Genomic DNA, 51400 nt, shown 5'->3' with positions numbered 1-51400 from the left:
ATTTCGCAATCCCTAGGATCAACCGCTTTGATATAATAAGTACCAGATATAGTGACCTGATCTGGGTTTAATAATGCTATTGTCGCCTGATCGTCAGTCCAATAGGAAAATTCTAACCCCGGAGTCGAGCCTTGAGTCACAGAAGCCGCAGTTAAATCCACAGACCCAGGCTCACAAACAGCTGGAGGAGAGTTGATAGTCAGACTAGTTGGATCATAAACCATTACCGATTTGGTAATTTGTTTTGATATCCCCTGCTTGGTCACTGTTAATGTAACATTGTAGGTGCCAGCTGAAGCGTAGGTATAAGTTGGATTTTGAGAAGTAACCGGAGCAGATCCATCTCCGAAATTCCAAGAATAAGTCGAGGAGAAATTTGGGTCACCACCGGTAGATTTATCAGTAAATTGAACAGACCGATTGAAACAGTTTGTAACGAAATCGAAGTTGGCCACCAAAGGTGTATTTACCACCAATCCTGTTGGATTAAAGTAACATTGAGAATTTTGGAGTCTTGGTTCGCAGTTGCCATTTCCTGCATTACCAGTCCTCCAGGTCATATAAATATTTTTTATTTCAACTTTATCCCCAAAGTTCCATACAAAATCACTCAGATAATAAAACTCCCCGTCCTGAGTTGGAACTCTCTGACCTCCAAATAAGCAAAGAGTCCTAGTTGCTCCACTTTTTACGCCATTAATAAATACATCAAATTGAGCATATAAATTGAATGCGTTTGAGGTACTTCCCCCAAACTTGACCCAAATTTCACCTGGGACTTCATCATTAATATTTATTCCAGGGGGATCATAAGGTGAAGGAAATTGGAAACCGTTTTCATCCCGAAATTCAATAGCCGCAATATTAACGTTGTTTTGAGGGCAGCCTGGAGGATTAAGTGGATCGATAACTATCGGCACCTGCCCGATAATATTTCCCTGGGAAAACCCTGTCAATGGGAAAAGTAAACTGGCAGCCCAGAAAAATGCCAAAATAAAAAGACCAAAGAAGAAGTTGTTTCTTAGGATGCTGCTTCCTTGGAATCCACTTCGAGCCTTTTTGGTGCTGATTGGACAATTGGATAAAGTCTCCATATTAGATTTATTTAAAATTCTCGAGTTCGTAACCGGTTCTCTATAAAATTTTTCTTTTCAAACTCCTGGTAAAAGCTGAACTCCTTTCTCAAGAGTACCCCTAGTTCATGTTGTTTATTTTCAATTTCGAGACTTCTTTTGCTCTCATTGCTAAATATTCGCCATAAAAATACACTTTTATGTTGTTCATATCAAAGAAAAAATGAAATAAATTTTATTTGTAATGCATTTTTTTTGATATGAAACGGCTTTATAAGAGGGCAAACAGTAAAAAATTGCCTGTTTTTCAACTCAATGAAACCTGTAACCGATTGACTTCAATCAAAAAATCACCAAAGAATTGACACATCCTCATGAACCAATTAATATGCTTGTACATTGAAAAAAATTATGAAAACATTACTTAAAGAATTTTCAGACATATACGAAATATTTGATTTACAGCGATTTACAGCAAATCAATGGAGAACTTCGACTAAAAAAGAACGGTCGGATAGAATTCAAAAACTGGAAAATTGGATTAGCTCACATCGAAAAGAAATTCAAAATGCACTTTGGGAGGATTTCAAAAAGCCTCCTCTGGAAACTGATTTTTCTGAAATATATCCGGTGACTTCTGAAATCAACCATAATTTGAAAAATCTTGGGAAATGGATGAAAGCCAAGTCTGTGTCCACTCCTGTTAATATGCTGGGAACCAAAAGTATTATTATTCCTGAGCCCAAGGGTACTAGCTTGATTATTTCTCCTTGGAACTATCCTTTCAATCTAGCGATCGGCCCTTTGGTATCCGCTCTTGCTGCCGGGTGTACTGCCATAATCAAACCTTCAGAACTGACTTCTGCAACTTCGGCGTTAATCGAAAAAATGATCGGCGAGTTATTCAAACCAGAAGAAGTATGTGTTATGAATGGAGGCGTAGAAGTAGCTCAAGCTTTATTGGAATTGCCATTTGACCATATTTTTTTCACAGGAAGCCCTAAAGTGGGAAAAATCGTCATGGAGAATGCATCCAAAAATCTCAGTTCCGTTACTCTGGAATTGGGAGGAAAATCCCCAACGATCATCACGAAATCCGCCAATGTATCGGATGCTGCAAGAAAAATTGCCTTTGGAAAATTCGTCAATTGTGGGCAGACATGCGTGGCTCCGGATTATATCCTTGTCCATAAAGACCAGTACGAACCGCTTATTGCCGAGCTAAAACTTGCAATCAGGGACATGTACGATCCAAATCACAAGGGAATAGAAAACTCCAAAGATCTTGCTCGCATCATAGACCCAAGACATTTTGCAAGAATTAAAGGCCTCCTCCAAGATGCTCTCGAAAAAGGGGCAAAACTTGAATTTGGAGGTGGTTCAGTAGAAAATGAAAGATACCTCGAACCCACAATTGTCACAGGAATAAAATCAGATATGGAGATTTTCGAAGAGGAAATTTTCGGACCTATCCTTCCAATTATCCCCTTTGATACTATTCAAGAGTGCATTACTTTGATCAATTCCAAACCAAAGCCCTTAGCACTCTACATTTTTGATCAAGAAAAAGAGCATCAGGAGATCCTGCAAAAAACCAGTTCAGGAAATGTGGTAATCAATGACTGTGTGCTCCATTTTCTTCACCAAAATATTCCATTTGGAGGAGTCGGAAACAGCGGCTTAGGAAAGACTCACGGACATGCGGGTTTTTTGGCCTTTACACATGAAAAAGGTGTATTAAAGCAACGAATAGGCTTAAATAACGTCAGCCTCCTCAGGCCTCCTTACGGAAATGTTGCCAAAAAAATTGTAGATTCTTTGATCAAATGGCTATAACATGAAGACAAGATTTTTGACTTCCATTTTTTGGATTTTTTCAATCATACTTTTGGCTTCCTGCCAGAAAGATGCTGAGCCGGATTTTTTGGCGGCCAAGCAAATTCTTGATGAAAAATATGGAGTTGACTCCCGCCAATCCATGGACATTTATTTACCGGCAGGAAGAGATGAGAAATCCACTCCTTTGATGATCTATATTCATGGTGGTGGTTGGATCGATGGTGACAAATCAGAGTTTCTGGCCTTTAAACCGAATTTGGAAGAGTTATTCCCGGATTATGCATTTATATCCCTTAATTATAGGCTGTTTGATTTCGCGTCAGGTAGAAACCAGTTCCCCACACAGGAAGAAGATGTCAAAACGGCTTTGGGATATATTCAAAGCAAGCTTAAAGAATGGAAAGTATCAAATAATATGGTACTTGCCGGAGCTAGTGCCGGGGGTCATTTGGCACTATTACATGCCTACAAAAATGGGAATGAAAAATTTAGAGCAAAGGCTGTGGTAGCCTTTATCCCTCCGACAGATTTAAAAGAACTTCATAAGTTCAATAATCTCACCGGTTTGGCCCTAGAGGCTATCTTGGGAGGAAAACCAGAACAAATTACTCCAAAATACACCAGCTCCAGTCCTATAACTTTCATTAGTTCATCTAGCGCACCTACCATATTTTTCCATGGTGACAAAGACACGGTGGTTCCTTTGAGTCAAAGCATTTTGTTGGAGACAGTCCTAAAAACTTCCGGAGTAAACCATAAACTTATACAAGTGCCCAATCAAGGTCATGGATTTACTGCTCAGACTTATACTGAGCTATTGCTCGAAGCTAAAACCTTTATTAATGGGCTATAAAAAAACCCCGGCGTGCCGGGGTACCTTAGCGATTTAGACTTTTTGCAGTCCCGTAGAATGTGCCAACGATTTGATGGCATGTACTACTTTTTCCGAAGGAGTAAGGCGAACTTGATTGAGTTGCTCTATCGTGCTCAGCATTTCTACATATTCTTGCATCAGAGATTCATCGCTGTGCAAGGCCTGCATTAAGAGTTCTTGTTCTACCTCCGGCATTTCCTGATAGATATATCTTACCAGGTCATTTGGGGTAAATGGTTTTGTCATAGGCAATATTTAATTGTTTCATTTTTTTCCGAAGATGAATCAAAGCATACCGCATTCTTCCCAGAGCAGTATTGATGCTTACACCTGTCTGCTCAGCGATTTCCTGAAAACTCATTTCCAGATAATGCCTCATGATCAGCACCTCTTTTTGAGCCTCCGGTAATTCTTCAATCAACCTTTTGACCAATTCAATGGTATCCTCTTTGATTTGTCGATCCTCATGGGAGGATTCAGCAAACTGCAGAGAATTGAAGACATTGGACCCATCTTCCATTAAAATGGTGGGATACCGCTTCGCCTTTCTGAAATGATCAACAGCCAGGTTATGCGCTATCCGCGTAATCCAAGGCTGAAATTTCCCTTCTTCATTATACCGATCTGAATTCAAAGTATTCACCACTTTCATGAAGACATCCTGTAGGAGATCCTCAGCTGTTTTCTGATCCTTAACGATCAGAAATATTGTGGTGTAAACTTTACTGTGATACCGATCGACTAATAGATCAAATGCAGCTTCACTTCCATTTCGATATTGAGCTATCAACTCGCTGTCCTGAGGACCTAAACGCTTACTCATATTAAGTTGGTTTTTGAACAACGTAGAAGTTTATGCCATAGTATAGGGTTTAAAAGTTTTTTAGAAAGGTGATTGATTCGGTGAATTGTAGAAATGAGGTATTAATCTAAGAGTATTCCCGGCAATAAAACAACAGTAAATTTAAAATCAATAGAAAATTCCGAAATCTTCCGAAAAACAGACTTTCTTGAATTCAGATATAGCAATGAAATTGGCCAAGCATTGTGCCAAAAAATGTTAAAGACTCAACTCTACCGATTTTTGTCCTTTGATTTTCCCGGCAAAAGTCACCTCATATTAGTACATTCGTAGCTTGTTATAAAAATGTAAAAGATGGATTTAAGCGGAAAAGTAATTAATCAATTACAGGAAGTCAGTGGAAACTCAAAAAGCGGAAATGCCTGGAGAAAGCAGGAATATATCATCGAGACCGGAGGTCAGTATCCCAAAAAAGTCTGCGTTTCAGTATGGGGTGATAAAATTTACCAATTTGGGCTGAAAGTCGGTGAACAGGTTACTTTGGGAATCGATGTGGAAAGCAGAGAATACAATGGAAGATGGTATACCGAGGTCAAAGCATACAAAGTGGATCGTTCCCAAGGAGGATCAGGCCCAGCAATGACTCCTGATGTGGACAGCTTCTATTCTGAAAGTGAGGAAGACAAACTTCCTTTCTGATATTAATTCAATTTTCCTTTTTTAACTGATTTTTCAATGTGGGACGATTTTGACGAAGAAAACGACTGGGATAATGAGGGAAAGTATGATCCTGATTCTAACGGTGATCACTCTTTCTCTCATCCTTTGATGAAAAAGGCACATGAGATTGTGTCCTTGACCCATGCAATAGTGGGGAGCTTGGATGAAGCCAGAAAGGAACTGTATGGGGGAATCATGATGGGTGATGCCATGATCCTAGCAGCCAAATTTGCCGGAGCACACGGTGTGGATGATTATATCCTAAAAATGGAAAATGCCACCCTGATGAAAATCCATGCGCGCAGCCTGAGAACCATGACTTATCAACTTGCCATGGAGGAAACCCATGCTGAGGAGCATCTGCAATTACTAAGAAAAGAAATCGATGAATTTAAGCTTCTATTTGTAGAGTGGATCCAAACTTTTGACCCAACTGACCGATACGATGACGGCTGGGGGTTGTTTATCTAATTCAAAGTCTGATTGATCGGAAAAAATACCCATAAAAAAAGCGGGGCCTATTCGGCCTCGCTTTTTACTTTTAGTTCGATTTCCTCTCCAGATTCATCTAGGAATCTGTATTCCGTCACGGGTAGGGAAGAATCTTTGATCAGTCTTATCCATTTGAAGTACTTGAAAAACCATCTCACTCGAGGGCTAATCAGGCCGTGGGTGAAATATGCGTGCAGATAGGGATGCAGCCCGATGTGGATTTTGTCCACGTTTTGGATCGTTGCGATATGCTCCAGGTCTTTTTCCAGTTTATCCGCCACCAAAATTGAGGCTTGGATTTTACCGGTACCATTACAGGCGGGGCAAGTTTCTTTGGTCACAATATTGACCTCTGGTCTTACCCGCTGTCGGGTGATTTGCATGAGTCCAAATTTACTCAGCGGCAAAACAGTATGTTTGGACCTGTCAGACTTCATCTCCTGTTGCATCGCTTCGTAGATCGCCTTTTTGTTTTCGGCTCTTTTCATGTCGATAAAATCGACCACGATAATACCTCCCATATCACGGAGGCGGAGTTGTCTGGCAATTTCTTTGGCAGCAACCAGGTTGGTTTTTAATGCTGTAGATTCCTGGTCACTTTCTTGGTTGGACTTGTTGCCGCTATTTACGTCAATGACGTGCAGGGCTTCAGTATGTTCAATAATGACGTAGCCACCCTGAGGTAGACTGACCGTCTGTCCAAACAAGCTTTTGATTTGCTTCTCGATTCCAAAACTTTCAAATAGCTTGGCTTTACCGTTGTAAAGCTTGACAATCTTTTCTTTTTCAGGGGCTATTGTCCTGATGTAGGATCTGATCTGATCGTAAGTAGATTCTTCTTCTACGGTGATTGCGTCGAATGATTCATTGAGCAGGTCTCTCACTAGGGAGCTGGCCATACTCATCTCTCCGATTATTTTGTCCCGGCTTTTGGCTTTCAGCAATTTTTTCATGCCTTCTTCCCAATTATTGAGAAGATTGCGAAGGTCTTTGTCAAGTTCCGTCACGGACTGTCCTTCAGCGACTGTTCGGATGATTACTCCGAAATTCGCAGGCTTGATTGAATTGATAAGTCTGAGTAGCCTTTTTCTTTCATCACTGCTTCGGATTTTCTTGGATACATTGACTGTATCTGAGAAAGGAACCAAAACAAGATATCTTCCGGGCAGAGAGAGCTCGCAGGAAAGTCGAGGTCCTTTGGTTGAAATGGGTTCTTTGACGACCTGAACCAACACCTGATTGGTCTTGGATAGAATCTTGTCGATTTTACCGACTTTATCTATTTCAGGTTCGTTTTCAAAGCCTTTAAGCAGGTAGTTATTATAGTTGTTGTTTCTCACCATTTTGGAGAATTTCAACAAGCTATTGACATTCGGGCCTAGGTCCTGGTAATGAAGAAAGGCGTCTTTCTCATAACCCACGTCAATGAACGCAGCATTGAGTCCATTGACGATTTTTCGGACCGTACCCAGATAAATGTCCCCTACCTTGAACTGGTTTTCCATCCCTTCGGAATGAAGTTCAACCAGTTGCTTATCACTCAATAAGGCAATTCGACTTCCGTTTTGAGCAGAATCGATTAACAATTCCGTACTCAAAATCTCGTCTTAATTAATATGTAAATGAACGTAGGTGTAAAAACGGGAAAAGAAGAAGTGAATTACTTCTTCTTATGTCTGTTTTTTCTTAGTCTTTTCTTACGCTTATGAGTAGCGATCTTATGTCTTTTTCTTTTCTTACCGCAAGGCATAGTGTTTAGAATTTAGTGTGTAACAATAATTTATAGCTGGTCGAGATAGCCCTGAACACTTCCCAAGATCATCGGATCCTGAGTCATGCTTTTTACTGCCTCAAACTGAGCTTTCGCTTTGTTTTTTTCCTTGGCTTCAAAATAGCTCACCGCAAGGTAAAATTGCCCCTGAAGATTCCCCGGATGGTATTTTACCAATTCTTCGAATCTTTCGATAGCTCTTTTATACTGTCCGGACTGCATGGATAATACTCCCATGTTAAACAGACCGTCTTCGTTTTGCGGATCCTGCTCCAGCACTTCCCTCAGCATGGTAATACCTTGCATTGGATTGGAGGAGGAGACATAAGTCATTGCAATTTTTGTTTTCAAATCAAGACGTTTTGGATCTTTCTCCAAAACCTTAGTCAAGTAGAACCTTGTCTTTTCAGCCAGAGATTCTACCTTGGTTTTATCCAAGGCAAATGTAAAGGCTTCGTAACTGGATTTGCCTGCTTCTTCTGCCAAAAACATATTGTTTGGCATAAATTCCGCGGCAGCACTCCAATAGTACGCTGCACTATCAAACAGACCTTCCTCCTGATAAATTCCCGCAAGGACCTGAGCAAGCCCAACTTTCTCTTCCACCGTGGGAGCATTCAGAAAATTGTTTTTGAGCTGATCAGCTTGAGTTCTGTTTTCAGAAGAAAGCTCATTCCCATGCATCTCAGTTAGAGAAGAAGAAGGATTGGCGGAAGATTCAGATTCCTCCATTTTTGCTCCTGTCGAGTCATTGTCCACCACTACTTTTGGTAAAGCATAAAGACCGACAACAGCCAAAATTCCTACTGCAATGAGAATGAGCTGTGATTTTTTCATGTCAAATTAGCCCCAGACTTAGTCCTGAGGTGCAAGTTGCTTAATTTTCTTGCTGTTTTTGATCTTTTCTACAAACACTTTAGAAGGCTTGAAAGCCGGGATGTAGTGCTCATCGATCACGATAGCTGTATTTTTAGAAATGTTTCGGGCGATTTTCTTAGCTCTCTTCTTGTTGATGAAGCTGCCAAACCCTCTCACATAGATGTTGTCTCCATCAGCCATAGAGTCTTTTACTACTTTGAAGAAAGCCTCAATTGCTTGTGTCACATCATCCTTTTGGATTCCGGTTTTGTCGGAAATCTTGGTGATTACTTCTGCTTTTGTCACAGTGATTTTAATTTAGAAATTACGAAATAAGCTTAACAACCTATTAACCAAGTGTTTTTGGGACTGCAAATGTACGAGAACCAACGCAATTAAAAAACATATTCAAAAAAATTCCCTTGGTTTGTGGAAGAAAATTTTAACCCCCATGCCCCTAAAACAAACTGATAATCAAGCATTTTCCTATCAAATCATTCAATGGTATCGAGAGAATCCACGAGATCTCCCCTGGAGAAATACCTCAGATCCTTACCAAATCTGGCTTTCAGAAATCATTCTTCAGCAGACTCGAGTGGCTCAGGGCATGCCTTATTATTATGCCTTTACAGAAGCCTATCCTACCGTCAGGGATTTGGCATTGGCTCCTGAACAGGAAGTTCTGAGACTTTGGCAAGGCTTGGGATACTATAGTAGAGCGAGAAACCTCCACTTTTGCGCCAAATACATCTGGAACGAGCTCGGAGGAAATTTCCCCAGCACCTACGCAGAATTAGTCAAACTCAAAGGTGTCGGCAGCTATACTGCCTCTGCTATTTCAAGTTTTGCCTTCGGAGAAGCAAAGGCCGTGGTTGATGGAAATGTCTTTCGGGTCCTTGCCAGGTATTTTGGTATTTCCACCGACATCGCCTCTTCCTCTGCCAAAAAGGAATTTGAAGCCCTCGCCAATCAATTGATTCCCCAAGAAAATCCCGGAGAGTTCAATCAGGCTATGATGGATTTTGGATCGAGACAATGTGTTCCCAAAAACCCTGACTGTAGCATTTGCCCTCTTAATAGTGGTTGCTTTGCCAATTCCCAAAATCTTGTCCAATCACTCCCGGTGAAAATCAACAAGGTAAAAGTCAAAGAAAGACACCTCAATTATATGGTGATTCGCTGCAAGAAAGATTGGGTATGGAAAAAGAGAGGCTCAGGGGATATCTGGGAGGGGTTGCATGACTTCCCTCTGGAAGAAAATGTAGAATCTGGACTATTAGGAAATGTTTCCAAAAAAACAATTCCCAAAAAATACCGACACATTTTGTCCCATCAAAAATTGGAGGTACGGTTTTCGGAAATAGAAATACCTGAAGAAAACCGAAATAGCCTGAGCGAATGGTGTGAAAATGAGGGATACCTACTCGTTTCTGAATCAGAAATTGACTATTTGGCCAAGCCTAAACTGATTGTTAATTTTTTGAGGGATCAAGGGTTTTGAGTAACTTCAATTTTCAAGTTTTAGAAAAATAATAATTCAAGTTATGGCAGGAGTGAACAAAGTAATTTTAGTAGGTAATCTTGGGGCTGATCCGGAAGTAAAATACTTAGAAGGAGACAATGTGGTAGCAAACCTTCGCTTGGCTACCACGGAGGCATACAAGGATCGTAACGGCAACCGAGTAGAGCAAACCGAATGGCATGACCTTGAATTATGGGGCGCTCAGGCCAAAATTGCTGAGCAATACCTAAGAAAAGGCTCTCAAATTTTTGTAGAAGGAAAAATCAAATCCGATACTTGGCAGGACGAGCAAGGTCAAAATAGAAAACGTACAAAAATTCGGGTTTTAAGCTTCACGATGCTAGGATCACGACCTGACGGGGCTTCAAACCCTAACGAAAGTATGTCTGCTCCGGCTTCCAATACCTCCAAGCCAATGGGTCAACCACAGCCAAAACAGGAGATTGACTTGTCTGATACCGATGACGATTTACCATTTTAAATGATTTGAAGATTCCTCTGAACCTGATTTTCAGAGGAATTCTTTAATTTTGCATCAACATTTATTATTACCAATGGACGACCCCTACCCGAGTCACACTCTCCTTACTCAATTATCGGAGTTATCCCCAAGTTATTTTGCCATCAACGGGCTAGTCCTCATGTTTTTGCTTTTTTGCTCGGCCCTAGTCTCAGGTTCTGAAGTAGCTTTTTTTTCGCTTAGCAATGAAGATCTCGAAAACATCAAAGATTCTAACCCAGAATCCGGAAGAAAAGTAAGTCAACTTCTTTCCTCCCCAAAGAGGCTTCTAAGCACTATTTTGATCTTGAATAACCTGATCAATATCGCCATTGTTACCTTGACCACCTTTGTGACTTGGTCGATTTTCGGGACCAATGCCACGGGAATAATCATCATCTTGATTCAAACTGTAGGGGTGACTTTCGCGATCGTTTTCTTTGGAGAAATAGTCCCAAAAGTCTATGCCAACCAGGCCAAAATACCGTTTTCCCTAGGTATGGCCTCCATTCTGAGCTTTTTCTCCTCACTTCTTCGGCCTTTTTCTGCACTCCTGATGGCTTTTGGAAATGTCATCGAAAAAAGATTTCAAACCAAAGGCTATTCGCTCTCGGTGGATGAACTTAATCAAGCTCTGGAATTGACTACCGAAGACACTCCTGAAGATGAAAAAGACATCCTCAAAGGCATTGTAAACTTCGGGACGTTGACTGTAAAACAGGTCATGAAAAGCCGACTGGAAATCACTGCCTTGGATGTGGAAATGGACTTTCATGAGCTCATGGACCGCATCAATAAAAGCGGATACTCCAGAATCCCTGTATTTGAGGAAACTATAGATAATATTCTGGGGATTCTTTACATCAAAGATCTATTGCCCTACATCGACAGAGATGAAAACTTCGAGTGGAAGAATTTAATCCGGAAAAGTTTCTTTGTCCCAGAAAATAAAAAGGCCGATTCCCTGCTTAAGGATTTTCAAAAAATGAGAGTTCACATGGCCATCGTGGTCGATGAATATGGTGGCACTTCTGGCCTGGTGACTCTGGAAGACCTGATAGAAGAAATTATCGGAGAAATCAATGATGAATTTGACGATGCCAATGACTTTTTCTTTCAGGAAATAGATTCGGACACTTTTGTCTTTGAGGGGAAAGTATCCCTGAATGATTTTTGTAAAAAACTGGAACTCGACTCCCAAATTTTTGAGGAAGTCAAAGGAGAAAGCGAATCCCTAGGGGGCTTGTTATTGGAGCTAAATTCCAAACTCCCGAAGAACGGAACCAAGATAAAATTCGAAAATTTTGAGTTTACAGTGTTAGCTGTAGACGCCCGAAAGATCAAAAAGGTGAAAGTCCATATCCAATCAGAAGGTAAAGCTGGCGGAATCCTCTTTACGGACTGATGAGTTTATTTTTATTTTGAAAAATACAGCCTAATCAAAATTAAATTCCTTTTATTGGATTTTCCACCACTGGCTCATGGCCTTTTGAAGCAAAAAATGGTGAAAAAATTTTTTTACTTTTTTTTCAAGCCTTTTACTTTTACCCTGGTTTTCACATATTCCTGCTTTTATCTCAATTTATAGTTTCTTTTTTAACCAAAAATTCACTTTTTGACAAAAAATCAAGAACAAATAGATGTTTTTGAAAGCAAAATTTCATTTTATGAATAATCAATCAAACCGTATTTTATTCAACAATACTTCATTTTTATCGACTCTTTATTGCCTTTATTTTAACAAAGGAATTTTTTTTTGTAGTTTTTGGAAATTTTGAACCTATTAAATCCTATTTAGAATGCAGCAAGGTTTGTATCGGTCGGAGTTTGAGCATGACTCCTGCGGTATTGGTGCAGTAGTCAACTTGAGCAACACCCCCACTCATGAGACCATAAGCGATGCCTTATACATGCTTAGCAATATGGAGCATCGCGGAGGCCGTGGCTCTGACCCCAAAACCGGGGACGGAGCTGGTATTTGCATCCAGGTTCCTCATCAGTTTCTCAAAGACGTAACCGCTAGAACAGAAATCATACTTCCTGACCCTGGATTTTATGGGGTCGGCATGACGTTTTTCCCAAAAAACAAGCAGCTTTTCGAACGGTCAAAAGAGCTCTTGAATCAAATCATTGAAGATCTGGATTTTGAGTTGATCGGGTATCGAAAGGTCCCTGTGGATGAAACAGTTCCGGGCTCTGGTGCTTTGGACGTGATGCCCAATATCGAGCAACTATTCGTCAAGCATAAAAAAGGACTCACCGGAATCGATCTGGAGCGCAAACTTTATGTTCTTCGGAACTTTGCCACCTCGGAGATCAACGAAAAAATTCCAGGGGTGAACAACTCCTTTTATTTCGCCAGCTTAAGTGGAAATACACTTATATATAAGGGACAGCTGCGAACTGATCAGGTTTTGGCCTTCTACAAGGACCTTCAAAACCCTAGAATAGAATCTGCTTTTGCCATTGTTCACTCAAGATTTTCTACCAATACTTTCCCCAACTGGAGACTAGCACAGCCATTCCGCTTCCTGGCCCATAACGGAGAAATCAACACCATCCGAGGCAACTTGAACAAAATGAAGTCCAAGGAGGCCTTGATGAAATCCAAGTTCTTCACAGATGAAGAATTGGCCATGCTTATGCCGATTACCAATAAGCTGAATTCTGACTCCGCGAATTTGGATGCGATGTTGGAGCTCCTGACACTCAGTGGAAGGTCTGTTCCCCATGCCATGATGATGCTGGTGCCGGAAGCTTGGCAAGACAATCAGGTCATGGATCGGGAAAGAAAGGCCTTCTATAAATTCCATGCCTCACTTGTGGAGCCTTGGGATGGCCCGGCTGCCCTTTTGTTTACAGATGGTAAGTCCGTAGGGGCTACTCTTGACCGAAATGGTCTGCGCCCACTCAGGTATTTTATTACCAGAGATGAGCGATTGATTCTTTCTTCAGAGGCAGGTGCATTGCCATTAAGAGAAGCAACCATCGTGGAGAAAGGTCGAATCAGCCCGGGAAGAATGCTTTGGGCAGACTTGGAAAAAGGCAGGGTATTATTTGACGAGGAAGTGAAAGGCGAAATCTGCCGTCAGCAACCTTATGAAAAATGGGTCAATGAAAAACGAACCAAACTTCGATTTGTCCCTGATCCGGAGGATTTGACGCACCCCTACTCAACAGATAATATTAAAAAATGCCAGACGGTCTTCGGATATACTTCTGAAGAATTGAAAGTTGTATTGGCCCCTATGGGAGATGCTGGATACGAAGCTATCGGATCCATGGGTGCAGACACACCTTTGGCAGTACTTTCCAAGCAAAGCCAGCACGTATCCAACTACTTCAAACAGTTATTTGCCCAGGTAAGTAATCCTCCTATCGACCCAATTCGGGAACGTTTAGTGATGTCCTTGTTCACCAGAATCGGAGAAGGACACAATATTCTGGAGGAAAGCCCTGAGCACACCAAGCAGATCCATATTTCTCAGCCAGTATTATTGAATGAGGATTTGGAAAAAATCACCCGAATGGAGCATTTGGGCTACAGAACTAAAAAACTGTATGGACATTTCGTCGCGGATCATAAGCCCGGCAGCTTGCTCATGGCTATTGATAAACTATGTCAGGAGGCCGAAGATGCAATCCATGAAGGAAAAAATGTTTTGATTATTTCGGATAGATTCAGCGATGAATCCATGGCTCCCATTCCTTCTTTATTGGCAATAGGTGCTGTTCATCAGCATTTGGTTCGAAAGAAAATCAGAACACGCGCAGGTCTGGTACTGGAATCCGGAGATATCCGCGAAGTACACCACTTTGCTACCGCTATCGGATATGGAGTATCAGCGATCAACCCGTACTTAGCCTTAGAATCTCTTTTGGACATGTTCCAAAAAGGATTGCTTCCAAAAGTCAAAGATCAAAAGACCCTATTTTCCAATTATCAAGATGCCATTGGAAAAGGCCTATTGAAAGTCCTTTCCAAAATGGGAATTTCTACCCTGCAGTCTTATCAAGGAGCCCAGATATTTGAAGCCATTGGTTTAGGTCCTGAGGTCATCGACAGATGCTTCAAAGGGACAATCTCACGAATCAGTGGAGTGTCATTTGACGAGTTGGCAGAGGAAGTTTTGGCTAGACATCGGGCAGCACATTCTACCTCCACCCCTGTTTTGGAGACCGGAGGGGTATATCAATGGAAGAGAAGAGGGGAAAAACACATGTTTAACCCTGAAACCATCCATTTGCTGCAAAAATCTACCCGACTGGGAGATTACGAGCTTTATAAAAAGTTTGCGGCAAAAATCAACGAGCAGACTAAAGACGCATTGACGCTCCGGGGATTATTTGAATTCAAGAAAAGAATCAGCATTCCCTTAGATGAAGTAGAATCCGAAGAAAAAATCATGAAGCGTTTCGCTACCGGAGCGATGTCCTTTGGGTCTATTTCCTTCGAAGCGCATACCACTCTTGCCATCGCAATGAACAGAATCGGAGCAAAAAGCAACTCCGGTGAAGGTGGCGAGGACGAAATCCGATACGAAAGAAAACCTAATGGAGACTGGGAGCGATCTGCAATCAAACAGGTCGCATCTGGACGATTTGGCGTAACCTCCCATTACCTAACCCATGCAGACGAACTCCAGATCAAAATGGCACAAGGTGCCAAGCCGGGAGAAGGAGGGCAGCTGCCCGGCCACAAAGTGGACGACTGGATCGGTAAAGTTAGGCATTCTACCCCTGGAGTGGGATTGATTTCTCCACCTCCACACCACGACATCTATTCTATCGAAGATTTGGCCCAGCTGATTTTCGATTTGAAAAATGCCAATAGAAAAGCGCGAATCAATGTCAAATTGGTATCCCAGGCAGGAGTAGGAACTGTGGCTGCTGGTGTTGCGAAAGCGATGGCAGACGTAATCCTCATATCTGGGGCAGATGGAGGAACAGGTGCTTCACCTTTAAGCTCCATCCGACACGCAGGTCTTCCTTGGGAACTTGGACTTTCAGAAGCTCACCAAACTTTGGTAAAAAACAACCTCCGTAGCCGGGTGGTCCTACAAACCGACGGACAAATCCGTACGGGAAGAGATCTTGCCATTGCAACCCTTTTGGGTGCAGAAGAATGGGGCGTCGCGACCGGAGCATTAGTGGTCGAAGGCTGTATTATGATGAGAAAATGCCATCTCAACACCTGTCCTGTAGGAATTGCCACCCAAAATCCGGAATTGAGACAACTGTTTACCGGAGACCCGGATCATGTAGTGAATTATTTCAAATTCCTGGCACAGGATCTTCGCGAAATTATGGCATCCCTGGGCTTCAGAACTATCGATGAGATGGTCGGACAAAGTCAAGTACTTCAATCCACGGGTCACCTAAACCACTGGAAATGGGATAAAATAGACCTTTCGCCGATCTTCCATAAAGTGGAGGTTCCCGATCATGTCGGAATTCACAAGCAAATCGACCAAGAGTTTGAGCTCAAAAAAGTCCTAGACAGGCAGTTGATCAAGGCAGCAACACCAGCCTTGGAACAAGCCATTCAAGTCGAAGCATCTTTTCAAATCAAAAACACAGACCGCTCGGTTGGAGCCATGCTTTCCAATGAGATTTCCAAAATCTATGGGGGAGTAGGCCTACCGGAAGACACCATTCATTTCAAATTTACGGGTTCCGCAGGTCAGACCTTCGGCGGCTTCTTGGCCAAAGGGGTAAACTTTGAATTGGAAGGGGAAGCAAATGATTATTTCGGAAAAGGACTTTCAGGAGGAAGACTGATCGTTTTCCCAAGTAGAAATGCACGATTTGTCCCTGAAGAAAACATCATCATCGGCAACGTGGCCTTTTATGGAGCGACATCTGGCGAAGCTTATATCAACGGAAAGGGCGGAGAGCGATTCTGTGTGAGAAACTCCGGAGTAAAAGCCGTCATCGAGGGTATCGGAGACCACGGCTGTGAGTACATGACCGGGGGGTTGGTCATCAACTTGGGTGAAATCGGAAGAAACTTTGCCGCTGGGATGAGCGGGGGTATTGCTTATATCCTAAAAGACTACATCACGGAAATCAACCCGGAAATGGTGGACATTGACATTCTGGAGCAGGATGATTTTACCACCATCAAGACTTACCTCAAGCGTCATGTCAAACTGACCAACAGCGCCTTGGCCACCCGATTCCTAGAGGATTGGGAAAAGTCTAAAGAGAAGTTCATCAAGGTAATTCCTAGGGACTACAAGGCAGTATTGAAAAAAAGAGCAGAAGAACAAGCTAAATCACTGGTGTAAGATGGGAGCGAAAGAAGGATTTATCCAATTTAAAAGAGAAACCCCTGTAAGCCGGGATCCCAAAGAGCGGATCGGCGACTACAGAGAAATATATGAGCCGTTTTCGGATGAAAAACTCAATCATCAAGCGGCAAGATGCATGGATTGTGGCGTACCCTTTTGCCATAACGGCTGTCCACTCGGGAACGTAATTCCTGAGTTCAATGACGCCGTGTACAATCAAGAGTGGGAACAGGCGATCAAAATTCTGAGAAGCACCAACAACTTCCCGGAATTTACGGGACGTATTTGCCCTGCCCCCTGCGAGGCAAGCTGCGTACTGGGAATCAACAAAGATCCTGTGGCCATTGAGCTAATTGAAAAAAACATTGCCGAAAAAGCCTACGAGCTGGGTTTAATCCAAGCCAACCCTCCCACTAAGCGAACGGGAAAAAAGGTGGCTGTCATCGGATCTGGACCAGCTGGACTCGCTGCTGCTGATCAATTAAACCAGGCAGGTCACGAGGTCACCTTATTTGAAAAAGACGCTAAAGTCGGGGGTTTGCTTCGCTATGGAATACCTGATTTCAAATTGGAAAAGTGGGTCATCGATAGAAGAGTAAAGCTGATGGAAGAGGAAGGAGTAATTTTCGCCACCAATACTGAGATCGGAAAAAATGTAAAGGCTGAAAACATTTTGGCCAATTTCGACGCAGTCGTCCTTTCCACTGGAGCTAGTCAACCTCGCGGCTTGAACATCAAAGGTGACCAATTCAAAGGCGTCCATTTCGCCATGGAGTTTTTGGGAAAACAAAATCAGGTGATTGGAGAAGAAATCCCTGAGAACCCCATCTCTGCAAAAGGCAAAAATGTGATTGTCATTGGTGGAGGTGATACCGGAAGTGACTGTATCGGCACCTCTAATCGGCATGGCGCAAACTCAATTACCCAATTGGAGCTATTACCAAAACCTCCAAAGCAAAGAACGGTCTTAAACCCTTGGCCAGAATGGCCGATGACGTTGAAAACCTCCAGCTCTCACGAAGAAGGCGCAGAGCGAATGTTCTCCATTTTGACTAAGGAGTTTATTGGAAATGAAAATGGAGAAGTGACCGGCCTAAAGCTTGCCGATATCGAATGGATAGAAAAAGGAGGCCGGATGACATTCGAAGAAGTCCCGGGCTCTGAAAGAATAATTCCATGCGATTTGGCCTTTATTGCCATTGGATACTTAGGTCCGGCACAAAATGGGCTTTTAGAGTCCTTTGGGGTAGAAACTATGGAAAACACACTTCCAAAATCCAAAAATTATCAAAGCAGCAATCCAAAAGTGTTCCTTGCCGGAGATATGAGAAGAGGCCAATCCCTGGTGGTTTGGGCTATTTCCGAAGGTAGGGAAGCAGCTGTAAAAGCTGATGAATTCCTAATGGGAACCTCGAATCTTCCAAGGAAGGACGAATCGTTCTTCCAGGTGGATGAGCAAATCGCGGGCTAGCGCCAAGAACTTTCCTGTGGAAAGTCCCTGGCACATCCAATAGTACCCTGTTTAGTTGACCCACCTGCGATACAGAAAGCCACCCAAGGGTGGCTTTCTTCATTTTAATTATTTCCTCCTCGAGGTCCACGCCGAATTTCACTTCGGTCATGTACTTGACCTCCCGGCCTTCTTTGATCTTTGCGATCCAGTTTTATTTCTTCCCACTGCTTACGTTGCTCTTCAGTAAGCACCTTTTTGATTTTCTCGTCCTGAGCATTCATTTCAGATTGTTTGGCCTGGCGCTCTTCCTTATGGGCTTCCATTTCCTTTTGGCGTTTGGTGGCATTTTCCAAGTTGATTTGATAAATCTCCTTTTTTTGAGCCTCAGTTAAGCTGAGTTTTTCAGCCATTCTATCGGTCATGGCTTGAGCTCTCTGTTCTGGAGTTTGAGGTGCTCTTTGCTCTCTGTTTTGAGGATTTCTCGGTTGTTTTTGCTGAGCGGCTACACCTAGAGAGGTAAATACTAATAGGGCGGCGGCAATCATCCACTTTTTCATGTTGTTATTGGTTTTGTTTCGTGGATTAGACCCAGGCTATTGGGGCAGGTTTAAAGTCCCGCTTCTAAAAGAATGTTAAATACCTCAATCCTCTGTCTTTTCCTCTATCAAATCCTTCCTTTCAGAGGAACGCACATATTTTGGTTTGATCAATAGCCTCAGACTAGGATCAAAGCTAAGGTAGTTCCAAGACCAGTCCAGAAAAATGAAAAGCTTGTTTTTTACCCCCAGAATAGCCATCAAATGAACAAAAAGCCATGTCATCCAAGCGAAAAGTCCCTGAAATTTCAGAAATGGAAGATCCACCACTGCCAATTTCCGTCCAACGGTGGCCATCGAACCCAAGTCCTTGTATTTAAAAGGCTGCATTTCCTTTCCCTTCTGAATTCTAATCAAATTCTTAGATAAGTTTCTGGCCTGTTGAATTGCCACCTGAGCCACCTGAGGGTGACCTTTTGGAAGAGTACCTGAACTTACCAAACATTGATCTCCTAGGACAAAAATCCCTTTAGTGCCAATCAATTCATTATACTCATCGACAAGCATCCGTCCATTTCCGGCATATTGATTATCTGAGAATCCCGAGATCCGGTTGGGCTTAATGCCCGCTGCCCAAAGCAAGGTCTCTGTTTGAATAGAATCTCTTCCTTCCAATCGGACTACCTTACCATCATAATCCAAAACACGGGTTTTTAAAAACACTTCCACTCCAAGCTTCTCCAAATATTTCCTTGCATGATCCTGAGCTTTCAAAGACATGGCTGACAGCAAACTTGAACCGGCTTCCACCAAAGTTACTTTCATGTTTTTGAAACTGAGCTCTGGATAATCTTTGGGAAAAACATTGTTTCTGAGCTCGGCCATGGCACCGGCAAGCTCCACCCCTGTAGGACCTCCGCCTACAATGACCACATTCATCAAAGTTTTGCGGTCTTCTTCTCGCTCCAGATTAATGGCTCTTTCATAGTTAGAGATGATCTTGTTTCGGATGTAAAGGGCCTCAGAGACTGTTTTCATTGGAGAAGCGTAATATTCGATGTTTTTTGCACCGAAATAATTGGTGTCTGCACCCATAGCCAAAACCAAAAAGTCATACTCCACAAAGCCAATATCCGTGTAAAGCCTTCGTGAATTAGAGTCCACTTCCTGAACCTCCGCCATTCTAAAACTCACATTTCGGGTATTATGGAAAATTTTCCGAAGGGGAAAAGATATAGCCGATGGCTCAAGCCCGGCCGTCGCCACCTGGTAAAAAAGGGGTTGAAACTGATGGAAATTATTTTTGTCCAGCAAAATGATCTGAAAACCGGAATTCTTAAGACTTCTTGCCAACTGAAGACCTGCAAACCCAGCTCCAACGACCACCACTTTGGGAAGGTTGAGCTTGGGAAGGTTTGGGATGGGAGTGTATTTGGAGTATGCCATAAAAAAAAGAGCTTAATAGCTACACGTAATTTTATGCCTCAGGTCTGGGAAAAGTCAGGAAATGTGTAGGAGGGTATTTTCCCCAAACTCAAAAGAATTGTTATTTTTGGCGACCTCAAAAAGTAAATCCATGGGAAGAGCATTTGAATTCCGAAAAGAGCGAAAATTTAAGCGTTGGGACAAAATGTCCAAAGTATTTACCCGCCTAGGCAAAGAAATCGTCATGGCTGTAAAGGCTGGAGGTCCTGACCCCACTTCCAATGCAAAACTCCGCACCGTAATCCAAAACGCCAAAGGTGCTCAGATGCCAAAAGACCGGATTGAAGCAGCCATCAAGCGGGCATCCAATAAGGATGAAAAGGATTATGAAGAAATCGTCTATGAAGGCTACGGGCCTTTTGGGGTCGCTGTAATCGTTGAGACCTCCACAGACAATACCAACAGAACAGTGGCTAATGTCAGATCCTACTTTACCAAAGCTGGAGGATCACTGGGCACTTCCGGCTCGGTAAGCTTTATGTTTGACCGCAAAGCCGTGTTCCGCTTTGCTAAGGGAGACTATGACATGGAAGAACTGGAACTGGAATTGATCGATGCCGGCTTGACCGAAATTGATGAAAACGAGGGCGAACTTTTCGTGTACACAGAATTTGAAGATTTTGGCACGATGCAAAAGGCACTGGAAGACAAAGGCATTGATTTAATCTCTGCTGATTTCCAAAGATTTCCAACCACCCTTACAGAGCTTACTGAGGAGCAGGAAGAAATCATCAATAAGCTGATTGACCGTCTGGAAGAGGACGACGATGTAAACCAAGTATTTACCAATATGGCCTAGATTTTCTAGGCCCCTCCCTTGATGCAATTCAAAAGAAGACAAAACATCCAGAGTTCTGACAAGCTGTTGGTACTGGTAGGAAGTAAGAATCCGGTAAAAGTTCAGTGCGCAGAGAATGGCTTTATCCAAGCTTTCAACAGACCCTTTTTGGCTGAAGGAATTAACGCACATTCCGGAGTTTCTGACCAGCCAGTAGGAGACCAAGAAACACTCTTAGGTGCTAAGAATCGGGCAAAACACGCCCAGGAAATCTTCCCAGAAGCAAATTTCTGGGTAGGGATCGAAGGCGGTGTGGATCAGGATGAAAACGGAATGTTCGCCTTTGCTTGGATTTATATTCTTGGACAAAACGGAAAACATGGCCAAGCTAAAACCGGTACCTTCTATTTGCCTAAGGAAGTCACCAAGCTTGTAAAAGAAGGCATGGAACTCGGCAAGGCAGATGATTTGGTCTTTGAAAAGGACAATTCCAAGCAGCAGGGCGGGTCAGTCGGCATATTGACTCATGGAGTAGTCAATCGGGCGGAATACTATCAGCAAGCCGTGGTATTGGCATTAATTCCGTTTTTGAATACAGAGCTTTATTAGTACAAAATCATTAAAAATTAGATTTTTCCGAAAGGCTTTATGATTATTTTCTTTAAAGAATAGGAAAAATAAAAAAAATACTTTTTCTTTAGGTGAAGCATTTCACATCCTTTAAAATGCATTTCAAACAAAAGTAAAAGTTGTTCTAATCATCCCACCCTAAGTAATGAAAACCTCCACTTGGAGGTTTTTTTTATGGTCTGTGATTCACGTAACTAATGAGTGTAAGATTAGTTCTTCTTTAGGTTTTCCAAAAAATCAGTCAATGCCTTCCTCCAATCCGGATTGGCATCCCAGACAGGACCGATGTAAAGTTCATCCCTTACCAAGAGTTTGATATAATATTTGACGACAGTCAAAGACCCTTCTTCACCTTTTATCGGTTCCAGCCCCATACTAGCCATCAAATCGGACTGTCGGCCTTCCACTTTCACCAGCAGAAATTGAACTCTATTCTGAATAAGCTCTTGATTGGTTTTGGCTTCTGTCAACCATTCAATCTGATGAGGATAATTGGATTCGAAAATGGACTGAATCTGGGTTTTCTGAGCATTTTGCTCTGCCAAAATCGCTTCTTGGGACTTTCCAAGCAAGTCATATCGGTAATAAGACATCAATCCCGTGGCCGCCGAAGATCCTTCCAGTGGAATCCCGAGTTTGAACACTTCAAGATTTAATGGATTTCGGGGAATAAACTTCTGCTCAGATTGAGCTGTCTCCTGACTGCTGATTTGAGGAAACTCCGCCACATCAATAACCAGTAAATTTTTGGAAGGTTTAGATTTCCCCCTCTCTGCCAAAATGGATCCTGCTTCATTCCAATCCCTTCCCGACACACCATATAACGAGGAAGAGGATATCAGACGGGCGTCACCGCTGAAGGCTCCTATGTGAATGCTCAGATTTGATATTTGACGGGTTACAAGGATTATGTTTTGAATTTTTCGCTGCTGAAAAGCTGCTGCGAATGCAGCTTGTCTTGCTTCAGAAAGCACCACTTGCTCCAATTCAAAATATCCAACAGGATCTGCTCCAGCCTCCACCAAATACGGATGCACGCTATCTGCAAGAGCTCTCCAGGACAACACCGGTCTGGCGCCCGGGTCCGTGGAGATAATCACCACTGATTTTCCATTTAAGAAACTCTCTGGCAATTGGCCTTGAGACTGGCCATTAAGTATGAATGAAAAAAATAAACCTAGCGAAAGGATATATTTCATGGAATTTGCTGGGTAAGACTTTAGGCTTAGTAATTTTACGAATATACATAACGATTAATGTAACACCAGATGTGCTTTAAATTCCTCAAAAATCTATTTGCCACAGTACTTTTCCTGATTTGTCTCCCGAGTCTCGCTCAAAAAATAGACGAAGACCGCTTATTGAAGCACTTAGAATATCTTTCCTCTGATCAATTGGCCGGTAGAGCCACACTCAGTGAAGGGAGCCAAAAAGCCAAAATCTACATCCTGGAAAACCTAACCACGCTAGAACTGGTCGAGCCTTTATACCCGGACTTTATCCAATACTTCTCCTTCGAAAATACCCGTCGCAAGCAGGTTTATGAAGATGCTGCCAATATCGTGGCCTTGATCCCAGGAAGTGAAACCAACAAAGTAATCGTCATCACAGCTCACTACGATCACGTGGGTGTAGGAAGAGTGAATGCCGAGGGTGATTCTATTTACAATGGAGCCGATGACAATGCCTCTGGGACTTCCGCTCTTTTGGTATTAGCAGATTATTTTTCGAAAAATCGACCAAAACATTCCATCGTTTTTGCAGCGCTGGATGCTGAGGAACTTGGTCTGAGAGGAGCTAGAGCACTATTAGAGGACTTCCCCTATCCTATGGAGCAAATCGTCCTGAACGTAAACATGGATATGATATCCCGAAATGACCAGAATGAGATTTTTGCTTCGGGAACTCATTACAACCCTTACTTGAAAGACATTCTCGAAAAAGCCGCTGCTAATTCAAGCCCCACCTTAAAATTCGGACATGATATTCCGGGAACAGGCAGAGAAGACTGGACCAAATCTTCTGATCATGGCGCATTTTATGAGAAAAAAGTACCTCACATCTATTTTGGCGTAGAGGATCACCAAGATTATCATAAACCTTCGGATGAATTCGGAAATATTCAGCAAGAATTTTTCATCAATTCAGCCAATTTAATTCTGAAATGCATTCTGGCTCTGGATCAGGAATTGCTTCAATCGGAGAAAAAGTAATCACTAACCTTTATCTTGTAAAAAAAACGCTGGTTTGGCTAAAAATGATCTCATCACCAGACTCTTAATCTGGAGGCTCAAAAACATGAGCAATCAGGCCTTTATTCTGATCTTAAGCGGATTGATCGGGATATTTTCGGGTTTGGCGGCAGTAATTCTAAAATCGGCTGTACATTTTATCCAGCGTTTTCTGACAGAAGGATTCTACACTGAGTATGCCAACTTCATGTATATCCTCTATCCCCTCATAGGGATCACAGCAGCTTATCTAATAGGCAAGTACCTTTTAAAAGATACAGGTGGGCATGGAATTCCGGATGTACTTTTTACCATCTCAAAAAACTCTTCTCTAATCCCCAGAATTAAAACTTACAGCAGGGTCATCACTTCCTCCCTCACTGTAGGATTTGGAGGCTCTGTGGGTTTGGAGGCTCCCATGGTAGTGACTGGATCTGCAATAGGTTCAAATGTAGGGCTTTTGATGCACCTCAATGCCAAAAAAAGATCCTTATTGATTGGTTGTGGGGCGGCCGGTGCCATTTCGGCGATCTTCGGCGCACCTATCGGAGCAGTAATATTTGCCATTGAAGTAATCCTCATGGAGATCAGCATCTCCAGCTTTATCCCCTTATTGATTGCGTCGGTGATGGGTTCACTGACCTCCATGATTTTAATGGGCAAGGAAGCCCTCTTTAAGTTTAATCTGGTGGAATCCTTTAGTGCCAGCCATATGCCCTATTATTTATTGCTGGGAATTTTTTGTGGAATCGTCTCCCTCTACTTTTCAAGAATGGTCCGAAAAACCGAACACTTGATGGAAGACTTGGGAGACCAATGGATGAGATTATTGTATGGAGGAGCATTTTTGGGCTTTATGGTTTTCTTTTTTCCACCCATTTATGGTGAAGGATACGACACTTTAAATCTCCTTATCGACGGAGAACCCGACAAAATCCTTGAAAAAAGTCCTTTCTTTTCTTCCTTTGAAAACCCAGTCTTAATTATTGGCTTTTTGGCTTTGATCATTTTGCTCAAGCCAATTGCCTCTGCTGTAACTATTGGGGCTGGAGGTAGCGGAGGGATATTCGCCCCTTCCTTATATGTTGGGGGTATATTAGGATTCCTTTTTGCCTATTCTAAAAATCTTCTGGGTTTTCACATCCCTTTGCCTTTGGCTCATTTTACACTTGTGGCCATGTGTGGAGTCATGGCAGGAGTTCAGCACTCACCCTTGTCTGCGATATTCCTTATTGCAGAAATAACTGGAGGATATGAGCTCTTCATACCCCTGATGTTTGTATCCGCCATTTCCTACACCACCACTACCTATTTCCAAAAGGAAAGCCTTTACAAACTACAGCTCAAAGACCAGGGAAAACACCTCCCAGAATCCAAAGATCAGGAATTACTCGATGCCATTAACATTACCCATGTCATTGAGAGGGATCTGCTGCCCATCCACCCAAACTCCAAACTTGGAGACTTGGTGAAGCTGGTGAAGATTTCGAAGCGTAATATTTTCCCAGTGGTGGATGAGCATAAGCACTTAAGAGGAATCATCACTTTGGATGACATCCGGGAAATCATGTTTGATGTAGAAAAGCAAAATTCTATTCTAATTCATCAACTGATGCACAGTCCCCCTGAAATCCTATTAGTTACTGAAAATATGCAATCTGCCATGACGAAGTTTGAAAAATCAGGGGCATGGAATCTGCCGGTAATCGATAATGGACAATATATTGGCTTTGTTTCTAAGTCTAGGATATTCAACACATACCGCAAAAGACTGCTCCGTCAGAAGCAAGATTTGGGCTGATTTAGAATAATATTTGGAATTCGGATTTTTCCACTTTTTTACACATCCCTCTTGTAAAAAATATCAACTTAGCTTTGATTATCCACAAAAACATCTTTTTCAATATGTTATTATTTCATTGATTTTCAATTGCTTAATGGGGCAATGTTGAAAAGTGTGGATAAATAATTGAATTTGTGGATAAATTTTTCTTGCGTTTTTTAATGCTCAAATGGAGCCTCCTAAGGCCTTTTTTCCTTCTGGGCTTTTTAAAATTTTTTTAAAATTAACCCCACGAAATCTCGGCTTGATTTTTTCCAGTTTTGAAATATTATTTGGATTTCGATTTTTTTTGAAGGATATAAACCAACAATTCGAACAAAATCAGGTTACCGGAAAAAAAATCTTGAAATAATATAATTTTAAAATCAATTCTTTTATTTCCCAAATCCCACAGGAGCCAAATTGTTCATTTGACGGAGAATCCAAGACTGGCGACCACGGATGTAAGCGGTTGGCCTGGAGGGAGTCCAGCGGATTGGATTTGGAAGAACTGCTGCAATCATTGCAGCTTGGCTACGGTTTAATTTGGCCGCTGGGATCTTGTAATAATACTGGGAAGCGGCCTCAATTCCATAGATTCCGTCTCCCATTTCGATGACATTCAGGTACACTTCCATGATCCTTTCTTTGGACCAAATTAGCTCTACAAGTACCGTGAAATAGGCTTCCAGGCCTTTTCTTACATAGCTCCTGGCAGGCCATAAAAACACATTCTTGACAGTTTGCTGGGTAATCGTACTTGCTCCTTTTACCCTCTTGCCTTTCTTATTTCCTTCCCAGGCTTTTTCCATTGCTTCAAAGTCAAATCCATTATGATCTAGAAATTTCTGATCCTCTGCAGCTACCACAGCCTGAGGCATGTTTTTGGAAATTTCATCAATGGAGACCCAATCTTTGTACAACCTTACTTCTCTCTTTTCATCAAACCCTTGCTCAAACAGCCGGATTACCATTAATGGAGTAACCGGAACCGGTACAAAGCGGTAAAAAACAACCAGCCCTATAGATAGGCCAAAAAACCAAAGGGCTGTCTTCCAAAGAAATCTCCAGATCCAAAGGATTACTTTCATATGCTTGGATTAAACGATCGCAAATACCGGTGCAAATTGGGAGAAAAAAATGGCATTTTAATTTCCCAATCAAAAATCTCGGACCAAACTAAGGGACTTGACTTCAAACAATTAATCTCTTTTTCTTTCTTGAGCCTTAAATTCCGCGGATTATCCTATTTGTAATTCCAGAGGAATCTTATGTATTTTGAAGCAAACCAAAATTATAAGCTTAATGAATCCCCTACGAATAGGCAGCTTTGAAGATTTTGAAAGTCATAACGGCCAAGAACTAGGCGCCTCAGATTATTTTAGAATCACCCAATCGCAGATTAACCTTTTTGCGGACGCTACCCACGACCACCAGTGGATTCATTGTGATCCCGAAAGAGCCAAAAAAGAAGGCGCATTTGGCAATACCATTGCCCATGGGTATTTGACATTAAGTATTGTACCCCACCTTTGGGAACAGATCGTTCAGGTCGAAAACCTGAAAATGATGATCAATTATGGAATTGAAAATCTCCGATTTGCTCAGGCAGTCACCGTGGACAGCGAGGTAAGATTGGTGGCTAGGCTAAAAAATGTCGCAAATCTCCGTGGGACTGTAAAAGCTGAAGTTGAAGTAAAGCTGGAAATCAAGGATCAAAAAAAGCCTGCTTTCACAGGCCTTTTGGTATTCCTTTATCATTTTCAATAATCAGCTTTCTAAAAGATCATTCACCACCGTGGCTGCACAGGAGCATCCAAATGCGGCTGGCAAGAAAGACATGGTCCCATAAGCAGATTTTTTGAAGTTTTTGCCATCAGTCAGCATGAGGCTCTCTTTTATCACCCGCTCAGTGGAAAATACAGCTTTGAATCCTGAATAGATATTACGGTAGCGAAGCTTCTTCCGGACAAATTTGGCCAGCTTGCATTCATGGGTTTCTGAAATGTCTACCACCCGGATTTTGGTCGGATCCACTTTTCCTCCTGCACCCATGGAGCTTACCAAGGGAAATCCACGTTTGTAGGCTCCTTCGATCAGGTGAAGTTTTGGGGTAAAACTGTCTATGCAGTCCACCACGTAGTCGAAATGATTCTCCTCCAATAGGGCCGTCATGTCATGGGGATTCAAGAATTGACGGAGGGTGTGGATTTTCAGTTTGGGATTTATCGAAAGCAATCGCTGCTCCATCCATTCTGCTTTGGACTGCCCTACATTTAGCTGGGTGGCAGGTAGCTGACGGTTGCAGTTGGAAATATCCACGGTATCACCGTCAATAATGGTCATCTCTCCTACTCCAGATCTACAGATAAATTCTGCCGCAAAGGAACCAACGCCTCCTAATCCCACGACCAATACATGTTTATTGGCTAATTTTTCCAGTCCTTCTCTACCTACAATCAGCTCCGTCCGACTGAGCCAAGCAAATTCACTCATTTGATTTTTCTAGATGAAATTTTGTTCCAATTATCCCTGACTTGCTGATCAATCCGATCCAAAGGGAGGCCCAAAATTAGGGAAGCAGCTTGATAAATCTGAGCAATTTCGATTTTGGAATCGTCAGTTTCCAGGAAAACCCGATCCAAAGGAACTCTTTTCAGCCATTCGGCAGCGTGGCTACTAGGAAGAAGCAAGTGCTTTCCAAAGGAAAAATAGACTGGATAATCCAAAAGTGCCTGACCCAATTCGGGTTTCAAGTTCCATCCATGCCAGAGGATATTGGGGAGGGATTTTTCTTTTTTCAAAAACTCTAAAAATAAATCATGCCCTTTGACGCAATGTAAAATCAAGGGAACCCCCAACTCGTGGGCCAACTTAGCTTGGGCTCGAAAAGCACTTTTTTGAAGTTCAAGGGCTGGCCCTTTTAGCCGGTCAAATCCACACTCTCCAATGGCTAAAATGGAGGTGTTTTGTTGCACTTGTTTTGAAATCTCCTCAAAAATATCCTCCCAACCCTCCTCCAGAAACCAGGGATGGATTCCCAATGAGCAGGCTTGATGATTTGCCAATGTATCCAGACCAGCATTTTGGATGGAATTAGCCTTACCTGTCTGATGTGTATGAAAGTCCCAGAAATCCATAGGACGAAGCTTCACCTTTTCCCTAAAAAAACAAAGCCTCTCCAAAAGAAGAGGCTTTGCAAGGCTGGTGGTTGGTTTAATCCAATCGGTTTCTTTCTTCGGAGCTTCCGGTACTAGACCTCACTCTGAAGCTTTCACCTTTGGCAAAATTATATCTCAAGGTAAACCGGATTCCCTGGTTACTACGATACTGTCTGAAGGAGGTGTCGATATCAGCAAAATCTACCTTGGCACGGATTACCTGAGTTCGAAACAAGTCCGTTCCGTTGACGGATAGTGAAAGCTTGTCTTTCATCAGGGACTTGGTAAGCCCCAAATCTACCCATCCAAAGCCTTCTATTTTTCCTTGACCCCAGATTTGAGGACCCAAATACATTCCCATCAATTCCATCTTGAATCCTTTTGGCAGCACGAAATTCTGCTGGGTTCTGGCCATGTAGGACACTTGCCCAACATCCAGGAAGTCATCTCCGATCTGAGTCTGGAACTGGTTGTAGTTGACCTGAACCATGTTGGATATATTCCACCATTTCTTGATTTCAAAAGGAAGGATGGCTCTGAAATTGGCATTTCTGGTCTTATCAAAGTTATCCGTAAATGTGGTTGTGGTTCGATCCTCCTGATCTTGTTCAAAAACCTGCATGAAGGTATCCTCAGTCACGCTGTAACCTAAGGTGAATTGGTAGGCTCCCTTGATCACATGGTTCATTTCAAAGTTCGTGGAATATTGAGGTGTCAATCCCGGGTTACCTTTCTCTGAAGTCAGTGGATCTATGTAGTACACAAAAGGATTCAACAATCGGTAGTTAGGTCTTGTAATTCTACGGTTCACATTATAGACGACTTGATAGCTGTCACTGACTTTGTGCTGCACAAAGAAGCTCGGGAACAGGTTGAAATACCTTTGTGTATTGATTTCTTTTAAGGTCACTGAATTCCCGGTGATATCAGAGTATTCCCCTCTTAGCCCGGCTTGATAGCTTAGTTTTTTGTTGAAAGATCCTTTTAGAGATGCATATCCTGCCAAAACATTCTCTTGGTAGATAAACTGATTGGAATTCGGATCCTGCTCAAAAGGCCCCTCTTCTTCAGATTTGCTCAAATTCAAATCATTGTCGGATTTCACCCAGCTTCCTTTAAGACCAGTTTCCAAAATTTTTCCTCCCTTTAAAGGCTTGGTAAAATCAACCTTAGAGGTAAAGATGGTATAATACATATCGTTTAGGGTTCGGATCCTATCCCGATCCACAGCGTTGGGATCTAGGTCGCTCCAAAAGTTATTATTCAACATCGAGGAGCTACTGTTATCCATCAAGGTGAAGTCCACATCGGCTGAAATCTTGGTTCCCAAAGTATCCAGTTTAGCATCATAGTGAAGGTTGGAGAACACACGGGCTCTTTTCCCTTCAGCATCATTCAGGGACTTGATGTAATTGTTGTAGTCTTGTCCCGGGTTGGTCACTGTAGTCTTGGAATCACTGGTATTTTGATCGCTTGCGGAAGAAAGCTGAACATTTAAGCCCAGATTTTGATTTTTGTTGATCTCATAGTTAGCAGATCCTACAAAAGAAGGAGTCCTGTATCTCGAAGTGATTCTGGAATCCTGGTTGAAGCTGGATATTCCATTTTCCAAGGTGAAATTCCGGAAGATATCCAAGTCATTATGATTGGCATACTCATTATAGTTGAAGGTTCCATTGGTGGACCATTTTCCTTTTTTCACATTCAAGGTGGCACCGGCATTTGGAGCATATAATCCGTTGTATTGGCTTCCAAGCTGAACATTCCCAAATACACCATCTACGGTATTCTTTTTCAGCTGAATGTTGATTACTCCAGCGGAGCCTTCCGCATCAAATCTTGAGGAAGGATTATTGATTACCTCGATGCTTTTGATATTGTCAGCCGGCATAGATCGGAGGAAATTCGCCAAATCAGTGGCACTCATATAGGAAGGCCGATCATTGATCATGACCGTGACACCGGATCTGCCATTGAGATTGATATTGCCATCCTGATCCACATATATTCCCGGAGATCTACCAAGTACATCCAAGGCATTGGATCCTTCCGCCATGACCGTTCCTTCCACGTTGACAATGGTCTTATCAGGCTCAATGATTATCTCAGGACGAGAGGCCTTCACGGTAACCTCATCTAATCCTGTCATTTCATCCTCTATGGTGAGCTTTCCAAAATCCTTTGCTACTCCAGGCTGAAGCTCAAAAGTCTCGGTGGAAAAGCTCTTATATCCGATGGAGGAAATCACCAATTTTACTTTGGCACTTTTGACGGACTCGATCAGGAAGTTTCCGCTTTCATCAGAAACAGCCCCGTCTATCAATCCTCCATCTACAGAGATCAAGGCAACATTTGCATAAGGAACAGGCTGACCTTTTTGGTCTTCCACTTTTCCTGAAATTTTCGCTACCTCTTTGGGAAAGGCAGCCAGATTACTTATCCCCAAGAGGTAGATAAGAAAGGTCAGAAAAATAAAGCTGGTTGTTTTCATCATTTAATAGATTGGCTTAGTCTTTTACTTGTGCCAGTCTATAGGAAAATGAAATGCCAAGGAGTCAAATACTGCCTAAAATAGCCCCAATCAGCTTTTTCCAAAGCCCCAATAAAAACCACTGTCTCAATACCGAACAATATTTTATTCGGTTTAGGACAAAAAAATCCCGAACCAGTGGTCCGGGATCCTTATTATTTCATCTTCTAATTAAAGCGCAGCTTTGTATCTTTTCTCTACTTCAGCCCAATTGATGATATTCCAAAAAGCAGAAATGTAATCCGGTCTTCTGTTTTGGTAGTGCAAGTAATAAGCGTGCTCCCACACGTCAAGACCCAAAATCGGAGTGCCTTTAATTTCGGCAACATCCATCAAAGGATTGTCCTGATTTGGAGTAGAAACTACTTCCAAAGTACCAGAAGTAGTCACGATCAACCAAGCCCATCCTGAACCAAATCGGGTTGCAGCGGCTTTGTTGAAGACTTCTTTGAAAGAATCAAAGTTTCCGAATTTAGCGTTGATGGCACCTGCCAAATCACCTGAAGGTTCGCCTCCGCCAGTTGGAGAAAGGATTTCCCAAAACAGGCTGTGATTCCAGTGACCACCACCGTTGTTTCTGACAGCTACATTGGAACCAGCCACCTGCATCAACTCTTCCAAAGATTTGTTTTCGAGGTCAGTACCTGCGATCGCATTGTTTAGGTTAGTCACATAGGCATTGTGGTGCTTACCATGATGGATCTCCATGGTACGGGCATCAAAATGCGGCTCCAGAGCATTAAAAGCGTAGGGTAAAGATGGGAGTGTAAAAGCCATTATTTTAAAATTTAGGGTTAAACATGAATTTCTTATTCCTTAAATCTAAGGTGTGTTTTGAAAACCCAACTTGACCAAAAAAGGTTCTCTATTCCTCAAAAAGACTTAATCTCTCAATTTTTTGAAGAAATCGGTCACCAGAATCTGGGCTTCTTTTTCCAAAATCCCCGAAAAAACCTTGGTTTTGGGATGCAGCATGGAGGCGTTGCATTGATGAAATCCCCTTTTGGGATCCGATGCACCATAATAGATTTCCCCTATTTGAGACCAAAACAAGGCACCTGCGCACATGGGGCAAGGTTCTAAAGTTACGTACAATTTACACTCAGGGAGATATTTAGCGCCCAGGTAGTTTGCCGCTGAGGTAATGGCTATCATCTCCGCATGGGCGGTGACATCCTGAAGCTTTTCGGTTTGGTTATAACCGCGGGCGATGATTTTATTTTTGGATACAATCACCGCTCCTACGGGAATTTCACCCTCTTCAAAGGCCATTTTGGCCTGCTTAAGGGCTTCATTCATGTAATATTCGTGGCTAAATAATTCCAAAGCTCAAGTTAGAACATGGCGATTATCTCGTCTCTTACTCCTTTATTGATGATTACCGCAAGAATCAAGGAAACCACAAGACCTACCAATGCTTTGAAAACATCCTTTCTTCCCAATCGGAAAGCTCTAACCAGCCAGGCATTTCTCTTTTTGGCTTTGCCGTGCTTGCCAACAGCAATGGCTAATTCACGACCTGCCAATAAGCCAATAAATACCCAAGTAGTACTCATCGGTACTTTGCTGTGAATCTTAAAGTAGAACAGGATGACTGCATAGACCAAGTCCACAATAGTAGCAGCTCGGACGTCGGTGACATTGGATTTCTCATTGACGATCGCCTGAATCTTATCTCCTTTCAGATAAAACAGGAAGCCCAGTCCCAAGAAAACAAAGCCAGTGTAAACCGAAAACTCCACCACGTCCAATTGTCGTGGAAGGAATACTGCAATATTCGCCGCATCCTGCATGATCCAGACTGCCCACAAAATACCGGAAGTGATCCATTGAAGGACCATCCAATAAGGTTTGGGTTGGCCTTTTAGGTAATTCTTAAAAAATCGCTCCAGCGTAAACCACACGATTATCGCCAAGCCAAAAGCCAAGAAATATCCTACAAAGCTTTTGAACATCACATCGACGATCGTTCCGGCTTTATAAGTAAAGACGTTGAGCAGCAAAAATGTCGTGGAAACTGGCATCCTCATCCGGGTAAGAATCAAGAGGACAATCGGTGCTGCCAGCTGTAAAAAGACAAAACTTTCCGGAGCTTTTTCGAGTCCGGGTACACTCAGTCGCTCATAACTCACATCCCCGTTGAAATTGACCCAGCTGTAGGTCACGGTGCCGACAAAGATCAAACCCATGAATAGCCAAAGCATCCACCAAGGTCTTTTAGTATTGGAAGCTATAAAGGTTCCGATCGTCTGGATACTGTCATTAGCTATCGCTGAATAAGCTGCCAATGCAAACCCAAACCACATCGCAGCATAGGTATATGGGGTGATCAAACCTGCGATGGAGATAAGGATACATATCGTAATTAGGAAGGGACGCTCACTTTTGGTGAAATCAAACAGGGAATAGACTCTTTTAGAAAGTTTGTCCTGATTGATATTCTGGTCGATTTGTTTTTTCATTGCCGGTGGCTGGGCTTTTAATGGAAGACAAAATTACAGAAGATACCTTTCCCCCATGTTAACAAATTGTTAACTAAACAGAAAAGCCCTCCAAAGGCCAATTTTGAAGACGCATTTTCAAAAAAAATTTCAACTTTTGCTCATATTATTCATTAATATTCTAAAAATTAAATTTCACAGAGGCTGCACTTAGTCGCTTACAGAAACAATTAATGGAAAACTTGGATCCCCAAAAATCCAATTCGTCTCATAAAGCCAGAAACCTAATCCTCATCGTATTAGGTCTCATCCTGTTTATTTTCTCCATTGATCTGCTGACAGTGGCGATGGCCGCCATTAACACTACAGCGGCTGAGGAAATTCTGCAGGCCACTCGGAATCCATTTATAAGTTTATTTATCGGTTTATTGGTGACTGCCCTCATCCAAAGCAGCTCCACAGTCACCGCAAGTATTGTGGCTATAGTCGCCTCCGGAAACATGAGTCTTCAACAAGCCGTGCCCATGGTCCTTGGTGCCAATATCGGGACCACATTGACTTCTACTTTGGTATCTTTTTCCTACCTCATGGAAAAAAAGGAGTTTCGACGAGCCCTATCTGCCGGGATTCTTCACGATATGTTTAATATCCTGACGGTAATGATCCTCCTTCCCTTGGAAGTCTATTTTGGTTTCCTTTCTGGATTGTCCCAAAAAATTGCAGGTCTCTTCTCCATCGATGATTCTTTCGAAGGACCGATAGTGTACAACAAGCTTTTTACCCGACCTATCACGGAATGGATCATTGACCATATCAGCATCCCTTTTCTGACGATGATTTTGGCCGTCTTTCTGGTGTTTGGAGCGATCAAGATCCTGTCCACTGCGATGTACCGGTCCTTTGTGCTGAATAGCTTTAACAATATCAATAACCTGATCTTTAAAAAAACAGGTCTAGCTTTCCTTTACGGCACATTTTTTACCGCATTGGTCCAGTCCAGCACCGTTACTACCTCCTTGGTAGTGCCATTGGTGGCCAATCGAAGAGTAAGTCTGGCAAAAAGCTTTCCTTTTATCATCGGTGCCAATATCGGAACGACGATCACCGCTGTGATTGCCTCTTTGTACAAATCTGAAGCGGCCATTGCCTTGGCAATCGTCCACATCTTGTTCAACAGTATCGGTGCCTTGATCTTTCTGCCGTTCCCGGAAATCCGGAAAATTCCGGTTCGCATGGCCAGCTTTATGGGGAAAAAATCAGTTGACAACCGAATCCTAGGCTTTGCTTACATCCTCTTGATGTTTTTTATCATCCCCTTTTTGTTGATCTACTTTAGCAGATCCTAAGCCATCCTCGCTTTCAACTCCTTCATGATGGCTACAGCTGAGCTTGTGCCAATACGGTCTGCACCTGCCTGAATCAACTCCAAAGCAAAATCCAAGCTCTTGATTCCTCCACTGGCTTTAATCCCAACTCCCGAGGAAAGAGTTTCCCGCATCAGGCGGATATCCTCCACTTTAGCTCCTGAGGGCGCATAGCCCGTGGAAGTTTTGACGAAATCGGCTCCTGCTTCCTGACAGATCAAGCAGGCCTCTCGGATTTGTTCCGGAGAAAGGTAGGCCGTCTCAATAATTACTTTTAAGATCCGCTCCTCGTCGTGACAGATTTTGGAAAGCTGAGCGATTTCGATTTTGGGCCAGTTCATACCGGAATGAAACGCCGTCTGAGACCAAACCAGATCCAATTCATCCGCCCCGTTTTTGATCGCTTCCCGAGCTTCTGCAACCTTCGTAGCCGTATCCTCAAAACCAAAAGGAAAACCCAAAACAGTAACTACTTGAATGTCCTGATCTTTGAGATCTCTTTTGACTTTTTTCACCCAAAAAGAGGGCACGCAGACTCCCACAAATTGCCATTCAATCGCATCTTTGACCAATAATTCCACATCCTGGTCCGTCATGGTCGGTTTTAAAACCGTGGATTCCAGAAATCTATTCAGGTTTTTCATCGGGTGTTTCTTTATTCACATATTCTTCCAAATACATAAATTCCAAAGTCAAATCTCCATCTCGAGTGACGGTCGCTCTTTCCAGAATTTCAGAATTTTCTTCCAATAAGGCAGGAATCACCCATTGGGTAAGTTGCCTTCCAAACTGCTCGCTGGACTCCCGCGGAAGTTCGCAGGGAAGATTATCGATCGCCATGACGGATATGCTGGTTTGGCTTCCAAAAGCTGCAATTTCAAGGCCGCTTTCGCGATCTACATCATACACCGGATCTGAAATTTTACTCGCTCTGAGGGTCGTAGGTATCGATCCTCCGATATCACAGGTAATATCCGCAATCACAGAAAGCGAAAAATCAGGGGATTTGATGTCCTCCAAGGAAAAAAGTCTGGGAGCACCAGGATTCCAATATGCGGCCCCGATCAGCATTTCTCCTTCTTCAGCAAACTTCAGAAAATGGCTTTCATAGCGCTCCGGAAAGGTATAAAATTCCTCCTGATCAAATCCTCCATCACTTTTCCTCCGGTTATAATCCGAGGACCTCAACACTACAAAAATCGGTTCCTCGTAATAATTGTGCAGAAAATCGTGGGTATTCACCTCCTTCAGTCCCAAGGACTGGAGTATCTCCATCACTCCTTTTCCGACTCTTCCTGCTCCGGTTACAATGATCTTGATCGGCGGAAGTTGGACCTTTTTCAATTCTTGGTGAAGCGCCGATAAGGTTTGAAGATCTTTAGCTCTTTGGAGGTCATAAAGGTCGGTTTTCTGTCCATACGTCCAAAAAGCATTGTAAGCCCCTACGATACCAGCCCAGCGACCAAAAGCAACAACCCGATTTCCGTTTTCATCCTTCAGTACCTCATAATCAATCAAGCGGATGTTTTTATCCAAGATTGTCCGGAGGAGCTTCTGGTTGTAGAGTTGCTTTTTGATGGTGTGGGAAAAAAAGAAATAGGTCTTCTCCGGAATCAATTGAGCCACAGGAACCTCCTTAACCCCAAACAAGACGTCTGCCTCCGAAATATCTTCCTGAACGGGAATTCCAGCTTTCTGATATTCCTCGTCAGAATACCCTCTTTCGGAGCTGGATTGAATCAAAAAATCAAACTCATCTCCAAACTTTCCTTTTAATTCTCTAAGCTGTTCGGGAGTAAATGGAACTCTTCTGTCTGGAGGGATTTTGCCTTCGCGGATAATTCCGATTTTAATCATCTCGTATTTACTGGGTCTAAATTCTTGGCCAATTTCTGAAAGCAGGAGGTCCTAAGTCTGACCGGTTTTTATGCCTTCCTCTGGCTTTTTATTTCAGACAAGATAAAAAGATTTTTGAAGGAGTCTGGAAGATAAATCTTTAAAATCCGAGTCCAATTTGGCTTTATTTCGGTGTCCTTATTTTGGATAAGGAGAAACACCTATTCCATGGTCGATCCATAAAAAAAGGGGCCGAAGCCCCTTCAATTAATCTATTCCTAAGAAATCCACATTGAACACCAATATCGAGTTCGCGGGAATATTGGTTTTTTCAGTGTCCTTATAACCCAAAGGTGAAGGAACCACAATAACCGCTTTAGATTTGGGCCTCAACCTGCTGAATCCATAATCCCAGCCCAGAATGACTTCATTGGTGAAGAGCACGAATTGAATTGGGATATATTTTCTATCCTTATCAAAGATATCATTCGCCACTGCCACATCTTCAAAACTTGTGTCGAACACCTTACCGTTTTCCATCAGAAAACCTGTGTAATCGGAATAAACGACTGAATTTACTCTCGGACGGGAGCCCACTCCTTCCTCCTGAACAATAACCACAACGCCAGATGGATCATGAATCCGATACAAACTGTCGATTTTAGCGGTATCCAGATAAGCATCGATTTTCACACGGTCCTTAGCCAGATTTCCTTCATAATCGTATTGAGGTCCTAAGTCAAAAGGATTATTCGGCTCACACGAAAAAAGTGCAGTCAGGGCAAAAAGGAAAACGGGAATTAATCTTTTCATCAGAGATTATTGGTGATTTGGTCCAAGCTTGACATCAAGCAGGTTTAATTCAAAAACCAAGGGAGAATTTGGTGGAACAGGTCCTTGAGGCTGGTTTCCATAACCCAATCGGGAAGGGAAGATCACAACGGCCTTTTCCCCGGATCTCATCAAGGACAAGGCAAACTCAAAACCTGTTATAGCGTAGCCCACTCCCAAGGGGAATTTTAGGGGTTGGTAGGTTCTACCGGATGAGAAAACTCCGTTATCCTTTGCTATCTGCTCGATAGAAGTATCGAACACTTCATTATTAAGCAATTTGCCTGTATAGTTGACTCTAACAGTATCTGAACGGAGCAGGTTATTTATCTCAGGGTCAGTAGAAACTTCCCAAAACATATAAAAACCTTCAATGGGCTCGGAATATTCTTTTGCGTTAGGCAAAGCATTATCCCTGATGTATTTTTCTATAGCTTCTTTATCCCGCTGCAAAATGACCTCCTGAGTCTGATCAGGATCCACACAGGATGCGACAGAAAGTGCTCCCAAAATCAAGGAAGCGAATACAATCCATTTGGTTCTCATAGTTTTGGTTTAGTTATTTTTTGGTTATTTCTGAACGTCGGTTACTTCCACGTCAAAAACCAGGATAGAGTTGGCCGGAATCAAAGCTCCTGCTCCAGATTCTCCATAAGCTAGTGGAGAAGGAATCAAAAACTTCGCTTTAGAACCTTTCTTCAACAACATCAATCCTTCGTCCCAACCTGGAATTACCTGACCCATTCCGACATTTACCGGAAGAGGCTCATAAGGTCTGCCTTCGTTGAAAGCATTGTTGGCTTTGGCGATTTCTGGCCAAGAAGTATCAAACAAAGTACCGTCCAAAAGGTATCCTGCATAGTTGACATACATCGTCGTTCCAGGAGTAGTGGCTTCACCAGTTCCTTCTTTTTCGATCACGTAGTAAAGTCCGTTTTCTGTTTTTTGAACTTTCAGCCCTTTCTGAGCCGCATATTCTTCGATCTTTTTGCCTTCTTCTACGATCAAAACTTTAGCTCTTTCGGCGCTTTTGGCTTGTTCAGCCATCATGACTTCCATGTAGTAGGCTTGCATGGCAGAGTCAGTTTTGATGTCAAATGCTCCCAATTTCACAGAAAGTAAATCATCCTCTTTCAAGAATTCAGGGAAATTTCCGTTGAAAATGATTTTCGCAGTGGACTTGAAGAAAATAGAATCTCCTTTTTTCAGGTTAAGGAAAATCTCATCCATCCCGTTTTGTGGAGTCAAGGAATCATTTGCCATCAGATATCCTGGGAAAGGCTGATCCAAAGTGGTATAGATCACCGAATCGCTCGCAGTGGCGATTTCCAGGTTGTACAGCAAAAACTGCCCGTTAGGGGCTTTTTCAGAACCTTCCTTGATGTAAGTAAATTCGATGCCGTCCTTTTCAGTAACTTTGGTTTTCTGACAGGAGGAAAGAGTGCTCACACCGATAGTCAGTGCAAGAGCTGCCAAAAGGCTGTGTTTGTTTTTCATAAAGAGTTTAAGAGAATTTCATTGAATGATTGAGATCTGCTTTTAATCTGCAGTAATGCTTTCCGAGTGAAACAATTCCGCCTGACTTTCTTCCACGAGCTTTTCAAATAACTCAACAGTATCTTTCAGGCTTTGGGCGGATTTCCCTCCAGCGGCATTCTTATGACCTCCTCCGTTGAAGTAAGACGCAGCGAATTTGTTAACCGCTACTTCAGTACTGGAACGAAAGGAGATTTTGATGCCATCTTCCCTTTCGGAAAACAATGCAGCCAATTTAATCCCATCCAAAGATAGGGCATAATTGACCAGACCTTCAGTATCTCCAGTCCGGCTTTGATATTTTTTAAGATCTTTTTTGCTGATGACAAAATAGGCAGTATGCAAATCCTCTCGGACCACCAGCCTTCGTGTTATCGCAAATCCGATAAATTTTAGTCGATTGACCGAGTTGGAATCATAAATCCAGTTGGCAATTTGAGAAACATTCGCTCCCAAATCAATCAACTCCGCTACGACCAGGTGGACGTTTTTGGTGGTATTGGGATGTCTAAACCCACCCGTATCGGTCATAATACCGGCATAGAGGCACTCCGCAATATCTTTATCAATCAGCTCTCGGTCACCCAGCTGGACGATGAGATCGTACACCAGCTCACAGGTGGCTGCAGCTTGGGTGCTCCAGAATTTGAAATTGGAAAATTCTTCCGGATCCTGATGGTGATCAATGTTGACGATGTATGCATTGGATTCCCGAATCATTTCCCCAAGCTCATTGACTCGGTTCAATACCGAAAAATCCAAGCAAAAGATCATGTCCGCCTGCTTCAGTTTTTTGATTGCAAGTTTTTGATCCTCAGGCTTGGTGAAATCCAGCACCTCTTCATTCCCTTTCATCCAATTCAGAAAAGAGGGATAGTCCGAAGGCGTCACCACCGTCACCTCATGCCCTTTCTTGAGTAGGTAGTTAGCCATGCCCAAAGAAGAACCCAATGCGTCAGCGTCGGGCTTCACATGAGTAGTGATGAATATTTTTTTGGGTGAAGAAAGTTCTTTTTGAAACGTAGCTAAAGCTTCCATTTAATATCGTTCAGCGGCACTTTTGGCTCCAGTAGCCTGCAAAGGTCAGTATTTTTTTCAGAAAAGCCAAAGTGAGAACTTTCCTGAAAATGAAGCATCTAGGATAGAATTGAAACAGGATCAGAGAATATTCTCCTGAATTCTCCTATTTTTGCGGCCAAATTAAACCAAATCATTCCCATGGCAGGAAACAGAACATTCACCATGATCAAGCCGGATGCTTTCGAAGCTGGCAATTCTGGCGCAATCTTGAAAATGATCGAAGAGGCAGGATTCAAAATCGTAGCGATGAAAGCTACCCGCTTGACTCCTGAGCTTGCAGGTAAGTTTTACGAAGTACACCAGGAGAGACCCTTCTACGCAGACCTTTGCAAATACATGTCTTCTGGTCCTATCATCGCAGCTATCCTTGAAAAAGACAATGCGGTAGAGGACTTCAGAGCTTTGATCGGTGCTACCAACCCAGCAAATGCTGCGGAAGGAACCATCCGAAAAATCTTCGCAAAATCCATCGAAGCCAATGCGGTTCACGGATCTGACTCCGACGAAAACGCAGCTATCGAGGGCAATTTCTACTTCTCTCAATTGGAAAGAGTACTTTAATTCCAACCCAAACAAAAATCAAAAAAGCGCCTCTCCAAGGGCGCTTTTTCGTTTTAAGGCTTACCAACTTCCTCCTGCTCCTCCTCCTCCAAAGGATCCTCCGCCGAAGCCGCCAAATCCTCCGCCTCCTCCGAAGCCACCTCCTCCAAAAGAACCTCGGCCTCCGGAGAAATCTCCCCATTTGCCCTGATTGGAACCTTTGAGCATGTTGGCCAGCATGATGGTCGTCCAAAGATCAATTCCTCCTCCTTTGCCTCCCATGTGGTTGTCATTGTCCTTACGGTTTTTGATCAAAGGAATAATGATGAAAATCAGAACAAAGAGGAATATCAATAAAGCGGCTCCACCGTGGTCTCCATCGGAAGTCACTTCATCGGCTTGGTATTCTCCGGATGCCAATTTGATAATCATATCTGTAGCCTGATCCAAGCCTTCATAATAGGCTTCCATTTTGAAATTGGGAATGATCAGATTGTTGACAATCCGTTTCGCCAAAGCGTCCGGAACAGCCCCTTCCATTCCATATCCCGTCGCAATAAATACCTTTCGGTCATTCATTGCAGCCAAAATCAGGATTCCATTGTCATTTTGGGCACCTCCGATTCCCCAAGCCTGAGCCAGACGTTGGGAATAATCAGCAATTTCGTATTCACCTGTGGACCTCATCATGACAATGGCAATCTGGGTAGAAGTACTGTCATTGTATGCCACTAACTTTTGCTCCAGCTGACCGACTTCCTGAGCACTAAGCGTACCGGTAAAATCATTAACCAACTTGGGAGGATTAGGCACAGGAGGGAAGTCCTGTCCAAAAAGTTGAAAGGAAATGGATATTAGGAATAAGAAGAGGATGTGGGATTTACCCAAATGAAATGTCATCCGAAAGTTCGTTTTTGTCTGTGGCAGAATCGTAAGGGAAATGGGTGCTCAATTGCTCTCCGGCTTGCTGAATTCCTTCCATCAAGCCCTGGGTAAACCTTCCCTCACGGAAGTGTCCTGCCATGATATTTTTACATTTTTCCCAAAAATCCGGAGCTACAACGGCATTGATGCCTGCATCACCTAAGATGGCAAACTTGTGGTCTTCTATTGCCAAATAGAAAAGCACTCCATTTCTGTCCTTGGTTTGGTAGATTTTCAGGGTTTCAAAAACCTCCGCAGCTCGGTCCAATACCTCGCCTTTGCAGTGGCTTTCGATGTGGATTTGAATTTCCCCGGAAGTAAGGAGCTCGGCAGCTTGGATGGCTGCTACGAGTTTTTGCTTTTCTTCCGGGGAAAATAATTTTTCAGCCATAATCCTTAAAACTGAACGGTTGGAGCATTTTCAGCACCAGCTGAGGCTTCGAAGTAGCCTTTGGTTTCAAATCCATACCAACCCGCAAATATGTTGTTCGGGAAGGTTCTCAGGTTTGAATTGTAATCTTGTACCGATTCGTTGAAGTTTCGACGAGCTACTGAGATTCTGTTCTCTGTTCCCTCCAGTTGAGCTTGGAGTTCCAGAAAGTTCTGGTTGGCTTTCAGGTCAGGATATCGCTCCACTGTGACCAATAACCTGCTCAAAGCACCCGACAACTGATCCTGGGCTTGCTGGAATTCAGCCAACTTATCCGGGGTAAGATTAGTCGGATCGATTTGAATGGATGTGGCCTTGGCACGTGCTTCAATCACACCGGTCAAAGTCTCCTGTTCAAAATCCGCATATCCTTTCACAGTATTGACCAAGTTCGGAATCAGGTCAGCCCTTCTCTGGTACTGAGTTTGCACTTCAGCCCATTGTCCGTTGATGACTTCCTCTTTTTGGACAAACATATTGTAGGTCCCCACCGCTTTGGTGTAAATAAAAATGCCTACTACCGCAAGGATAGCAATTGGAATCAGAATTTTTTTCATAGTTCTAAGTTGGTTTTAAAGCGAGGAATGTTCACGGAATTTCCTGGCTTTAGTTGTTTATAAGAATCAAATTTATCCAAATTTTCTTTTGCCGACTTGTTTTCTAAATCTGTTTTCGAAGAAAAAAGCTCACTTTGTAGTCGTCGTAGTTATTGATATCATTATTGATATATCTCCTCATTTCCAACTGGATCTCTCTTCCCTCTTCTGACCTCAGAAGCTTAAACACCTCTGCTAGCTCCCACAGGAAAGCCGGAACCTTGTTGATGGAAAGAATTTCATCAAATGGCATGATTCCAACCCGATATGCAGGCGATCCCTGCCTTACCTCACCGATGTAGAGTCGGTTTTCATCATTGGGGAGCTTTTTCACAATCAGGCCACTCATGTCAAATTCAAAAGGTGAATAGAAGGTCTGCCCTTTTCGAATCAATAACCTTTTCCGGGGATAATCCAGGATCAGACGGGTTTTTCCCAACACCTCTGAGCCCAAACTTCCCATCCTTCCACTCGCCTTGATGATCGCACTGTAATCTGTTTCTTCAGGATAGGAAGTCAAAACCTGTTCCATCGATAGGCCTCCCAAGGTGAGTTTATCCACTCTTCCAATATAGCCATATAAAATCCCCCCAAGGGACTGGCCTAATTCTGACTCGATGAATAGGTGAGGCATTTTGATAGAGTCGGTTGTTTCCCGATTCAGCAGCAATCCATGATTCGCACCTGTATCAATCAATAATTTGGCCTGCAACTTTGGTCCTCTGGCCTGTTTGATTTTGGCGTCAATGTAGGCCTTGCTGTCTTCAATGGTCATGTCCATTTTTCTGTAAAAAGGGGGCTTCCACTTAATGGCCTTTTCCTTGAAAAAATCCAACCAGCCATCGTCATAATTAACTCGAACCGGATTGAATTTGAAAAACTCATAGCCGATAACTCCATAGACTGGAACTCCAATGACTGATTCCAATTCGAAAAAATCCTGCTCCAAAACCAATAAACTCTGAAGTCTTCCCTCTATCGGTCCTAGGTCTAAGGTGTTGATCGGAGAAACTTGTGCCATGATCTGATCACTTCCGTCTGCACCGACAATATTAATCCGACGGGAATATTCCAGACCCACTGCGTCCCCAAGGCTTTTGCTGAACAAGATATTAGACCGCACTCCTGTGTCAATCAAAAAATTAATGGGCTCGCTACCATTGATTGAAACCGGAAGAATAATCAAGCTATTGGAAGAATAGAAGGGTAAACGAACCATTCTTTTTTCCTCTTTCATAAAGAAACAGGGCACTTGAGCTTTTGCGACAAAAGCCCCTAGGATGATAAAAAAGAGAAACAAATATTTTTTCAAGAGCCGGGATATTTGGGTGAAATCGTCTCTATAAGATAACAACTTTTAGACTGAGTACTCTACATATAAAAATCGAATTCCAGCCATAAATGTTGCAGGATTACCTAGGAGAAGTAATATTTATTTAGAATAAACCCAAATTACCAGGCTTTGAAATAGGTGGGTTGCCAAACAAATCCTAATCCTCCATCTTTAAATTCGAGACCTAAATACCATGGCAGATACTGTACTGATAGAAAAAGCCAAAAAAATATTTGAAAACTTCCTTGTCAAACAGGGAAGCCGGAAAACTCCTGAGCGATTTTCAGTGATCGACGAATTGTATCTATTACCGGAAGATGAGCATATCGATGTCGAGGGGCTGTTTTTGAAAATGAGGAACAAGGGCTATACCATCAGTCGGGCGACCATCTACAATACACTTGACCTTTTGGTGGAAAGCGGCTTGGCCGTGAAACACCAGTTTAAGGATAAAGTGGCTCTATATGAACAGGCGCTTACCTATAAGCATCACGATCATCACGTGTGCAATCAATGCCGAAAAATCCGGGAATTCTCAGATCCTCTGATCAATCAGATTAAGGAGACTATGGGAAAAGAGTTTCAATCTGCCATTACTAGCCACTCTCTGGTTTTGTATGGTGATTGCAAAATCAAAAATTGCGATAACCTTAATTCTCCTTCCTTTTGAAAATTTTTCGATAGATCGGCTTTCGATAGGCAAACTGAAGGGAAAGCAGCGGGTACATTGCCCAATTCATCCAGGAAAACGGGGCCTCAAACTCAATCTCATCCACAATTTTAGACTGAATCCCGGTGGAGATCACACGATGCTTATGTTTCCATTTTTTGAGGAAAAAGGGCAATTGAACTCCTTCATCTATAAAATAAAACTCCAGGTCGTCAGTATGGTCTGCTGTGATTTCACTGGTCCATTTTTGCTTGAAAAGCAGAAAATTCAACTCCAGGCTGACCCAGTCTCCTTTTTTGCATCCGTCAAAACGGAGGACTTTCACCGGTGGAAATGGTGGGCTTAATTTTCGGAAAAGCGATTCATCAAATCCGGCCTTTACGTCCAAATATCCTTGTTCTACGGTTGTTTCAAGTTTTAATTTCATCAGAAGCTCAGGATAAATAATAGGAACAAAACAAGCCAAATCACATCCATAAAGTGCCAATACAAGGTGAATAGACGGATTCGCATTTTTTCAAATGGATTGGTAACCAATATTAATTTTCGGATTCCGTCTTCTTGGGTTTTGCGAAGCTGAAACAAAAGTATCAACCCAAAAACCATAGCACCCAACAAATGGAAAATGTGAATGCCGGACAATACATAAAGGAAACTTCCACTGGGAATCCCTGTGAAATTAATTCCCATCAGCTCAAGTTCTTTCCATCCTGCAAACTGAAGAATGGTAAAAGCCACTCCCAGAAAAAAAGTGTTTCTCAATGCTCCTTCCAACTGGGGAAGTTTTTCTTCCTGATAATACAGGCGCATTTTGCTGGCGGTATATCCACTCAAAACCAATAGAAAGGTCGAGATTAGAAAGGCAATCGGAATATGGCGCCCAGGGCCCTCCAGAAGGTGAAGTCCCGAGAACAGGTACGCAGCGGCCAAAAACAGAAAAATCAAACCAGTACTGATCATCCCCAAATACATCAGCATTTCGTAGGGATGGAGACTTTCCAACCTTTGGATTGTGGAAGAAGAGCTATTCGGTTTTCCCATATTTCCCAAACATTTTAAAACCCGCTTGGTTCAGAAAATTACCAATTCTGAGGATATTCCTCTCATAAAAGACAAAAGCCCTAAATTTGTCCCTCTTAATCCTATCACGTCCCAAACTCAACGAAAGTGGATCGTAAATCCTTGATTTCTTTATATCAGTCAGACCCGATTTTTCAAACTCTCAGCCACCAGCTCAATGCTCAGGAGAAATTCAGGGTGCAGGTCAGAGGACTTTCTGGAAGCTTGGACATGTTGGTGTTTTCAGCGTTTTTCCTTCAAAATGAAGGCACACACCTCATCATTGCACAAGACAAAGAAGAGGCAGCCTATCTTAATTCTGATTTGCAGAATCTACTGGGAAAAGACGATTACCTGATATTCCCCAGCAGCTTTAAGCGCCCCTACCAGTATGACGAAGTGGACAATGCCAATGTCCTGATGCGGGCCGAAATCCTGAATAAAATTCTCGAATCCAAGGAAAAGTCCTCTATTTATATCACCTATCCGGAGGCCTTGTATGAAAAAGTCATCAACAAAAGATCCTTGGTGGAAAACACCTTTTCCGTGCGGGTGGGGGAGGCGATAGACATGGAGTTTGTCTCAGAGTTGTTGGCGAGCTATGACTTTGAGCGAACGGATTTTGTATATGAGCCTGGACAGTTTGCCATCCGTGGGGGAATATTGGACGTATTTTCTTATTCCCATGAACACCCCTATCGATTGGAACTATTTGGGAAAGAGGTGGAAAGCATCCGGACTTTTGATGCCGAAAGCCAGCTTTCTATAGATTCGGTTGACCAGATTTCTTTGATCCCCAACGTACAGACCAAGCTTCTTCAGGAGGTTCGGCAGTCATTTTTGGAATTCCTTCCAGAAAAAACCACCCTTTGGATCAAAGACTACCAACTGACTGTGGACGTGATGGAAGAATGCTTTCACAAGGCAGAACAGGCATTTTCCCAGATTGTCAACCAAACCAAAGCAGAAAAACTGGTACTTAAGCCTCAGGACATTTTCGAATCAGGAAAGAATTTTATCAGGCAGGTAGAGAAATTCTCCGTGGTGGAATTTGGGAGGCAGTTTTATCTCAAAACCGAAACTAAAACAGTTTGGGAAAGCCAGCCTCAGCCTTCTTTCAACAAGAACTTTGATTTGCTGGTCACCAACCTTTCTGAAAATGAAAAACTTGGCTACACCAATCTGATCATCGCCGAAAACGAAAAGCAAATCGACCGACTGCTGGGGATATTTCACGAATTAGATCCTACACTTCAAGTTCAAAGCATGCTTCTCGGTCTTAGAGAGGGTTTTGTAGACCGAAACTTAAAGATTGCCTGCTATACCGATCATCAGCTTTTTGAGCGATTCCATCGCTACAAGTCCCGTCACAAGGCCAGTAAATCCAAGGCACTGACGATCAAAGAGCTGAAGAGCCTTCATCCTGGAGATTTTATTGTCCATGTGGATTATGGGGTAGGAAGGTTTGCCGGGTTGGAAAAGGTAGATGTGGGAGGAAAAATGCAGGAAGCTGTCCGACTCGTATTTAGGGATGATGATCTCCTGTATGTGAACATTCACTCTTTACACAAAATATCCAAGTATTCTGGTCAGGAAGGTCAAACCCCATCCATGTCCAAACTCGGATCTCCGGAATGGGAGAATAAAAAGAGCCGTGTCAAAAAACAGGTCAAGGATATCGCCAAAGATCTGATTAACCTGTATGCGAAAAGAAGATCGGCTCATGGATTTCCCTTTTCCCATGATTCTGTACTTCAAATCGAACTTGAGTCCAGCTTTATTTACGAAGACACTCCAGATCAAGCCTTGGCTACCTCTGATGTCAAGTCCGACATGGAAAAGCAATATCCTATGGATCGATTGGTGTGCGGGGATGTGGGATTTGGAAAAACTGAAGTCGCCATCCGGGCAGCGTTTAAAGCAGTCAATGACCGAAAGCAGGTGGCGGTATTGGTACCTACTACCATCCTGGCGATGCAGCATTATCAGACTTTTAAGGAAAGGCTTGAAAATTTCCCGGTTAAGGTGGATTACATCAACCGATTCCGAACAGCAAAAGAAATCAAAGAGATTGTCTCTCAGGTCAAGACCGGAGAAATTGATATTTTGGTGGGCACCCACAAAATCGTCAATAAGGACATTGTATTCAAGGATTTAGGATTGCTAATAATCGACGAGGAGCAAAAATTCGGAGTAAAAGTCAAGGACCAGCTCAAGAACCTGCGGGTAAATGTGGATGTGTTGACTTTGACTGCTACGCCAATCCCAAGGACTTTGCACTTCTCGCTCATGGGAGCCAGGGACCTTTCAGTGATTGCCACTCCTCCTCCCAATCGTCAACCGGTGACCACGGAAGTGCAAACTTTTCAAGAAGAAGTCATCAGGGATGCCGTTTCCTATGAACTTCGCCGCGGAGGTCAGGTTTTCTTCGTGCACAATCGGGTTGGGGAAATCGACAGTATTGCCAACCTGATCATGAAGCTGGTACCGGATGCAAGAGTGGTGGGAGCTCACGGGCAAATGGATGGGAAAAAACTGGAAAAGATCATGGTAGATTTTATCAACCATGAATACGATGTCCTAGTCTCCACCAATATCATTGAATCAGGCCTGGATATACCCAATGCCAATACCATTATCATTAACCGGGCTCATATGTTTGGTCTCAGTGACCTTCATCAAATGAGAGGTCGGGTGGGCCGAAGTAATAAAAAGGCATTTTGCTACCTCCTTACGCCACCGATGTCCGGGCTAACCCCGGAAGCAAGAAAACGGCTGCAGACTTTGGAAGAGTTTTCAGATTTGGGGGATGGGTTTAAAGTAGCCATGAAAGATCTGGATATTCGAGGCGCAGGAAATCTCCTGGGTGCAGAGCAAAGTGGATTTATTACAGATTTGGGCTTTGAGATGTATCACAAAATACTGGATGAGGCTGTCCAGGAATTGAAGGAAAATGAATTTGCGGCGCTTTTTGAAACAGATCTCAAGGAAAAAGTAAAAGTCTTGGTTCAGGATTGTACCATTGAAACAGACTTGGAGCTTTTGATTCCGGAAGAATATGTGGGAAATATCAGCGAAAGATTGGGCCTGTATTCCAAACTGGATTCCATTAAAAACGAAGAAGAATTGGGGAAATTTTCCGACATGCTTCAGGATAGATTTGGGCCATTACCGGAGGTTGTAAAAGAGCTTCTGGAAACCGTCAAGCTCCGATGGCTGGCAGAGAAATTGGGAATTGAAAAGCTGGTTTTGAAAAACCATCAGATGAAATGTTATTTATTGCCATCTAGCCGGGATGATTTTTATTCCTCTCCGATTTTTGGAAGTATCATGAAATTTGCTCAGGTTCATTCCCGCATTTGTAAAATAAAAGAATCCAAAAACCGTTTGATACTTACCATCGAAGGCATAAAGACCATCAAAGGGGCCGAAAGGATGCTTTTGGAAATGAATTAGTAAAAAATCATAAAAATTTAACTGGCATAAATATTGTGATTTCGACCTAGAATTTTGCAGAATATGCTTCATTTTAGGCATTTGAGGGTGTTCGCCAATTTTACCAATCCTAAAAATCATTGGAACTCGGTTTCAATGCTTCTATATTAGCAAACTGAAATAGACCAAACTTCTGAAATATGCGTCTTACAAACAATTCTTGGGGACTTTGGGCATCAACGCTGATGCTGGTTTCTGCGAGCATTTTGTCCTCCTGTAATAAAACTCCGGGATACGGTAGAAGAACCGCAAACGACCCAGGTAAAAAAAGTGCTACCACCGGTAGTGCCTTTTCCTTTGACGAAACTGACTCCACCAACTTTTTTGTAGCAAGAAAAGCTGAGCAAATCCCTGGGCCAAACTTGAAATTTATTCAAGGTGGTAGAACTGTCTTAGGTTCTCAGGAAGATGACATCATGGCTTTCCGTGACAACTTGGAAAGAACCGTTTCCATTGCCTCTTTTTATATGGATGAAACCGAAATCACTAACAATGATTATCGGGAGTTCCTTTTCTATATGAAAAAGAAAGTAAGTGCTGACTCCATTGCCAAATTGGAGCCTGCAGATAATGTTTGGTCTGGTGCCATGTCTTTCAATGACCTTTATCAGTCGTATTACTTTAGATTCCCAGGTTTTAATTTCTATCCTGTAGCAGGAGTATCTTGGAGACAAGCGGACACTTATTCAAAGTGGAGAACAGAGATGGTTCAGGACTTGGTTAGAAAAGAACGAGGAATAGACTCTTCATTTACAAAAAATCAGCTGATCGAACGAGGTGTAGCTATTGCAGACTTCAGACTTCCAAACGAAGCAGAGTGGGAATATGCAGCCAAGGCGATGATCGGAACCCAGTATTTGGATGAAAATCAAGAGTACGGCCGAATCTATCCTTGGGATGGAAGAGGGGTAAGAAATCCTTACAATGTTAAAAGAAAAGGAAAGCAGGGTGATTTCTTAGCTAACTTCAAAAGAGGACGCGGTGACTATGCGGGTATCTCAGGTAACCAAAGAAATGACGGGGAAATCCTTCCTACCAACGTCTATGACATGGCTCCAAATGATTTTGGTCTTTACCACATGGCTGGAAACATGAACGAATGGGTTTATGACGTTTATCGACCATTGACTTTCCAAGATGCTGATGATTTGAACCCATTGAGAAAAGATGGAGTCTATGATGAGCAAGAAAATTATGAAACCTCTATGTTCACCGATGAGCTTAGAGTTTATAAAGGCGGTTCTTGGAAAGATGTAGCTTACTGGCTTGCTCCGGGTACCAGAAGATTTATGCACCAAGATTCTGCTACCAACCATATTGGTTTCAGATGTGCAATGATCTCCATCGGAGAAAGAGGAAAATAATCCTGTCTAAAATATTGATGAAGCCCGGCAGAAATGTCGGGCTTTTTTATGCCCTCAATGGGATTCTTGATTAAAAGGTGGTTTGGATAGAATGCCAAGGATCAAATAACCAAGGATCTTAGTGCCCACAATAAAAAATAAATGGGGAATGAGGAGCTTACTTAAGTCTGTATTTGGGGAAAGGTTTATCAAAAAAAGACATTCTTCAATAAGCCCAAAGCCAATTATTGCCCACCTAGATGAATTGCGAATAATCGATTGAAGCCTTGTTTAGGACTATCTATCCACTTATCAAAACCAAAAAGCCTGTCCGATCTGGACAGGCCTTTTGGTTATAAGTCTTTTCTCTTGATACCTCAGTTGGATTACATCGTATCCACTTTCTTCTGTCTTCCGGTATAGCCGAAGGAGCTTTTGCCCACTCTCAGCTCTGTGCGTCTGTTCAGCTGATGCATCGCCGGAGTACAGGTCACCGTGTTGCAGTCATGGATCGGGCGGGTCTCTCCAAACCACTGGTATTCCAAGCGGTTGT

The 51400-nt window shown here is 42.7% G+C and carries 47 protein-coding genes; 19 read left to right on the top strand and 28 right to left on the bottom strand.

The window, feature by feature from the left end:
• A partial coding sequence (locus tag G458_RS21990) for a PKD domain-containing protein (RefSeq protein ID WP_245579289.1) occupies positions 1–956 on the bottom strand: 956 nt, incomplete at its 3' end.
• Between the two features lie 528 nt (positions 957–1484).
• Between G458_RS21990 and G458_RS0117130 the strand changes: the two genes are divergently transcribed.
• Together G458_RS0117130 and G458_RS0117125 are read left to right on the top strand one after the other, a co-directional pair.
• The gene (locus tag G458_RS0117130) at positions 1485–2909 is read left to right on the top strand and encodes an aldehyde dehydrogenase family protein (RefSeq protein WP_026952976.1); all 1425 of its coding nucleotides are present in this window, start codon (positions 1485–1487) and stop codon (positions 2907–2909) included.
• A 1-nt stretch (position 2910) separates the two neighbouring features.
• Positions 2911–3765 carry an alpha/beta hydrolase gene (locus tag G458_RS0117125; RefSeq protein WP_026952975.1) on the top strand — a complete coding sequence of 285 codons (855 nt, stop codon included), beginning with the start codon at positions 2911–2913 and terminating at the stop codon, positions 3763–3765.
• 33 nt (positions 3766–3798) lie between these two features.
• On the opposite strand, the gene G458_RS0117120 is transcribed toward G458_RS0117125, so the two are convergent.
• Positions 3799–4032, bottom strand: a complete 234-nt coding sequence (locus G458_RS0117120; RefSeq protein ID WP_026952974.1) for a hypothetical protein — start codon at positions 4030–4032, stop codon at positions 3799–3801.
• The gene (locus G458_RS0117115; RefSeq protein WP_026952973.1) at positions 4007–4609 is read right to left on the bottom strand and encodes an RNA polymerase sigma factor; all 603 of its coding nucleotides are present in this window, start codon (positions 4607–4609) and stop codon (positions 4007–4009) included. Before G458_RS0117115 ends, G458_RS0117120 begins: the two co-directional genes overlap by 26 nt.
• 333 nt (positions 4610–4942) lie before the next feature.
• On the opposite strand from G458_RS0117115, the gene G458_RS0117110 reads away from it, so the two are divergent.
• Positions 4943–5287, top strand: a complete 345-nt coding sequence (locus G458_RS0117110) for a DUF3127 domain-containing protein (protein ID WP_026952972.1) — start codon at positions 4943–4945, stop codon at positions 5285–5287.
• Between the two features lie 36 nt (positions 5288–5323).
• Positions 5324–5779, top strand: coding sequence for a hypothetical protein (locus G458_RS0117105; protein WP_026952971.1), 456 nt, complete (start codon positions 5324–5326; stop codon positions 5777–5779).
• A gap of 47 nt (positions 5780–5826) precedes the next feature.
• On the opposite strand, the gene G458_RS0117100 is transcribed toward G458_RS0117105, so the two are convergent.
• The 3 genes from G458_RS0117100 to G458_RS0117090 all read right to left on the bottom strand — a co-directional run bounded on the left by G458_RS0117100 (position 5827) and on the right by G458_RS0117090 (position 8735).
• Positions 5827–7398, bottom strand: a complete 1572-nt coding sequence (locus G458_RS0117100) for an Rne/Rng family ribonuclease (RefSeq protein ID WP_026952970.1) — start codon at positions 7396–7398, stop codon at positions 5827–5829.
• Positions 7399–7580: 182 nt separating this feature from the next.
• Positions 7581–8408, bottom strand: a complete 828-nt coding sequence (locus tag G458_RS0117095; protein WP_026952969.1) for a tetratricopeptide repeat protein — start codon at positions 8406–8408, stop codon at positions 7581–7583.
• Between the two features lie 18 nt (positions 8409–8426).
• Positions 8427–8735, bottom strand: a complete 309-nt coding sequence (locus tag G458_RS0117090) for an HU family DNA-binding protein (protein ID WP_026952968.1) — start codon at positions 8733–8735, stop codon at positions 8427–8429.
• Between the two features lie 145 nt (positions 8736–8880).
• Between G458_RS0117090 and mutY the strand changes: the two genes are divergently transcribed.
• From mutY to G458_RS0117055, 5 genes are all read left to right on the top strand, one after another.
• Positions 8881–9930 (top strand): A/G-specific adenine glycosylase, encoded by a 1050-nt coding sequence (gene mutY, locus G458_RS0117085; RefSeq protein ID WP_026952967.1) that lies wholly within the window; start codon positions 8881–8883, stop codon positions 9928–9930.
• 43 nt (positions 9931–9973) lie between these two features.
• Positions 9974–10432, top strand: a complete 459-nt coding sequence (locus tag G458_RS0117080; protein WP_026952966.1) for a single-stranded DNA-binding protein — start codon at positions 9974–9976, stop codon at positions 10430–10432.
• Positions 10433–10505: 73 nt separating this feature from the next.
• Positions 10506–11855, top strand: a complete 1350-nt coding sequence (gene gldE, locus G458_RS0117075; RefSeq protein ID WP_026952965.1) for a gliding motility-associated protein GldE — start codon at positions 10506–10508, stop codon at positions 11853–11855.
• A gap of 394 nt (positions 11856–12249) precedes the next feature.
• Positions 12250–16740, top strand: coding sequence for a glutamate synthase large subunit (gltB, locus tag G458_RS0117060; RefSeq protein WP_026952964.1), 4491 nt, complete (start codon positions 12250–12252; stop codon positions 16738–16740).
• Position 16741: 1 nt separating this feature from the next.
• Complete coding sequence (locus tag G458_RS0117055; protein WP_026952963.1) at positions 16742–18214, top strand: glutamate synthase subunit beta; 1473 nt, start codon at positions 16742–16744, stop codon at positions 18212–18214.
• 104 nt (positions 18215–18318) lie between these two features.
• Here G458_RS0117055 and G458_RS21115 read toward each other — a convergent pair whose 3' ends face one another.
• Positions 18319–18753, bottom strand: coding sequence for a DUF4890 domain-containing protein (locus G458_RS21115; RefSeq protein ID WP_035468439.1), 435 nt, complete (start codon positions 18751–18753; stop codon positions 18319–18321).
• A gap of 84 nt (positions 18754–18837) precedes the next feature.
• Positions 18838–20178, bottom strand: a complete 1341-nt coding sequence (locus G458_RS0117045) for an NAD(P)/FAD-dependent oxidoreductase (protein WP_026952962.1) — start codon at positions 20176–20178, stop codon at positions 18838–18840.
• 130 nt (positions 20179–20308) lie between these two features.
• Here G458_RS0117045 and G458_RS0117040 point away from each other — a divergent pair, with 130 nt between their 5' ends.
• Together G458_RS0117040 and yjjX are read left to right on the top strand one after the other, a co-directional pair.
• On the top strand, positions 20309–21016 hold the full coding sequence (locus G458_RS0117040) for a YebC/PmpR family DNA-binding transcriptional regulator (protein ID WP_026952961.1): 708 nt from the start codon (positions 20309–20311) through the stop codon (positions 21014–21016).
• Between the two features lie 21 nt (positions 21017–21037).
• The gene (yjjX, locus tag G458_RS0117035; RefSeq protein WP_026952960.1) at positions 21038–21604 is read left to right on the top strand and encodes an inosine/xanthosine triphosphatase; all 567 of its coding nucleotides are present in this window, start codon (positions 21038–21040) and stop codon (positions 21602–21604) included.
• 230 nt (positions 21605–21834) lie between these two features.
• On the opposite strand, the gene G458_RS0117025 is transcribed toward yjjX, so the two are convergent.
• Positions 21835–22824, bottom strand: coding sequence for a hypothetical protein (locus G458_RS0117025; RefSeq protein WP_026952959.1), 990 nt, complete (start codon positions 22822–22824; stop codon positions 21835–21837).
• Positions 22825–22893: 69 nt separating this feature from the next.
• Here G458_RS0117025 and G458_RS21110 point away from each other — a divergent pair, with 69 nt between their 5' ends.
• The gene (locus G458_RS21110) at positions 22894–23838 is read left to right on the top strand and encodes a M28 family peptidase (RefSeq protein WP_051287413.1); all 945 of its coding nucleotides are present in this window, start codon (positions 22894–22896) and stop codon (positions 23836–23838) included.
• A gap of 85 nt (positions 23839–23923) precedes the next feature.
• Positions 23924–25657, top strand: coding sequence for a chloride channel protein (locus G458_RS0117015; protein ID WP_245579288.1), 1734 nt, complete (start codon positions 23924–23926; stop codon positions 25655–25657).
• Positions 25658–26073: 416 nt separating this feature from the next.
• Here the strand turns inward: G458_RS0117015 and mtgA are convergent, their stop codons facing one another.
• Positions 26074–26769: a monofunctional biosynthetic peptidoglycan transglycosylase gene (mtgA, locus tag G458_RS0117005; RefSeq protein WP_026952956.1), complete on the bottom strand. Its 696-nt coding sequence runs from the start codon at positions 26767–26769 to the stop codon at positions 26074–26076.
• A 214-nt stretch (positions 26770–26983) separates the two neighbouring features.
• On the opposite strand from mtgA, the gene G458_RS0116995 reads away from it, so the two are divergent.
• Positions 26984–27448 carry a MaoC family dehydratase gene (locus tag G458_RS0116995; protein WP_026952955.1) on the top strand — a complete coding sequence of 155 codons (465 nt, stop codon included), beginning with the start codon at positions 26984–26986 and terminating at the stop codon, positions 27446–27448.
• Here G458_RS0116995 and G458_RS0116990 read toward each other — a convergent pair whose 3' ends face one another.
• The 6 genes from G458_RS0116990 to G458_RS0116965 all read right to left on the bottom strand — a co-directional run bounded on the left by G458_RS0116990 (position 27449) and on the right by G458_RS0116965 (position 33831).
• Positions 27449–28174, bottom strand: coding sequence for a tRNA threonylcarbamoyladenosine dehydratase (locus G458_RS0116990; protein ID WP_026952954.1), 726 nt, complete (start codon positions 28172–28174; stop codon positions 27449–27451).
• Positions 28171–28818, bottom strand: coding sequence for a TatD family hydrolase (locus G458_RS0116985; RefSeq protein WP_026952953.1), 648 nt, complete (start codon positions 28816–28818; stop codon positions 28171–28173). The genes G458_RS0116990 and G458_RS0116985 overlap by 4 nt, the downstream gene beginning before the upstream one ends.
• 76 nt (positions 28819–28894) lie before the next feature.
• Positions 28895–31333, bottom strand: coding sequence for an outer membrane beta-barrel protein (locus tag G458_RS0116980; RefSeq protein WP_322786244.1), 2439 nt, complete (start codon positions 31331–31333; stop codon positions 28895–28897).
• A 207-nt stretch (positions 31334–31540) separates the two neighbouring features.
• Positions 31541–32146 (bottom strand): superoxide dismutase, encoded by a 606-nt coding sequence (locus G458_RS0116975; protein ID WP_026952951.1) that lies wholly within the window; start codon positions 32144–32146, stop codon positions 31541–31543.
• A 105-nt stretch (positions 32147–32251) separates the two neighbouring features.
• The gene (locus G458_RS0116970; protein ID WP_026952950.1) at positions 32252–32695 is read right to left on the bottom strand and encodes a nucleoside deaminase; all 444 of its coding nucleotides are present in this window, start codon (positions 32693–32695) and stop codon (positions 32252–32254) included.
• An 8-nt stretch (positions 32696–32703) separates the two neighbouring features.
• Complete coding sequence (locus G458_RS0116965; protein WP_026952949.1) at positions 32704–33831, bottom strand: hypothetical protein; 1128 nt, start codon at positions 33829–33831, stop codon at positions 32704–32706.
• Positions 33832–34043: 212 nt separating this feature from the next.
• Here G458_RS0116965 and G458_RS0116960 point away from each other — a divergent pair, with 212 nt between their 5' ends.
• Positions 34044–35156 carry a Na/Pi symporter gene (locus G458_RS0116960; RefSeq protein ID WP_026952948.1) on the top strand — a complete coding sequence of 371 codons (1113 nt, stop codon included), beginning with the start codon at positions 34044–34046 and terminating at the stop codon, positions 35154–35156.
• Here G458_RS0116960 and deoC read toward each other — a convergent pair.
• The 6 genes from deoC to G458_RS0116930 all read right to left on the bottom strand — a co-directional run bounded on the left by deoC (position 35153) and on the right by G458_RS0116930 (position 40415).
• Positions 35153–35818 carry a deoxyribose-phosphate aldolase gene (gene deoC, locus G458_RS0116955; protein WP_026952947.1) on the bottom strand — a complete coding sequence of 222 codons (666 nt, stop codon included), beginning with the start codon at positions 35816–35818 and terminating at the stop codon, positions 35153–35155. The two genes, G458_RS0116960 and deoC, sit on opposite strands and share 4 nt — an antisense overlap.
• Positions 35802–37028 (bottom strand): NAD(P)-dependent oxidoreductase, encoded by a 1227-nt coding sequence (locus tag G458_RS0116950; protein ID WP_035468495.1) that lies wholly within the window; start codon positions 37026–37028, stop codon positions 35802–35804. Before G458_RS0116950 ends, deoC begins: the two co-directional genes overlap by 17 nt.
• Before the next feature lie 249 nt (positions 37029–37277).
• A complete protein-coding gene (locus tag G458_RS0116945) occupies positions 37278–37823 on the bottom strand; it encodes an FKBP-type peptidyl-prolyl cis-trans isomerase (RefSeq protein WP_026952945.1) in 546 nt (181 codons plus the stop codon).
• A 6-nt stretch (positions 37824–37829) separates the two neighbouring features.
• Positions 37830–38387 carry an FKBP-type peptidyl-prolyl cis-trans isomerase gene (locus G458_RS0116940; RefSeq protein ID WP_026952944.1) on the bottom strand — a complete coding sequence of 186 codons (558 nt, stop codon included), beginning with the start codon at positions 38385–38387 and terminating at the stop codon, positions 37830–37832.
• Between the two features lie 24 nt (positions 38388–38411).
• The gene (locus tag G458_RS0116935; protein WP_026952943.1) at positions 38412–39338 is read right to left on the bottom strand and encodes an FKBP-type peptidyl-prolyl cis-trans isomerase; all 927 of its coding nucleotides are present in this window, start codon (positions 39336–39338) and stop codon (positions 38412–38414) included.
• A gap of 42 nt (positions 39339–39380) precedes the next feature.
• Positions 39381–40415 (bottom strand): DHH family phosphoesterase, encoded by a 1035-nt coding sequence (locus G458_RS0116930; protein ID WP_026952942.1) that lies wholly within the window; start codon positions 40413–40415, stop codon positions 39381–39383.
• 180 nt (positions 40416–40595) lie between these two features.
• Between G458_RS0116930 and G458_RS0116920 the strand changes: the two genes are divergently transcribed.
• Positions 40596–41018 (top strand): nucleoside-diphosphate kinase, encoded by a 423-nt coding sequence (locus G458_RS0116920; protein WP_026952941.1) that lies wholly within the window; start codon positions 40596–40598, stop codon positions 41016–41018.
• 60 nt (positions 41019–41078) lie between these two features.
• Here G458_RS0116920 and G458_RS0116915 read toward each other — a convergent pair whose 3' ends face one another.
• The 4 genes from G458_RS0116915 to G458_RS0116900 all read right to left on the bottom strand — a co-directional run bounded on the left by G458_RS0116915 (position 41079) and on the right by G458_RS0116900 (position 44259).
• Positions 41079–41897 (bottom strand): TPM domain-containing protein, encoded by an 819-nt coding sequence (locus G458_RS0116915; protein ID WP_026952940.1) that lies wholly within the window; start codon positions 41895–41897, stop codon positions 41079–41081.
• Positions 41878–42312 (bottom strand): TPM domain-containing protein, encoded by a 435-nt coding sequence (locus tag G458_RS0116910; RefSeq protein ID WP_026952939.1) that lies wholly within the window; start codon positions 42310–42312, stop codon positions 41878–41880. The genes G458_RS0116915 and G458_RS0116910 overlap by 20 nt, the downstream gene beginning before the upstream one ends.
• 5 nt (positions 42313–42317) lie before the next feature.
• On the bottom strand, positions 42318–42908 hold the full coding sequence (locus tag G458_RS0116905; protein WP_026952938.1) for a LemA family protein: 591 nt from the start codon (positions 42906–42908) through the stop codon (positions 42318–42320).
• A gap of 103 nt (positions 42909–43011) precedes the next feature.
• A complete protein-coding gene (locus G458_RS0116900; protein WP_026952937.1) occupies positions 43012–44259 on the bottom strand; it encodes an aspartyl protease family protein in 1248 nt (415 codons plus the stop codon).
• A 214-nt stretch (positions 44260–44473) separates the two neighbouring features.
• Between G458_RS0116900 and G458_RS0116895 the strand changes: the two genes are divergently transcribed.
• Positions 44474–44950, top strand: a complete 477-nt coding sequence (locus tag G458_RS0116895; RefSeq protein ID WP_026952936.1) for a Fur family transcriptional regulator — start codon at positions 44474–44476, stop codon at positions 44948–44950.
• Here G458_RS0116895 and G458_RS0116890 read toward each other — a convergent pair.
• A complete protein-coding gene (locus tag G458_RS0116890) occupies positions 44931–45377 on the bottom strand; it encodes an SRPBCC family protein (protein WP_026952935.1) in 447 nt (148 codons plus the stop codon). The genes G458_RS0116895 and G458_RS0116890 overlap by 20 nt on opposite strands.
• On the bottom strand, positions 45377–45991 hold the full coding sequence (locus tag G458_RS0116885) for a cytochrome c oxidase subunit 3 (protein ID WP_026952934.1): 615 nt from the start codon (positions 45989–45991) through the stop codon (positions 45377–45379). The genes G458_RS0116890 and G458_RS0116885 overlap by 1 nt, the downstream gene beginning before the upstream one ends.
• A 126-nt stretch (positions 45992–46117) precedes the next feature.
• Here G458_RS0116885 and mfd point away from each other — a divergent pair, with 126 nt between their 5' ends.
• Both mfd and gldJ read left to right on the top strand, forming a co-directional pair.
• Positions 46118–49465 (top strand): transcription-repair coupling factor, encoded by a 3348-nt coding sequence (gene mfd / locus G458_RS0116880; protein ID WP_026952933.1) that lies wholly within the window; start codon positions 46118–46120, stop codon positions 49463–49465.
• Positions 49466–49644: 179 nt separating this feature from the next.
• Positions 49645–50868 carry a gliding motility lipoprotein GldJ gene (gene gldJ, locus G458_RS0116875; RefSeq protein WP_026952932.1) on the top strand — a complete coding sequence of 408 codons (1224 nt, stop codon included), beginning with the start codon at positions 49645–49647 and terminating at the stop codon, positions 50866–50868.
• Positions 50869–51400: the final 532 nt, after the last annotated feature.

This window comes from Algoriphagus mannitolivorans DSM 15301, from assembly GCF_000429425.1.
Lineage (GTDB): Bacteria > Bacteroidota > Bacteroidia > Cytophagales > Cyclobacteriaceae > Algoriphagus > Algoriphagus mannitolivorans.
This window is presented reverse-complemented; position numbering and strand designations above follow the sequence as displayed.

Excerpts from the sequence above, each read along its gene's own strand:
- G458_RS0117130 (WP_026952976.1), top strand. The coding sequence starts at position 1,485 with ATGAAAACATTACTTAAAGAATTTTCAGACATATACGAAATATTTGAT.
- G458_RS0117125 (WP_026952975.1), top strand. The coding sequence starts at position 2,911 with ATGAAGACAAGATTTTTGACTTCCATTTTTTGGATTTTTTCAATCATA.
- G458_RS0117120 (WP_026952974.1), bottom strand. The coding sequence starts at position 4,032 with ATGACAAAACCATTTACCCCAAATGACCTGGTAAGATATATCTATCAG.
- G458_RS0117115 (WP_026952973.1), bottom strand. The coding sequence starts at position 4,609 with ATGAGTAAGCGTTTAGGTCCTCAGGACAGCGAGTTGATAGCTCAATAT.
- G458_RS0117110 (WP_026952972.1), top strand. The coding sequence starts at position 4,943 with ATGGATTTAAGCGGAAAAGTAATTAATCAATTACAGGAAGTCAGTGGA.
- G458_RS0117105 (WP_026952971.1), top strand. The coding sequence starts at position 5,324 with ATGTGGGACGATTTTGACGAAGAAAACGACTGGGATAATGAGGGAAAG.
- G458_RS0117095 (WP_026952969.1), bottom strand. The coding sequence starts at position 8,408 with ATGAAAAAATCACAGCTCATTCTCATTGCAGTAGGAATTTTGGCTGTT.
- mutY (WP_026952967.1), top strand. The coding sequence starts at position 8,881 with ATGCCCCTAAAACAAACTGATAATCAAGCATTTTCCTATCAAATCATT.
- G458_RS0117080 (WP_026952966.1), top strand. The coding sequence starts at position 9,974 with ATGGCAGGAGTGAACAAAGTAATTTTAGTAGGTAATCTTGGGGCTGAT.
- gldE (WP_026952965.1), top strand. The coding sequence starts at position 10,506 with ATGGACGACCCCTACCCGAGTCACACTCTCCTTACTCAATTATCGGAG.
- gltB (WP_026952964.1), top strand. The coding sequence starts at position 12,250 with ATGCAGCAAGGTTTGTATCGGTCGGAGTTTGAGCATGACTCCTGCGGT.
- G458_RS0117055 (WP_026952963.1), top strand. The coding sequence starts at position 16,742 with ATGGGAGCGAAAGAAGGATTTATCCAATTTAAAAGAGAAACCCCTGTA.
- G458_RS21115 (WP_035468439.1), bottom strand. The coding sequence starts at position 18,753 with ATGAAAAAGTGGATGATTGCCGCCGCCCTATTAGTATTTACCTCTCTA.
- G458_RS0117045 (WP_026952962.1), bottom strand. The coding sequence starts at position 20,178 with ATGGCATACTCCAAATACACTCCCATCCCAAACCTTCCCAAGCTCAAC.
- G458_RS0117040 (WP_026952961.1), top strand. The coding sequence starts at position 20,309 with ATGGGAAGAGCATTTGAATTCCGAAAAGAGCGAAAATTTAAGCGTTGG.
- yjjX (WP_026952960.1), top strand. The coding sequence starts at position 21,038 with ATGCAATTCAAAAGAAGACAAAACATCCAGAGTTCTGACAAGCTGTTG.
- G458_RS0117025 (WP_026952959.1), bottom strand. The coding sequence starts at position 22,824 with ATGAAATATATCCTTTCGCTAGGTTTATTTTTTTCATTCATACTTAAT.
- G458_RS21110 (WP_051287413.1), top strand. The coding sequence starts at position 22,894 with ATGTGCTTTAAATTCCTCAAAAATCTATTTGCCACAGTACTTTTCCTG.
- G458_RS0117015 (WP_245579288.1), top strand. The coding sequence starts at position 23,924 with ATGAGCAATCAGGCCTTTATTCTGATCTTAAGCGGATTGATCGGGATA.
- mtgA (WP_026952956.1), bottom strand. The coding sequence starts at position 26,769 with ATGAAAGTAATCCTTTGGATCTGGAGATTTCTTTGGAAGACAGCCCTT.
- G458_RS0116995 (WP_026952955.1), top strand. The coding sequence starts at position 26,984 with ATGAATCCCCTACGAATAGGCAGCTTTGAAGATTTTGAAAGTCATAAC.
- G458_RS0116990 (WP_026952954.1), bottom strand. The coding sequence starts at position 28,174 with ATGAGTGAATTTGCTTGGCTCAGTCGGACGGAGCTGATTGTAGGTAGA.
- G458_RS0116985 (WP_026952953.1), bottom strand. The coding sequence starts at position 28,818 with ATGGATTTCTGGGACTTTCATACACATCAGACAGGTAAGGCTAATTCC.
- G458_RS0116980 (WP_322786244.1), bottom strand. The coding sequence starts at position 31,333 with ATGATGAAAACAACCAGCTTTATTTTTCTGACCTTTCTTATCTACCTC.
- G458_RS0116975 (WP_026952951.1), bottom strand. The coding sequence starts at position 32,146 with ATGGCTTTTACACTCCCATCTTTACCCTACGCTTTTAATGCTCTGGAG.
- G458_RS0116965 (WP_026952949.1), bottom strand. The coding sequence starts at position 33,831 with ATGAAAAAACAAATCGACCAGAATATCAATCAGGACAAACTTTCTAAA.
- G458_RS0116960 (WP_026952948.1), top strand. The coding sequence starts at position 34,044 with ATGGAAAACTTGGATCCCCAAAAATCCAATTCGTCTCATAAAGCCAGA.
- deoC (WP_026952947.1), bottom strand. The coding sequence starts at position 35,818 with ATGAAAAACCTGAATAGATTTCTGGAATCCACGGTTTTAAAACCGACC.
- G458_RS0116945 (WP_026952945.1), bottom strand. The coding sequence starts at position 37,823 with ATGAAAAGATTAATTCCCGTTTTCCTTTTTGCCCTGACTGCACTTTTT.
- G458_RS0116940 (WP_026952944.1), bottom strand. The coding sequence starts at position 38,387 with ATGAGAACCAAATGGATTGTATTCGCTTCCTTGATTTTGGGAGCACTT.
- G458_RS0116935 (WP_026952943.1), bottom strand. The coding sequence starts at position 39,338 with ATGAAAAACAAACACAGCCTTTTGGCAGCTCTTGCACTGACTATCGGT.
- G458_RS0116930 (WP_026952942.1), bottom strand. The coding sequence starts at position 40,415 with ATGGAAGCTTTAGCTACGTTTCAAAAAGAACTTTCTTCACCCAAAAAA.
- G458_RS0116920 (WP_026952941.1), top strand. The coding sequence starts at position 40,596 with ATGGCAGGAAACAGAACATTCACCATGATCAAGCCGGATGCTTTCGAA.
- G458_RS0116915 (WP_026952940.1), bottom strand. The coding sequence starts at position 41,897 with ATGACATTTCATTTGGGTAAATCCCACATCCTCTTCTTATTCCTAATA.
- G458_RS0116910 (WP_026952939.1), bottom strand. The coding sequence starts at position 42,312 with ATGGCTGAAAAATTATTTTCCCCGGAAGAAAAGCAAAAACTCGTAGCA.
- G458_RS0116905 (WP_026952938.1), bottom strand. The coding sequence starts at position 42,908 with ATGAAAAAAATTCTGATTCCAATTGCTATCCTTGCGGTAGTAGGCATT.
- G458_RS0116895 (WP_026952936.1), top strand. The coding sequence starts at position 44,474 with ATGGCAGATACTGTACTGATAGAAAAAGCCAAAAAAATATTTGAAAAC.
- G458_RS0116890 (WP_026952935.1), bottom strand. The coding sequence starts at position 45,377 with ATGAAATTAAAACTTGAAACAACCGTAGAACAAGGATATTTGGACGTA.
- G458_RS0116885 (WP_026952934.1), bottom strand. The coding sequence starts at position 45,991 with ATGGGAAAACCGAATAGCTCTTCTTCCACAATCCAAAGGTTGGAAAGT.
- gldJ (WP_026952932.1), top strand. The coding sequence starts at position 49,645 with ATGCGTCTTACAAACAATTCTTGGGGACTTTGGGCATCAACGCTGATG.